Genomic DNA, 41,772 nt, shown 5'->3' with positions numbered 1-41,772 from the left:
CGACCAAATGTGAAGGAAGTTATGCGTTATTTAGGATTACCAGAGGAGATTTTCATACGTAACAGTTGAAAATATTTCCACATATTTACTACTGGTGCAATGCAATTATTTCAGCGGACTATGCGTTCCAAACAAATGTTAGAATTAAAACAAATGTACATACAATTAACGGGGGACCTTTTATGGATATATTTGATCAGAAAAAAGAGAACAAATCATTGACGACTATTATCTTTGATAGAGTCAGAGATGATATTTTGAGCGGTAAATATGTGACGGGCGAAAAAATTGTAGAGGCCAAGCTGGCTGATGAGCTTGGGGTCAGCAGAACACCTGTTAGAGAAGCTTTGAAACAACTGGAGTTGGATGGTTTGGTTGAGAACCTTCCAAACAGAGGTGTTATTGTAAAAGGCATCACTGACCAGGATATCAGCGATATTTATACAATCAGACTTGCTATTGAAGCGATTGCTGCTAAATGGTCTATTCATCGAATGGAGAAAGCAGAATTAGATCAATTGAGAGAAATCTTTGAACTAATGGAATTTTATGCAGCTAAACAAGATGTTGATAAATTTTTCGAGTTGAATACCATTTTTCATGAAACCATTTATCATGCGACGAAAAGCAGATATTTAGAACATTTATTAAAGGATTTTCAGCTCTTTATCAAGTCCACCAGGAATGCATCTCTTCGAATGGAAGGCAGAATGGATAAGGCCCTTACAGAACACAGAACCATTCTCGAGGCATTCATAAGCAGAGATGAGGAACGGGCTGTTGAATCCATTACCAAGCACATATCTAATTCTCGAGCAAATGTGGATCGAATTAGAAATATTCCTGAAGATCAGAAATAAAGTTAATATCGAGTTAAATATTATGTAAGGACCTCTGCAGCTGGATCTAATTTAGCTGCAGATTTTTTTTGTTATGGAGTAAAGGTCATTCATGGCAATAAGGCACAGACTTATCCAATAATTGCTTAATCACATATGATTTTTTATTAACGATCAAATAGACGAGATTATTAAAGTTGTTTTTGATATAATGGACTAAGTATGCAAATGATGTGAGGTGTTGTGATTGACGGAAGAAAGACGCAATAAAATTGCTGCCATACTTCATGAAAGTGAGGAGGCTGTCACGGGGTCAAGTCTTGCGAAGCTATTTAATGTAAGTCGACAGGTGATTGTTCAGGATATTGCAGTTCTTCGGGCTTCAGGACTTCAGATCGTGTCAACATCCAACGGCTATTTAATCCCAAAGCCTAGGATCAGATCCCACATAAGAACCCTGCAGTCATTCCACAGCGGCTTGGAGTCACTGGAAGAAGAACTGTCAATCATCGTGGATCTTGGAGGCAGGGTTATAGATGTGATGGTAGAGCACCCTGTCTATGGTGAGATCGTCGTCGCACTGATGATCAACAGCCGAACAGACCTCGAAGCGTTTATCAGAAAGGTTCGAAATTCTGACGCCATGCCATTGGCTTCTCTGACGGACGGGAAACACTATCATACTATTGAGGTTCCGAATAGTGGTGTATTTGACATGATTGAGGCAAAATTGAAAGAGCGTGGATTTATTCCCTTGTAAGTAGGGGAAAGTCCGCACATTTTTTTACCTAAGGGTGACAAGACACCTGATTATACAAGTGAAGGATGTGTACATGAAGTGTCATTAAATTTGATTGAAAGAATTCTGAAACTCAAAGAGGAAAAAAACGCACTGATTATGGCGCACAATTACCAAATCCCTGAGGTTCAAGAGATTGCAGATGTTGTTGGCGACTCCTACATGTTGGCTAAGTATGCCCAAAGTACAGATAAGGATTGTATAATTTTTTGTGGTGTTCATTTTATGGCGGAGAGTGCAAAAATACTTAATCCTTCCAAGAAGGTGATCCTTGCAAATCCTGATGCGGGATGCCCTATGGCGGACATGGTCGAACCAGCGGCATTGAGTGAGTTTAAGAAAAAGTATCCGGGGGTCCCTGTGGTGGCTTATGTCAACACATCGGCAGAAGTAAAAGCTTTGAGCGATTTGTGCTGTACATCTTCCAACGCAGTGTCGCTGATCAAGGCTATGAAGGAAGATAAGATTATCTTCCTTCCTGACAGAAACCTGGGGAGATTTGTGGCCCAGCAGATCCCTGAGAAGGAGGTCATTCTTTGGGATGGCTTCTGCATTACTCACGAACGCATCGAGGAGGAAGACGTGATTAAGGCAATTGAGGCGCATCCGGAGTCCAAAGTTCTCATGCATCCGGAGTGCAATCCTGCTGTGTGGAAGTACGCGGATTATATGGGGAGTACGGCACAAATTATTGATTATGCAGCCCATTCGGAGGATCAAAGTTTCATTATAGGTACAGAAGCAGGCATTTTACATTCATTGAAGAAGGTTGCACCGGAAAAGACATTCCATTTACTGTCAGGCTGTCTGGTATGCCAGAATATGAAAAAGACGACGCTGGCGGATGTGGAAAAAGCTCTAAATGGCGGCGTTCCTGAGATTGTCATGGAGGAGGACTTGAGGCAGCGCGCGGAAGGTGCACTTTTAAGGATGTTGAATCCCAATGGCTAGACGGTATTTGACGGAGGTTTGCCTGAATGCAGAAACCCCATATTATGATGTTGTGATTGTTGGTGCCGGTGTCAGCGGTTTATATTTGGCTGCAGCTCTGCCGCTGCATTATAAGGCTCTGGTTCTTTCAAAGGACAGTTTATCTGTCTGCAACAGCCAATTGGCACAGGGTGGTGTCGCTCTTACATTGAACGGGGAGCTAAACAGCCACATTGAGGATACCTTGGCGGCTGGCGCTTATATGAATGACTTGCGTGTGGTCAAAGCCATGGTCAGCGAGAGTGAAAAGGTCCTTGGCCGGTTGCTTGACTATGGCGTGGAATTTGATAAAGACGAGGGAAATAAGCTGAATATGACCATGGAGGGCGGCCATAGAAAGCGCAGGATTGTGCATTCGCGGGACACAACGGGGATGGCTTTAATGGAGGCGCTGATCCGGAGGGTACGAGGCTGTCCGAACATTGAAGTACTTGAGTATGCCTTTGCCATAGATTTGATCTCAGATCACAATGGCAGTCTTGGCGTCTCATACAATATGAAAGGCCTCAACCAATGCGTGGCTTCAAATGCAGTTGTGTTGGCGACAGGAGGCATAGGCGGATGGTTTTCGAGAACGACCAATGCACCGGTTGTTACCGGAGATGGCTTGGCTATGGCATTGAGAGCGGGGGTTCCTTTAAGAGACGCGGCTTACATTCAATATCACCCGACAGCCTTTAAACTTAAAGCGGGTGGCTATTTCCTAATTTCTGAGGCTGTAAGGGGAGAAGGCGGCCATCTGATCAATAGCGCCGGCGTGAGGTTTATGAAGGGTGTTCATCCTTTAATGGAACTGGCGCCTAGAGACGTGGTCTCCAAGGCGATTCATGACCAGTTCAGTACTGGGTCTGAAGTCTTTGTAGATGTCAGACACTTGGAACCTGTGTTCTTCCAGACAAGATTCCCGAATATTTATAAGGTTTGTGTTGAGAATGGCATTCATCCTGAAACTATGCCGATTCCGATCGAGCCTGTCGAACATTATCATATGGGTGGTGTCATGGCGGACAGTACCGGCGCTACACCGGTCAAAGGTCTTTATGTTACCGGTGAGGCGGCTGGAACAGGCTTTCATGGGGCAAATCGATTGGCGAGCAATTCGCTTTTGGAATGCATGGCACTGAGTGAGCGCATTGTCAGAGTCTTGGAAACCAAGAAGCCCCAAAAACCATTGGTCAAGGCGTACAAAGCGACCCCGCAATTGGTTCTGGATTCTGACAAACCTAATATCTCGAAGTACGCGCTCCGCGAGATTTTTGATACTGCGCTTCCTCTGGTCAAGCACAATGATATTCTTGAAAATGCACTTGAAAAAATAAAGATAGCTTTTGAGGACATTGAAAACACTGAACTGACAACAACAGAGGAATTTGAAGTCTTCAATGGTCTACAGGTCGCGAAGGCGCTGATCCTGGATGCGCTTTCAATCAAAAAATCTGTTGGGAGCTTTGTGATTGAATAATTCTACTGGCATGAAGGGAGAGTATCCATTGATCAAGCTGATTTTAAAAGACATTGTCGATCAAGGACTGAAAGAGGATCTGCATTACATTGATTTGACAACGGATTTGCTTATTTCACCAGAGGCAGTCAGCAAAGCGAGAATTGCATTCAAAGAAGACGGCGTTCTTTGTGGCACACCGGTGATTGAAGCCGTTTTCGAAGCACTGTCACCCGGACAGATGCGGTATACCTATTACAAGAGTGAGGGCGAGATGTTGTCAAAAGGTGATTCGGTCGCCGAAATCGAAGGACCGACACACGCTCTCCTAAAAGGTGAACGCCTATGTTTGAACCTCTTGCAGCGTATGTCAGGCATTGCGACTGTTTCCAGACAGTATGCCGAGACGGTTCAACATACGAGCGTAAAAGTAGTAGACACCCGTAAGACGACGCCGGGACTCAGAGCCCTTGAGAAATATGCCGTCAGATGCGGTGGGTGCTTCAACCACAGGTTCAATCTATCGGAAGGGGTTCTGATCAAAGATAACCACATTCAAGCGTGTGGCGGCATCAGAGAGGCCCTTGAAGCCATCAAAGGCAAGGTTGGCCATACGGTAAAACTTGAGATCGAAGTTCAGGATTTAAAGGGTATGGAAGTGGCCATCAATGCAGGTGCGGATATTGTTATGCTGGACAACATGAGCGTCGAACAAGTACGTGAAGCGGTGGTGCTCAACGATCATCGCGTCGTGCTGGAGGCCTCAGGCGGCGTGACCCTTGAGACGCTCAAAGCACTCGCGGAGACTGGGGTTGACGTGATTTCCTCTGGTGCTTTGACACATTCTGCACGCGCGCTTGACATCCACATGAAATTTATTGACTGAGGGACGAAAACCATGGGAAAAAAAATTAGAGATTACTTGATCAAAACTTTAAATGGCATGGCACTTGGCCTGTTTGGCTCCTTGATTATTGGACTGATTCTGAAGCAAATAGGTGATTACGGCGGCATAGCGGCACTGACGACCTTTGGCAGGGTCGCGCAGTTTATGATGGGACCGGCTATAGGCGGCGCTGTAGCGTATAGTGTCGGCGCCAAGCCTTTGGGGATTTTCGCATCTATGGTCGCGGGTGCGGTTGGCGCCGGGACTGTGGGTCAGAATGCCGCCGGAGATTTTATCGTCAAGATTGGAGAGCCTATGGGCGCTTTTGTTTCGGCCCTGGCGGCGGCGGAATTTTCCAAACTGATCAGCGGAAAAACGAAGGTAGATATTGTCCTTGTACCTGCGTCGACCATCATAGTCGGTGGTATGGTGGGCCTCTTTGTGAGTCCGGTGATTGCGGCGCTTATGAAGTCCATCGGCCAGGTCATTAACCTTGCGACAGAGCTGCATCCGGTACCAATGGGTGTTCTGGTTGCGGTCATAATGGGGATTGTCTTAACGCTCCCAATCAGCAGCGCTGCCCTCGCGATTTCTCTGGGACTGAGCGGTCTGGCGGGCGGGGCCTCACTTGTGGGCTGCTGCGCGCAAATGGTGGGCTTCGCTGTGGCGAGCTACAGGGAGAACGGGTTTGGGGGGCTGATCGCTCAAGGCCTCGGCACGAGCATGATTCAGATTCCAAACATCATTCGAAATCCAAAGATATGGATTCCGCCCATCCTGACCAGTGCGCTATTGGGGCCTATTGCGACAGTCTTGTTTAAAATGGAAAGCAACTCAGTGGGTGCCGGCATGGGAACGAGCGGTCTGGTCGGTCAGTTTGGCACAGTAGCGGTTATGTCAGAAACGACAGTGTTCACAACCATTTTGATTAAAATGATCGTTCTTCATTTCCTTCTGCCGGCAGGATTGACCCTGATTTTTTCTGAATATATGAGAAAAAAGGGCTGGATCAAGAGCGGGGACATGAAACTATAGTTTGTTCATAGAGGAATACTTGGGCGTGGAAGCGGGTGTCTGACATCCGCTTCCATATCTTTTTTGCAGTAATGAGAGGTTAAGAACGTCGGCGCCATCGGCATTTTTTTGGCAGCGACGTTCTTATAATTTTACGGCGTCCCCCTACATCTTGTGGTCGGGATCCCAAAACTTGTGTCAAGAATATGTAAATAAAAATTCCGTTTTCGTTAATTTTACATGAATCTCATCGATATTATGACAACTGCGGGGAGGTTATCAACAAGCAAACTGTTGATAAGTTGATAAGAAGTTACAAATTTCGAGTTTTAGCAGTAAAGATTGCATTTTTTTTGGCATGTATTATAATAACTGTGGACAACAATGAGGGAGGAGGGAAATTCCAATGTCATTGTCTATGCTGGACAATCGCCCCATTGGAATCTTTGATTCCGGGATGGGGGGCATTTCCGTCCTTGGTGAAGCCATCCGACAGATGCCAAATGAAAAGTTTATCTATTACGGGGATTCTGCTAATGCGCCTTATGGTGAGAAGACGACGGCGCAGATCATCGACTTATCAGATCGTGTTTGTGAGAAGCTGATAGCCTATGACGTCAAAGCCATTGTGATTGCCTGCAATACTGCGACTTCAGCAGCAGCGGAATATCTCAGAGAGAAATTCGCCCAGATTCCAATCCTGGGCATGGAGCCTGCTTTAAAACCCGCAGTCCAAGAGCACCCCCATGGCACCATTGTGGTCATGGCGACTGAGGTGACACTGCGTGAAAAGAAATTCGCGGCGTTGATGCAGAGAACCGCTGCTCAGGCCAAGGTGATCAAGCTTCCTTGCCCAAGTCTCGTACGAATGGTCGAACGCAGCGTCGTGACCAGTCCCGAAGCTGAGCTAGAGATCACAAACTGCTTTCAGGGAATTGACACAGACAGCGTAAACGCCGTTGTACTTGGGTGCACCCATTTCGTCTTTCTGCGCAAAGCCATGAGGACTCTGTTTGGCGGCAGCCTTCAGATCTATGACGGCAATGCGGGCACAATCAATAATCTCAAGATGACCCTGGAGCAGAAGGGCATGCTGACACACCCGGAAAATGAAGGCGGAGTCACGCTGCTTAATTCAAAGAATGACGCATACAATCTTCAGATGCAGCAGCTCCTCGATCTTTACGAGCAGGTCGTCATCTGACAATAAGAAAATAGAAATTCTGGTAAGGTAGGTTGTGAAAAATTATGAAACAATGGATTAAATGGCTTTCCAAACTAATCTGGATCCAGGAGGAACCAACGCCGCCTCTTGAAAAAATGCTGATTGGCGGACACATTCATCAAACGACAATGAAATCCAAATTTCAGAGGTAGTGGCCCTTGGAGACTGAAAACAAGCTGCAAACCCCTGAAGCGTTGGAATCGAGAATACAGGTTTTATTGGACCGACAGCTCTTTGATGACACGGAGTCCAATCTGATCCGGCTCCGTTATGGGATTGGGATCGAGCAGCCTCTGCCGCCGTCAGAAATTGCCAGAGTCATGAAAATCAAGGCGAAAGTGCTGGAAGCTCTGGTGGACCAGGTAGACAGAAAGATCTTCAATCATCTGAAAAATGAACTTTAAGCTAAAGGCAATTTGGGTGGGATGTGGGGTTACCATGACCATCGGCAAAAGCAGGAAGCATTAAGCTTTGAATTTTGAGTTCTGTCTTGCAGAATCTGGCGTCTTGTGCTATGATATCTGCAATCAAAGCAGTGATGAGGAATAGTAAGCAGAGCATCCGTCAAAGAGAGCCGGTGGTGGTGGAAACCGGTACGAGATGAACGCTGAATCCGCCTCGGAGCCTCCGGGTAATGCCGGACGCGTGGCACACGTTACAGTGCTGTTGAGAGGACGTCGCGAAAACTGGCGGCGTCAATCAGGGTGGCAACGCGGAGAGCAGGCTCTTCGTCCCTAGGATCGGGACGAGGGGCTTTTTTATTTGCATCATTATCAACCCGGTCGAATCAAGCCTATCATGAAAAACAAACAGTTGAGGAGGTTTTATTATGTTGGATATTCGAAGAATCAGAGAGGATTTCGAAAACATCAAGAACAGAGTCGCATCCAGAGGGAACGGGGACTTTGAGATTGACCAAGTGATCGTACTCGACAATGAGCGTAAAGAAATTCTGGTAAAAGTCGAAAAGATGAAAAACGAGCAAAAGACGGCCTCCAAACAAATTCCGGTTCTTAAGAAGAACGGCGGCAATGTGGACGCCCTCATGGAAGAGATGAAGCAGCTCGCAGATGAAATCAAGGTCATGGACGAGCGCGTCTCCGTCATTGAAGCTGAGTTGAAAGACAGACTTCTCAACATTCCAAACGCGCCGCACGAAAGCAACCCGGTTGGCACGAGCGACGCTGACAACGCAGTCTACAGAGTGTGGGGAGAACCAACTGCATTTGATTTTGAAGCTAAAGCCCATTGGGATGTCGGCATGGACCTCGGTATTCTGGACTTTGAACGCGCGACCAAAATTGCCGGCACAAGATTCACAATCTACAAAGGACTTGGCGCAAAGCTGGAGCGGGCGCTGATCAACTTCATGCTGGATCTGCACACCGAACAGCACGGCTACACGGAAATCCTGCCGCCATTTATGGTCAACCGCGCGGCTATGACGGGCACCGGTCAGCTGCCTAAATTTGAGGACGACATGTTCCATGTACCGGCCAAAGACTTTTTCCTGATTCCAACAGCAGAGGTTCCTGTGACCAATATGTATCTGGATGAAATACTGGACGACAGCATGCTGCCGCTTTATCACACGGCTTACACGCCTTGCTTCCGCAAAGAGGCAGGCTCAGCCGGCAGAGACACCCGCGGCCTGATTCGTCAGCATCAGTTCAACAAAGTCGAGCTTGTCAAATTCGTCAAGCCTGAAACGTCTTATGATGAGCTTGAAAAGCTCCTCGGAGAAGCCCAGGAAGTCCTGAAGCTGCTCAAAATTCCTCATCGCGTCGTCCAGCTGTGTACGGGTGACCTCGGCTTCAGCTCCGCGAAAACTTACGACATTGAAGTCTGGATGCCAAGCTATGGCCGCTATGTGGAAATCAGCTCATGCTCCAACTTCGAGGATTACCAGGCACGCCGCGCCAACATCAGATACAGGGACAAAGACACCAAAAAGGTCAGCTTCGTCCACACACTGAACGGCTCAGGCCTTGCCATTGGCAGAACCAACGCAGCAATCCTCGAGAACTACCAGCAGGCGGACGGCAGTGTCGTCATTCCTGAAGTGCTCCGCCCTTACATGAGAGGCGTCGAAGTTATCAAGTAGGATTTGATCTGCTTCAAAGCTTAAAACGGGTGGCCGATGGTGACGTTCGCCAGTTCTCGCCTCCCGCTTAAAGAAAAGAAGACGGTGCCAATTGGCCAGTTTAACACAACCTGGCCACAGGTACCGTCTTTCTCTGTTATAGGAGTTTTCTTAACGGGTGAGCGGAATGGCTTTTTCCAGAAGCACTATTAAAGTGACGCCGCAAAAGCCGCCAGCTTCGCCATGCCTTCTCTCAAGGTCTCTTCGCTTGCAGCCGTAGATGCCCGAACGTAATTGTCCAGACCAAAGGCAATCCCCGGAACCAATGCGAGCTGGAACTTTTCAAGCAGAAGGTCGCAAACCTGGATGGATAGGCTTTCCGCTTCAGGCAGTTTTGACTTGAACGCGCTGACATCAATGAACACGTAGAACGCGCCCTGCGGTCGGACAAAGTCAATGCCCTCAATCTCGGACAGAAGGCCGCTGACGAGGTCTCTTCTCTTGGCGTAGGCGTTCTTCATGATGACCATGTCTTCTTTGCAGCTCAGGGATTCAAGGGCTGCGTACTGTGAAATGGTCGCCGGGTGTGACACCAGGTGCCCCTGAATGGTCGCCATTGCTTTGGCAATTTCTCGCGTGCTTGCAGTGTAGCCAATTCTCCAGCCGGTCATGGAGGTCGACTTGGACATGCCGTTGATGGTGATGGTCATAGCCTTAATGTCACTGGACAAAGATGCAACGGAAGTAAATTCCTGATCAAAGACTATTTTTTCATAGATTTCGTCCGCAATGATGTAGACGCCTTTACTGACGAGGTATTCCGCTATTGGCAGAAGCTCTTCACGGCTGTAAACAGCGCCGGTAGGGTTGGAAGGATTCGTGATGAAGACGGCCTTGGTGCGGTCGTTGATGCATCCAGCCAGGTCTTCCACGGTAACCTTGAAATCGTTGGATCTCTGGGTTTCGACGAAAACCGGTACGCCGCCGGTCAGCTTGACCATCTCCGGGTAACTGACCCAATAAGGCTTGGGAATGAGCACTTCATCTCCCGGATCGAGCAGCGCCATCAGCGCGTTGGTGATGGAATGCTTCGCGCCGCTGGACACGACGATCTCATCTGCTTTGTATTCGATTTGGTTTTCTTCTTTGAGTTTGAGGCAAATCGCTTCCCTGAAGTCGCGCACCCCTTCTGCGGCGTCATATTTGGTCTTGTTCATCTCAATGGCCTTGATTCCGGCAGCCTTGGCGCGGTCCGGCGTAAAGAAGTCAGGCTCCCCAATGCTCAGATTGGTGATGGCAATCCCGTTTTTCTTCATTTCGTTGACCTTAGTGCTGATGCCGATGGTAAAGGAAGGCGTAATGGCAGCAAGTTTTTTAGAAAGCAATTTAGTTCCTCCAATCATGTTTTGTGGATATGTTCATCATACCTACTTAATTTGTGATAAAATAGTACCGTTGATGAGCATTCATTATGGATGTCATTATATCAGAAAAATTCATCTGGGGGGAGTCATCAATGTCGCCAGTTCAAATAGTCACGCTAGTCGTCGTGAGCGCCATAGTTTTGAGCAGCCTGCTGGTTTTTCTGATAGATCTCTGGAAAATGAGAAAGGCTCTGGACCGCGCTCAGCCGGTTGAGCCAAAACCGCGCCCGAGCACTACATTGCGTAGGCGTCCCCGAGACAGTCGAAGTCCGAGCGCGAACAGGGACAGAAATAAGGATCGGTTTAAGGTCATCAAATAACAGGGGGCACCATGGGAACATTCGAAAGAGAAACGGTTAAGAGAAAACCGGTGGGAACGCTGAAATTACTAGTTGCCATTGGTCTTATTATGTTAGCGGTCAATGTATTGGTTCAATTATTAAACTTGCTGCCATCCGGTTTAAATAGAGCGGTTTCTGTCGTAGTGATCATTTTAAGTTTCGCCATTGTTTGGAAGATGATCGCTCATAATGGAGAATCTTTTACTTACAAGATTTCTGAGGAACAAGGGCTTTTAGTGATTGAGCGGCAAATGGGCCGGTCGAGCACCTCCTTTTTCAGTCTAAATCTAAGGGGAGTAATTGAAATAAGGGCTTATGATCCTGCTCAGGACAGAAAGATTTCCGCCAAAAGGCGCTTTACAGTGTCTCGTCATAAGTCGTCCTGGCAGGTGGTTTCCTTCAAGGCTGCAGAACTGGAAAAGCTGATTTTTGAACCCTCTGAGACTTTTCTTGACAACTTAAGCACGCATATTGCCCGGGAAAAGGTGAAGTCGTGATATGAAATCCACACAGAATTTGTTTGAGAAACTTTCGGAACTGAGACATCAAAACCAAGTCTCATTTCATGTTCCCGGACACAAGTTTGGAAGGGGTTTATCTGAGCTGCTGGCACAGCAGGCACTCAGTCTGGAAGCCCTGGACTACACTGAGATTCCCGGCACAGACAATTTGCACGCACCGGACGGCGTTATTTTTAGAGCGCAAAAGGAGGCAGCCAGAATCTTTGGCGCTTTGGAAACTCAGTTTCTGGTGGGGGGCACAACCTCAGGTCTTCTTGGTGCAATACTCGGAACAATTCCGCGAGGTGCAAAGCTCATTTTGCCCAGAGACGCCCACAAAAGCGTATTGTCCGCAGTCCTGCTGGGCGGCATTGAACCAGTGTTCATTATGCCGGAAATTGACAGCGCTGTGGGGATTGCCATGGGATTGACCACGGTTAAAGTTCTGGACACTGTCAGACAACATCCGGACGCGGCTGCCATACTTGTGACGTATCCAAATTATGAAGGTGTGGCATGTGATCTGGGATCCATTATTGAAGTGGCACATCAGCATGGACTGACCGTCATTGTTGATGAAGCCCACGGGTCGCATTTGGGGTTGTCGATGGATCTTCCGGAGACTGCATTGTCGCTGGGCGCGGATCTCGCAGTCCAGAGTACTCATAAGACCCTCACCTCATTGACCCAGAGCTCAATGCTGCATTATGGCACAGAGCGGGGGCGCCGCCTCAAACCCAGAATTTCTGCCTATCTTTCCATGCTCCAGAGCTCCAGCCCGTCCTATCCCTTGATGCTGTCTTTGGAACTCGCGGCGAGGCATTATGAAACAAAGGGACCGGAAGAAATGCAGCGACTGCTGGCGCTGATCGACGATTTTAACATTACTGCCGCTTCAATGGGCTATAAGTTCATGCACGGCCAGATGTCTTTGCCGGAGGGCTTCTGCTTTGACCGAACGCGGCTTGTCATCAGCGGGTGTGATCTTGGCATAAATGGGTATCAGCTATACGAGGCGCTGGAGCTGGATGGCGTGATTGGCGAGTATGCCACGCCCCTTTACGTCGTTTTAATCCCAAGCATTGTCAGTGACGCTTCGGATTTTGACCGGTTGACGTCTAGTCTGACCCGAATTGCTGAAATAGCGTCTCCACCCTCTAAGCCCATTAATTCTTTTGAAATTAATGTGCCAAAGCTGAGGGTCGCTGAGCTGCCAAAACGGGGCGTTTCACCAGAGCAGGCCCTCTGGGCTGAGCAGGAGCGTGTGCCGCTTTCAGAGGCCAAGGGACGCATAGCCGCAGATTTCTTGATCCCTTATCCCCCGGGAATTCCACTGCTGGTACCGGGTGAGATTATCTCTGAAGAAGTCCTCAGAATAGTTCTGTCAGATCTGGGTATTCAACATAAGGTAAATGGATTGACCGATGGTCTTTTTGCCGTTTTAAAAAGTTTTGGTAAATGAAGCCCGTTCAAAATATGAGTCGGTCGGTGAAGGAAAGGTTTTTAATGCGAAGCCGAAGAGGGCTTCAATCTTAATTTGACAGCAGCGCTGTCCTCAGGGAGAGATTCACAGTGAAAAACGAAATTTTTGAATGGCTGAAGTCGTTCGCCATAGCCATAATTATTGTTCTGGTTTTCAATATTTTCTTCGCCACAACGGTGGTCTACAGCACCTCTATGTACCCGACGCTTATTGAAAAGGACATCTTGCTCCTGAAACGCACTCAAGAAGTTAAGAGCGGAGACATTGTCTCTTTCAAAACGGATTTAATGCTTTCGGAGAATGACATTCAGTCCCTGAATCCTATTCAAAAGCTCTTCGCGAGTGTCAATCCGAGCAAAAACCTGATCAAGCGCGTCATAGGGCTTCCGGGGGACTCGGTGGATATTGTTAATGGAGATGTCTTTATCAACGGAGAGAAGCTCCAGGAAATCTACGTCAGTTCGAATACCAATGGGGATGTCCATATTGACTCGATCCCGAATGGGAAATATTTTTTGATGGGCGACAACAGGGCGGTGAGCCTGGACAGCAGAGACAGCCAGGTGGGGCTTATTGATGGTGAGAAGATCATCGGCAGAGCTATCTTCAGACTCTATCCCTTGACGAGATTTGGGAACATGTAGCGCTGTCAAACCAGAACTCAGACAGCAAAGAGAAAAAAAGGAGGCCGAAATCTATGAAATTAGTGATCGCGATCATTCACGACGAGGATGCTCAGGAGCTCATTGTCAAGCTGAATGAGTCCGGATTTGGCGTTACGAAACTGGCTTCAACAGGCGGCTTCCTGAAGGCGGGCAACACAACTGTGCTGATTGGCGTCAGCAAGGAGCATATCGATTCAGTTATGACGCTGATCGGGGAGACGTGCAAGACGCGCAAAGAGGTGACGACGACGACGTCGATCATCAGCGAGGCGGGCGGGTTTATGACGATGCCTATTGAAGTAACTGTAGGCGGGGCAACGGTGTTTGTCGTGGATGTTGAAAGCCATGTTAAGTTCTGATGAGGTGAACTATGGGGTATAATCAGATTGCGGGCCATGAAGATGTGATTGGTCTGCTGAGATTGGCCATGAACCGGCAGAGACTGGCGCATGGCTATATTTTTGAGGGCGTGCCCGGATGCGGCAAACGTCTGGTCGCACGGGAGCTCGCGAAGGCGCTGCTCTGTGAGGCCGGTCTGGACGAGGGCTGCGGGCACTGCCAGTCGTGTCTGAAATTTGAGACGCAGAACCACCCGGACTATCTGGAAGTAGAACCGGACGGGAAATCCGTCAAGGTTGAGCAGATTGAGGCGCTGCAGTCTTTCGTTATGGTCAAGCCCTACAGCGGGGCGCGAAAGGTTGTCGTCGTCGACGAAGCTCAGACCATGACGCCTTCTGCCCAGAACCGGCTGCTGAAGATGATCGAAGAGCCGCCCTCCTATGCAACGCTTATTTTTGTGACCGCCCAGGCTGACGCGCTTCTGCCAACCATTTTGTCGAGGTGCCAGATCGTCTCTTTTTCGAGGCTTAAGCCTGAGGTGATCGAATCCTGGCTTATTCAAACTCATGGCGTGGAGGCGGGGATTGCCCGGATAGCGTCTAATTTTGCCGATGGTTCCATCAGCAGAGCCCTGATGCTGGCGACTTCCGAGGTCTTCACCCAGACCAGGCAGGATGCCCTAGACATCATAGGTGCTCTGATGCGGCGGGATCCCCTGGACGGCCTCCTGAAGCTTCAAAAATACGGCGCAGACAAAGTTTTGGCTACCTCTTTGATCGAATTGATGATAATATGGTATCGAGATCTTTCTGCCCTTTGGGTAGATCCGAATAGTATTAAGATCTTTAGTCAGGACAAGCGTTCAGAGCTCGTCGATCTTTTGGGTCGAACCCAGAAGTCGCCTTGGCTGGACTGCCTTGAGATCCTTGAGCAAACGGCGCGCGCATTGGATGGAAATGCGAACACGTCTCTCGCCATGCACGCCATGGCTTTAAAAATACAGGAGGTTATACATGATAACAGTCGTAGGGGTCCGGTTTAAGAAGGCCGGCAAAATCTACTATTTTGATCCGGATGGACTTGACATAAAGCGGGGAGACGACGTCGTCGTGGAGACGGCACGCGGCATTGAGTATGGTTCGGCTGTCCTCGGACTGCGCGAAGTCGAAGAAACTGAAATTGTTTCACCGCTGAAAAAAGTAATCCGCATTGCTACGGAAGAGGACCAGTCGATTCAAAGGGAAAACCAGGAAAAGGCTAAGGAAGCCTTTGCTGCCTGCCAGGCAAAAATTATCGAGCACGAGCTCGAAATGAAGCTGGTGGAAGTGGAATACACCTTTGACAGCAATAAAGTCATCTTTTATTTTACTGCGGACGGCAGAATTGATTTTCGCGAGTTGGTCAAGGACCTCGCTTCAGTGTTCAGAACCCGCATTGAGCTGCGCCAGATTGGCGTGCGCGACGAGGCGAAGATTGTCAACGGCATTGGGCCTTGCGGTGTTGGTCTCTGCTGTGCCAACTGGCTGGGGGATTTTGCCCCTGTGTCAATCAAAATGGCGAAGGATCAGAATCTCTCTCTCAACCCAACCAAAATTTCCGGTATTTGCGGCCGGCTGATGTGCTGCCTCAAATACGAGCACGACACCTATCTTGATATTCGACGTGAGCTGCCTAACAAGGGCGAGAAGATCAAAACACCGGACGGCATGGGGATTGTATTGGACGCGGTTATTCTGACGGAATCCGTGAAAGTCCGCCATATCCTGGGTGAAAATGACGGACGCCTTGAGCTCAGCGAAGACATTGTCACTTATAAAAAGGATCAATTGGGCGACAATCCTGTGCGTCCTAAGCAAGTCGAGGAAGAGCCTGTGGATGATATGCGCTTTGACGGGCTGGATGACTATGCCGCGGGAGACCGGGCAGCAAGGCGCGAGGCAGCAGCGGCGGCATCGGCGACATCTCAGGATCGCGATCGCTCGGCAGATCGACGGGATAAAGGTAAAGGCGGAGCGAAGCCACAAGGCCAGGGCCAGCCTGCAGATCGAGATCAGCGTCGGCCACAGAAAGACCGGACAGAGCGACCGGAACGACCAGAACGAACAGATCGACCTGAGCGCCCGGAGCGACCGCAAAGACAAGACCGGGGTCAGGGCAAACCAGGCGCAGGTGCCAGTACGGTACCAGGCGCACCTGCAGTTTCCGGTCCGGGTACCGGCAGCAGCACAAGCCAGGAAAGGCCTTGGCGTTCGGAAAAGGGGCAGCAGACGCCGCCGCCCCAAAAGCTTGAGCCAGTGCAGTCAAGTGCCGAGCTGTCAGATGTTGAGGCAGAGGGTTCGGACGAAGACGTTCAAAAGCCGCGTAGACGCCGACCTAGAAGACGCAAGAAAAAATAATTCAACATTTATTCAGAGTCCTAAAGCCGCCTCCGGACCAGACCTTGCTCTGGCGGGCGGCTTTTTTAAAAGGAAAAAAGGGAGCGAGGAAGACGGTGTCTGCAGCTATTGCCTATCGATCCCGTTTTCCTCGCCCTCCTCATCTCGCTTTAAATTACTTTTTTACTATTGGAGGCTGTCATGGAAAGAGAAAAGCTCATATTACCGGGGGAGCGGGTAGATGACCTGCAGCTTGAGGGTCTCAGCATCATTCAGAATCCCAGCGGATTTTGCTTTGGAGTTGATGCAGTGCTGCTCAGCGATTTTGCAAAAGCCAAGCACGGCGCACATATAGTGGATTTGGGCACGGGCAACGGGATTCTGCCGCTGCTGCTCAGCGCCAAGACCAAGGCAACCCGGATCACAGCCTTTGAAATTCAGGATGAGGTTGCGGACATGGCACGCCGCAGTGTTGTTTACAATGCGCTTGAAGATCGCATTCAAATTATTGCGGATGATCTTCGGAACACCTTTAGTCACTTGAATAAATCTTCTGTGGATGTCGTCGTCACTAATCCGCCTTATGTATCAGGCGGCGGTGGTCTCGTGAATCCTAAGGACGCGAAGGCCATAGCCCGTCATGAGATTCATTGTACCCTGGAAGATGTCATTCGTACGGCCGCGCAGCTGCTTAAGCCGGGGGGCTCTTTTTATATGGTCCACAGACCATCCAGACTTCCGGATATGATTGAGCTGATGCGGCGCTTCAAGTTGGAGCCAAAAGCCCTCAGGTTTGTACACCCGAGGCGCGGACAAGCCCCCAATATCCTGCTGATCAAGGGCGTTCGGGGCGGTGGGGCTGAGATGCGCGTAGAGCCGCCGTTATATGTCTATGCCCAGGAGGGCGGGTACGATCCGGAAATCTTGGAGATTTACCGGCGGGCAGGTGTCGATCCGACGCCAAGGGACCCAGAGAAGAAGGGAGAGAACCAGTGATGTCGGGAACGTTATTTGTTTGTGGGACGCCCATCGGCAATCTCGGTGACATCTCCAGGCGGCTTGAAGAGGTCTTGGGACAAGTGGATCTTGTGGCGGCGGAAGACACGAGGCGCTCTTCTCAACTGCTCAACCATTTGGGGATCCGGAAGTCTCTGGTCAGTTATCATGAGCACAACCTAAGGAAGTCCGGGGAGGCGCTGCTCGAGAAACTGAAAAGCGGACTCAGCGTGGCGCTGGTATCTGACGCTGGCATGCCGGGGATTTCTGATCCCGGAGAGGTGCTGATTCAAAGCTGCATTCAGGAAGGGATTCGGGTGGAGCTGGTCGCGGGGCCGGTCGCGGGCATTCATGCCCTGATTCTTTCCGGGCTTCCAACAGAGCGATTTGCATTTGAAGGCTTTCCCGATCGAAACAAAAAGACGCGGAGGGCTCAGTTTGAGGCTCTGGCCAAGGATGAGCGGACGCTGATCTTTTATGAGGCCCCCCACCGGCTGGAGGCGACACTGAAGGATTTGCTGGAATGCTTCGGGAACCGGCGGGTTGCAGTGGCACGGGAGCTGACCAAGCGCTATGAGGAATTTGTCAGAGGCACGATCTCAGAGGCAATCCGGCATTTCGAGGTGGAGTCCCCAAAAGGCGAGTTTGTCATTGTCTTGGCGGGCCTTGATCCGGTTGAAGCTGCGGCGGCCAATGCTGCATTGGCGCTGGCTGAAACACCTGATGAGGAGACGATTCTTTTGGAAATCAGAAGTCGCGTGAATGAGGGCATGAGCCGGAAAGACGCTGCTGCTGAGGTTGCAGGTCTGTATAAACTTTCTAAAAAAGAAGTCTATAGGCTGTCGACGCTGGTTTAGTCAGGGACTAAGAGCAGTGAAATGGGTATGGGAACGATAGGAATCGCAATAGGAATAGCTATTGCGATAACGAAACAGGAAACAAAAAGAAAGAAGGCTGTGCCAAGTTACAGGCACAGCCTTCTTTGTCGTTTTAAGAAGTTTTCAAACTTACAGTTTAGAAATTTCGGAGATACATTCCGGGCAGATGTTCTTGCCTTTGACGTTCTTGACGCCTTTAGCCTGACCGCAGAACACACAAGCTGGCTCGTATTTCTTGAGGATGATCGTGTCTGCCTCTGTGAAGATTTCGAGCGCGTCTTTCTCACCGATGCTGAGGGTTCTTCTAAGTTCAATCGGAATAACTACGCGTCCGAGTTCGTCTACTTTTCTTACAATTCCTGTTGATTTCATATAAAAACCTCCTTTTTATAATACAAATTTCGACAATATTCGCTTAAGTTAAGAATACCAGCATTTACATTAATAGTCAACTGGAAAAATTATATCCAACAAAAAATAAAATCCAAGTCGCTTTTTTATGTGCCCAGACTTAGATGATATATTCATTTATACCACAAAATGGATTATAAGTAAATAAAAAAACGGATTTTCATCCGTTTTTTAGCAATTTGTCAGATATTGGTAGAATTCTTTTGGCGGAATTAACCTTTTTTCTCTGAATTGTCTGCAGCGTGTTTGCCTTTTTCCTGGTGCTGTTCTGTGTCTGCCTCTGCTTCGGTTTCTGTTTTAAAGATCCTGTCGTAGGAGCCTTTGACGATCCTCGCGGTATTGAAAACTGACGAAACATTGGCCACAATATCTTTATTGTCTTTGATGGTCGAGGTCACGTTTTCAGTGGTTTCAGCGACGTTCTGGATAGTGCCGTGAAAGGCTTTCAGAGTAGTGTTGACTTCATCAGAAATCTGATTGACGTTTTTGGTAATGCCTGGTGCTTCTTCAAGGACTTTATCAATATTAGCTCTGTGATCATCGACAATTTTCATGATGTCTTTGAACGAGCGGTAGAAACGGATCAAGACCAAAAGGATAAAAATTAGTATGGCGACGAGCAGCGCCCATAGTACGAGCATGCCAACGTCTTTGAGTGTGAAAACTAATTGTGAATTCAAAAATATACCCCCCCATATTCTCTGCTGCCGAATTGTCCGTGATGAGTACTGAGTACTGATTACCTTATTTGTACCCTATTTTCACATTTTACACGAAATTGTTGCCGACGGACATAAAAAAAGCCGCAGAAAGTTGCGGCGTTTTCTCAGCTCTGTTTAGTCAAGGTGTAACGGAGATCGTTGATAGTGATGCCCTCTGCTTCAATAAACAGGGTAGCGTCATCAAACTCGATGTTGAAGTTGGGGACTGATATGGAGGATTCGAGATTGTAAAATTCAATCTCTTCATCTTGATTCTGGACAACGGCGAACTCACCGAAGCCGTCGTGGAGATAAGAGACCGTTTTCATAGTGGACCGCTTGCCTGGAATGGTGGTGTCGGGTTGTCCCGGATCGCTGTAAAAAAACGCGTTGACGCCCTCAAAGACAAGGTCGAACCGCTTTTCCCGGTCGCCTGCTTCTGAGCCCTGGATTCGAATACATTCTTCCTTAAAGTCAATGTTCATAAGATCCAGCTCGATCTGCCGGATTTGATTGAGTTGGTCATTCAAATACTTGCTCATATCTACGCACCTCTTTACTGATTCCTTACGTCAGGGTATGCTAAGAGTTCTCTATGGTTTTATCATATTACGCTAAGGGAAGCAACTTGTTTTTACAGTCAAGTTTGTACTTTGTTATTTACCGCGTGGACAGAGGACGGTTTTCCAAATTTCGTGTCGGTGTCTGACACCAACTTCAGATGAGTGACTGTCACCAACTTCAATTTGGTGCCAGAGCTTCACACAATTCTCGCGCAATTCGATTTGAAAGCACAAAACTTGCACCCCAATACACGTTGTGCTATAATGTGGTACAATTGATATGAAAAGGTTATGACGGGAAGAGTAACACCTCGTAACTTGCCTTCAGAGAGCCGGGATTTGGTGTGAACCGGCGGCAGGCGGAGTGTGAAGATGGCCCCTGAACCGCGCAGCTGAAACGACAAACTTGTGTCGGTCAGGCAGCGCCGTCTGGCTGACGTTATAAAGCCGGCTACAGTCCTGCAAGCGTCAGGCCTGCAGCGCTGAGGCGCGATTCGTCGCGTAAAGCAAGGTGGTACCGCGAACAGAACCTTCGTCCTTGAGGAATCAGGACGGAGGTTTATCTTTTTTTAGGCAGCCCGAATTTTAAAATTTTGAAAGGAAGTGCGATATGACAGCAAAAGGCTCATTCTACATCACCACCCCCATCTACTACCCAAGCTCGAAACTCCACATAGGCCACACTTATACCACGGTCGCCGCAGACGTCATGGCCAGGTACAAGCGTGCCCAGGGCTTCGACGTCATGTTCCTGACCGGCACGGACGAACACGGACAAAAGATTGAGAACGTCGCGAAGGCCCAGGGCAAAGCACCAAAGGAATTCCTCGACAAAGTCGTCGCGGAAATCAAAGACCTCTGGAAAGTCATGGAGATCTCCTACGACAAATTCATCCGCACCACGGACGACTACCATGAGCGCCGCGTTCAGATGATGTTCGAGAAGCTCTACGAAAAAGGCGACATCTACAAAGGCACCTACGAGGGCATGTACTGCACCCCTTGCGAATCTTTCTGGACTGAATCCCAGCTCGTGGACCACAAGTGCCCGGACTGCGGCCGCGACGTCACCAAGACCAGCGAAGAAGCTTACTTCTTTAAAATGTCCAAATACCAGGACCGCCTCCTGGATCTCTTTGAAAACGTCGAAGGCTTCGCGGAGCCTAAGTCCCGCGTCAACGAAATGGTCAACAACTTCATCAAACCTGGCCTCGAGGACCTCTGCGTCACCCGGACCTCCTTTGACTGGGGCATCCCGGTACCGTTTGATCCCAAGCACGTCATCTACGTCTGGCTGGACGCCCTAAGCAACTACGTCACCGCCCTGGGCTACCCGGAAGAAGTGGACGGCGACTTCGCGAAGTTCTGGCCGGCGGACGTTCACCTCGTGGGCAAGGAAATTGTCCGCTTCCACACCATCATCTGGCCGGCCATGCTGATGGCGCTGGACGTGCCGGTGCCTAAGAAGGTCTTCGGCCACGGCTGGATCCTCCTCGAAGGCGGCAAAATGTCAAAATCCAAGGGCAACATTGTCGACCCTGTGGTCCTGATCGACCGTTACGGCGTCGACGCCCTCAAATACTTCCTCCTGCGCGAGTACTCCTTTGGCCAGGACGGTATCTTCACCAACGAAGTCCTGCTGAACCGACTGAACTCAGATCTGGCGAACGACCTGGGCAACCTGGTTTCCCGCACCATCGCCATGATCGAGAAGTACAACGACGGCCTCATAAGGAAGAGCAGCGCGGTGACGGCGTTTGACGCTTCCCTGTCAGAGCTGGCTGCCGAGACCATCGGCAAAGTGGAGGAGAAGCTCGACAAGCTGGACTTCTCAAACGCCCTGGACGAGATCTGGAAGCTGGTCCGCCGCACCAACAAATACATTGACGAGACTGCGCCATGGGTCCTCGCCAAGGACGAGCAGCAGAAGGATGTCCTCGACACCGTGCTTTACAACCTGGCGGAGGCCATCCGCGTTGTGTCCGCGCTCATTCAGCCGTTCATGGTCCACACCTCCCGCAAAATCTGGGACCAGCTTGGCCTCGAAGAAGGCGGCCTGACCCATTGGGACAGCGCCCGTACTTTTGGTCTGCTCCCTGTTGGCCTGAAGGTGCAGAAGGCGGACGCGCTCTTCCCGCGCATCGACATCCCTAAGGAGCTCGAAGCGCTGGCCGCGCTGGGCGCGCCTGCAGAGGAGCCTGTCGTGGAGGAGAAAAAGGAAGAGGCACCAGCCAAGGAAATTAAGGAAACCCCTAAAGACAAGGCTTCTGCCGATGGTCACACCACCCCAGAATCCTCCGAAATCACCATTGACGAGTTCGCCAAGGTTCAGCTCAAGGTCGCGGAGGTCGTAGCCTGCGAGCGTCATCCAAACGCGGACAAACTCCTGGTGCTCCAGCTCAAAGTGGGCGAAGAGACACGTCAGGTCGTCAGCGGCATCTCCAAATTCTTCGAACCGGAGGCGTTGGTGGGCCGAAAGGTCATCCTCGTCGCCAACCTGAAAGCAGTCAAGCTCCGCGGCGTCGAGTCCCACGGCATGATCCTGGCAGCCGCTGACGGAGAGGCCCTGGGTCTCCTGACGGTGGATATGCCATCCGGCTCGACCGTATCATAATTAAGATAAAGAAAAGAGGTAAGAAATGCTCTTTGATTCCCATACCCACTTGGATTCAAAAAAATTTGAGAACGACCGTGAGTTTGTCATCAACCGCGCCAAGAGCAACGGCGTCTCGCTGATGGTCAATCCCGGCGCGAGTCTGGAGAGTTCCATGGACGCCGTCAAGCTGAGCGAAACCTATGACTTCATCTATGCAGCGGTCGGGATTCACCCCCACGACGCGAAAACCATGGACGAGGCCATGCTGGCCATGATCGAAAGTTTGGCGAAAAAGGAAAAAGTCGTGGCCATCGGAGAAATTGGCCTCGATTTTCACTATAACTTCTCCGAGCCGGAGGTGCAGCGCAAGTGGTTTATCGAACAGCTCCACTTGGCGCGGCGTCTGGGCATGCCCGTCATCATTCACGACAGGGAAGCCCACGAAGAGATTTTTAAGACACTTAAAGCGGAGAAGGCGTTTGACCACGGCGTCCTGATGCACTGCTATTCCTCCAGCGCAGAGCTGGCGAAAGAGTATGTCAAGCTTGGTGCGTATATCTCCATTGCCGGACCGGTGACTTACAAGAATAACCACAAGACCGTCAGCGTGGTGGAACAGGTGCCCCTCGACCGCCTGCTGATCGAAACCGATGCCCCATACCTGACGCCCGAGCCACACCGGGGTAAGCGCAACGAGCCTATGTATGTCAGACACACCTGCGACATGGTGGCCAAAATCAGGGGCATTACCCTGGAAGAGGCCGCCGAGGCCACTTATCAGAACGGTCTGCGCTTTTTTGGCATCCGGGACCCGAGGTCTGTCAAATGATGCGGGTCAAGGAAGTCATAGTCGTCGAGGGCCGCAGCGACGAACGGGCGGTGAAGCGGGCGGTAGACGCCCAGATCATAGTCACCAGCGGCTACGGCATCAAGGAAACCACCTTTCGCGCCATTGAAGAGGCGGACCGCCGCTGCGGCGTCATCATCTTCACAGACCCCGACTTCATGGGAGAAAGGATCCGCGAACGCCTGAAGCTGCGGGTGCCTGGCGCGAAGCACGCCTACCTGTCCCGGGCGGATGCCACTTCAGAAGGGGATATTGGCATTGAAAACGCCAATCCGCAGGCTATTCTGGCAGCTCTCGAGAAGGTCAGAACCTGGGTGGAGAACCCCGTGGATGTTTTTACGAAGTCAGATCTGATCAAGAACGGCCTGGAGGGGGGCCCCGGCGCCCTCGAGCGCAGGGATAAAATGGGAAAGCTTCTGGGCATTGGCTATGGCAACGGCAAGCAATTCCTGCTCAGGCTCAACCGCTTTGGGGTTTCCCGGGAGGAATTCGATAAGGCACTGAACGCAATTGATCTTGAAAATGGAGGCCCGGAGACATGCTGAAGCTCACTTCACCATCCACCATACGCTATATTATGGACAAATACGGCTTCCGCTTTTCGAAAAGCCTGGGTCAGAACTTCCTGATCGACGAGGGCACCGTGAACCGGATCGTTGCCAATGCAGAGGTCGGTCCGGAGGACATGGTCCTGGAAATTGGGCCGGGGATTGGCGTCATGACCCAGGTTCTGGCAGCTCATGCCGAAAAGGTCGTGGCGGTGGAGATCGACTCCAGCCTCCTGCCCGTCCTGAATGAAACGCTGGAGGGGCTCGATAACGTCGAGGTCGTCCATGGGGACATTCTGGAGGTTGATGTCAAAGCACTCTTAACAGAGCACTTTGGTGATAGAAAGCCCAAGGTCGTCGCCAATCTGCCCTATTACGTTACAACGCCTATTCTGATGCGGTTTCTCGAGGAACGGCTGCCGGTGTCTGAGATTGTGGTTATGATCCAGAAGGAAGTCGCAGAGCGGATGACGGCATCCCCGTCCACAAAGGCCTATGGCTCGCTGTCCATAGCGGTGCAGTATTACTGCGAGGCTGCCGTGGTCCAAAAGGTGCCGCCGACGGTCTTCATGCCCCAGCCAAACGTCGAAAGTCTCGTGATTCGCTTAAAGCTTCGTGAGAAGCCCTGCGTCGAACTGCTCAATCCGGACTTTTTCTTCAAAGTTGTCAAAGCGGCCTTCGGCCAGCGGCGCAAGACTTTGCTCAACGCCCTCAGTGCCGGGCTGACCATGCCAAAGGATAAGATTCTGGAAGTCCTGGAAGCTGTCGAGATCGCCCCGAACCTTCGCGGTGAGGCGCTGACGATCGAGGCCTTTGCAAGACTCGCGAATGCATTTGAGGAACTTAAATAAAACTGCTGAATATGAGAAAAGGTGCCGGATCCCGCTTTAAAAACTGGGGAGCCGGCACCTCTTTTTATTTTTCCTTTTGCTTCATCTTCTCCCTCACGTAGTTATTGAGGGCCGGAAGATAGTTCAGCACCCCCATGGCAGACAGCTCAATCTTGTACTGCTCGCTCATGGCGCTGTAGGGAATGGATTTGCGCGTCTTTCCATAATAGTAATGCCGCACGACCTCGTACGGAATAAGGAAGTAAGTATCATTGAATTTGAAATGCACAATGATAAAGGTCAGCCCGCCCTGGAGGTCAATGTCCCGCATGAACTCGACCTGATGCTCGTGAATATTGTAAAGGGGCAGATTCTTCTGGTGGGTCTCCTTGGCTTCAAACGCCACGCCCACACCCTGGATCACGCCCTGGAAGTCTATAGTGGACTTCTTCTCAAAATAGGCTTTGGTGATCATGCCGCGCTCGTCCAGCTCCACCACCTTGACGGGCACGTGAATTTTGTCGATCCGCGCCAGCTGCTTGGAGCGGTAATAGTCGTGGGTCTTCAGCAGCAGCGATTCGAGGGCGTCGCCGCGCAGACCGTGGGATTTCCAGACCGTCATGGTGTCACTTCCTTTCCGTTACCAGTATACACTATCCCTTGACGCTCTTAAATACATTAGCCGATGGTCTCCTAACCCAGCCATCCCACCAGCCATCCCACCCTCCTATTTCCAAGTGCATGACTTCGTTTCACGGAGTAATCTGAGAATGATAATCAGGAAAGTTCACACTTTTTGTGGACAAGGTTGTGGAAAACTGTGGATAACCTGTGGATCATGTGTATAAGCGAACGTATTAATCACTGAACATCCTAAAATAACCCTGTTTTTGGGGATGCGCGAATTTTGAAGCGAATGAAAATACGGTATTAAAGTATAAAGTTCGTCAGTGTTTAACTATAATCAATTCAGGGAATAAAGAAAACGAGGTCGACTTTGAGGATTCAAATGAGAAAGTGAAGGTCAAAGCGGAAGCGGTGTCTGCTTAAAATTTTGTGTTGACAAAATACCCCCCCATGGTTTATTATGAAGACAACCCCCCACCCAGGGGGATTTAAGGAGGGTATAACATGGTTTTTAAAGTGACTGAAGAAGCTAAGAAAGAACTCATAAATACGCTTGAAACCCGCAAGAACACCGCTATGAACTTCCGCGTCTTCGTCCGCGGCATTGGCTGAGGCGGCCCCGTTTTCGGCATTGCTCTGGATGAGCAAAAAGAGAATGACTACACAGAAGACTTTGGCAACGGAAAACTCATGGTTGAAAAAGACCTCAAAGACCAGTTCAAGACTTTTGAAATCGACTTCATGAAAAACTTTTTCTCAAAAGGCTTTGTGGTTCGCTCGCAGTATGGCGGATCCCGCTGCTAATCTGAAATTGGAGGGATATGGCATGGGCAAAAAAGTAGTGGTCTACACGAGCTCCACCTGCAGTTACTGCCACCTTGCTAAGAATTATTTGAAGGAAAACAATGTTGAGTTTGAAGAGAAGAATGTCTCAACGGATACGGTTGCAAGAAAAGAACTGATGTCCAAAGGCTTTATGGGCGTACCTGTCATTTATGTGGATGACGAAGTGGTTCAAGGCTTTGACAAAACCAGATTGGACGAGCTCCTTAAAGCCTAGTGTAATATAAAGTGAATCATGATAATGCGCCCTTTTTCCGGCTTGGAGAAAGGGTTTTTTTTGTGTGGAGGAAGTCGGTGTTGGAGGAAGTCGGTGTCAGACACCTTCTTCCAATGAGGAAAAAGGTGTCTGACACCGACTTCCTCACCAAAAAAAACAGCCACACCTGTGAGTGGGTGTGGCTGCGGTGACCATCGGCAAAACAAGGGTCTTATAAGATTTCGAGCTCGATGCCTTCCAAATCCAGGATTTCTATTGTGTGCTTGTCGAAGTCGATCAAACCTTCCTCGCGCATATTGATCAGCTCTCGAGAAAGGGAGGGGCGCTGAAGGGACATGAGTTCGGCCATTTCCTTTCGGGTAAAAGGGATATCGAGCTTCAGCTTTTTCTGTTTTTTGTACTCCTTCAGGATAAAGTCGCAGATCTTCTGACGGATAGTTTCCAGAGCCAGAACTTTGACTTTCTTATTCATCAGGAAGAGCTTGTCTGAAAGGAGTCCCAGAAAATTTTCCAAGAGGACGGGATGGTGGGTGAGAAGAAAGACGACTTCCTTTTTATCGATAAACATAATGGTGGAAGCGGTGGCGCTGAGAATGGTGATGGGATATTCGGTTTGCTTCGAGAAAATTAGTGCCTCGCCAAAGACTTCCCCAGGTCCAAACTGGATCAGCGTGACGACTTTGCCGGAGGGCAGGATGTTCTGGAGGTCGATCTTGCCGTCCAGGACAATCCCCAGACGGTCGCACTTGTCGCCTTCAATGGCAATGGTGGCATCCCGTTTATAGGCGATGGCCTTGGCGCCGAGGACATTGAGCAGGTGGGCAATCTGCCCCTCGTGGAGATTGGTGAAGAGGCGGCAGTCTTTCAATATAGTTAAATAATTGCTCATTTTTATCACCTTTTCTCATTTTGTAACGTGGGTTACATACATATTAGTTTAAGATTAATATAATCTAAGCATAAGTTCAAGGCGTTAAACTTGTTTGTAAGAATGCCTGAAATGAAAAAATTACAAAGTGCTGGACTGTATTCTGACGTGAAATTTACATAACGGTCATAGATAGAACGGAGAGATTAAGAATGAAAAGAAAAATCGTCGAAATCAATGAGGAGCTTTGCAACGGCTGCAGACTATGTGTGGACGCCTGCCATGAAGGCGCCATTGAGTTGGTAAATGGAAAAGCAAGACTGGTGAGCGACATGTATTGTGATGGTCTGGGGGACTGCCTACCGGCTTGTCCGACCGGTGCTATTGAGATCATCGAGCGTGAGGCGGACGAGTATTCTCAGGAAGCAGTGGACGCGAGACTCTCGGCCGCAAAAGCGCCATTTGGGTTTACGCCTCCACCAACGGGCTTCCATAGTGCGCCAAAGGCAAGCGCAGTAGTAAAAGCAGAGGATGACTGCGGCTGCGACTGTGGCTGCCCGAGCTCAAAACCAATGACCATAGAACGTAAGGCTATGGATCAGGTGATGAAACCAGCGGCACCCGCTCAGACGGTGACGGAGGGGGTCAGACCATCCGAGCTGACAACTTGGCCGGTTCAGATCAATCTGGTCAACACGCGCGCTGAATTTCTGAAAAATGCGGACCTGTTGATCGCAGCGGACTGTACGGCCTTTGCCTACGGGGACTTCCACAAGGATTTCGTAAAAGGCAGAGTGGTGCTGATTGGATGTCCAAAGCTGGACGACAACCAGCACTACATCAACAAGCTGGCGGAGCTGTTCACGGTGAACGATTTGAAGTCGGTCACCGTGGTGCGCATGCAAGTGCCGTGCTGCTCCGGGATCACACATGCGGTCAAGAGCGCGATGCTCCAGTCCGGAAGGATCTTCCCGTACAGTGAAGTGACCATTAAACAAAATGGTGAGATTTTATAGATTGACCAGAAGCGGCGGCCCCCCTTACCAGGGCCGCCGCTTTGCTTTTGGTAAATGGGAGGGTGTGGGGTTGGGTGACCATCGGCAAAAAACGTTTGTGAACATTTAAAATAAAAAGCCGATGTTTTTAAGATGTGTAACTTGAGTTACCGCTAAGTTGGATATAAAGAGCTATAGTGGGGTTAAGAAGTTTACATCAAACCCTTAACAACAGCTTGAAAGGAGATTGATTTATGTCCATGTTCTGTTACCAGTGCCAGGAAGCTTCCAAAGGCGTAGGCTGCACCATCCGTGGTGTCTGCGGCAAGCCGGAGGACGTCGCTAACCTTCAGGACCTTCTCGTTTTCGTACTTAAAGGCATTTCAAAATTCGACCTGATCGCTCGTGAAAAGGGCCTCTCTCCAAAGAGAACGGACCGTTTCATCGTTGAAGGCCTCTTTACTACTATTACGAACGCTAACTTTGACAAAGCCGCTTTTGTTAAGCGCATCCAGGACGCACTTGCGCTCCGTGAGGAAATCAAAGCCGCTCTCGTTGCTAACGGCGTTGAAATTCCTGCTGATTTACATGAGTCCGCTACTTGGACAGCATCTACAGAGGCTGAGTTTGACGCCAAAGCGACAAGCGTTGGTGTCCTCGCGACTGAAAATGAAGATGTCCGCTCCCTCCGCGAGTTGATCATCTATGGCCTCAAGGGTATGGCAGCCTACGCTGAGCACGCTATGAACCTCGGCTACGAAGACTTGACGATCGCCGCTTTCGCTGAAGAAGCCCTCGTCGCAACGACGAATGACGCGCTTTCTGCGGACGAGCTCGTGGCTTTGGTCCTCAAGACGGGCGAATACGGTGTCAACGTGATGGCGCTTCTCGACAAAGCCAATACGTCCACATACGGCAATCCGGAGATCACAAAAGTCAACATTGGCGTTGGCAAGAATCCGGGCATCCTGATTTCAGGCCATGACCTCCGCGATATGGAAGAGCTCCTCAAGCAAACAGAAGGCACTGGCGTCGACGTTTATACGCACAGTGAGATGCTTCCTGCGAACTACTATCCTAAATTTAAAGCTTACAAGCACTTTGTCGGCAACTACGGCAATGCTTGGTGGAAGCAAAATGAGGAGTTCGAGTCCTTCAATGGCCCTATCCTCATGACGACCAACTGTATCGTCCCTCCTAAGGACAGCTACAAGCACAAGCTCTTCACAACGGGCGCAGCTGGCTTCCCGGGCTGCCCTCACATTGCAGACCGTCCTGAAGGCGGCGCTAAGGACTTCAGAGCAGTCATCGAGATGGCTAAGACTTGCGCAGCTCCGGTTGAGATCGAGACTGGCGAAATCGTTGGCGGCTTTGCCCACGCTCAGGTCTTTGAGCTTGCAGGTGCAGTAGTTGACGCGGTTAAATCCGGCGCAATCAAGAAGTTCTTCGTCATGGCAGGCTGCGACGGCCGTATGAAGGACCGCGACTACTATTCAGAATTTGCTGCGGCGCTTCCGAATGACACCGTCATTTTGACAGCAGGCTGCGCGAAATACCGTTACAACAAGCTTCCGCTTGGCGACATCGGCGGCATTCCTAGAGTCCTCGACGCTGGTCAGTGCAATGACTCTTACTCTCTCGCCGTCATCGCCCTCAAGCTCAAGGAAGTCTTCGAGCTCAATGACATCAATGATCTTCCAATCGCTTACAACATCGCATGGTACGAGCAAAAGGCTGTCATCGTTCTTCTCGCCCTTCTGTACCTCGGCGTCAAGAACATCCACCTTGGACCAACACTTCCTGCGTTCTTGTCACCTAACGTTGCAAATGTACTCGTGAATACGTTCGGCATCGCAGGCATCGGTTCCGTTGAGGACGACATCAAGCTGTTCATGGCTTAGTCTGAAGCTGAAACTAAAGTTAATTAAAGCGTTTTAGATTTCAATACTCCAATACTCCAATGAAACATAAGGCACCCTGCCGGGAACTCCCTCCTGGCGGGGTGTCTGTTTTTATTGTTTTTATCGTGTCACTTTATTGTGGAATTCATGCTGATAATCTATTGACAAACTAGTTAGGCAAGCGTATATTAAAACTATAGTCGCCCCCACAGGGGTGGGGGTAAGTGGAAAACTAAACATAATAACTAACTTAAACCTAATTGGAGGGTTCAAAGTGGGAAAAAAAGTATTGATTGTCGGCGGTGTCGCCGGTGGCGCAAGTGCGGCAGCACGTCTCAGACGTGTGGATGAAACCGCAGAAATTATTTTGTTTGAGAAAGGCGAATACATTTCATTTGCGAACTGCGGCCTGCCGTATTATATCGGCGAGACTATTGAAGAGCGATCGGCGCTGCTTGTACAGACGCCGGAGGCTATGAAGGCGCGCTTTGAAATTGATGTACGCGTTCAAAATGAAGTCCTCAGCATAAACCGCGAGAAGAAGACCATTGAGGTCATCAATTTGGCCAGCGGGCAAAATTACGAAGAGAGCTACGACGTCCTGGTCCTTTCACCGGGCTCTACGCCGCTCAAGCCGCCAATTCCGGGCATCAACAACCCGAACATTTTCACCCTTTGGAACATTCCGGATACAGATGCGATCAAGGGCTTTGTCGACAACCTCAAGCCAAAGCGCGCAGCGGTTATAGGCGGCGGCTTTATTGGTCTCGAGATGGCGGAAAACCTCTGGGACCGCGGCATTCAGGTCAGCGTGATCGAGATGCTGGACCAGGTCATGGCACCAATCGATTTCGAGATGGCGCAGCAGGTCCACGCACACCTAAGAAATAAAGGCGTCGACCTGAGACTCGGCGACGGCGTCAAGGAATTCAACTACAACAACGGCATCACTACAGTAACCTTAGCCAGCGGCGCTAAAGTGGACGCGGAAATTGTACTCCTTTCAATAGGCGTCCGTCCTCAGACGCAGCTCGCGAAGGATGCCGGCCTCGAGCTTAACGAGCGCGGCGGCATTGTGGTCGACGGCACGCTGAAGACCAGCGACCCGAACATCTATGCGATTGGCGACGCCATTGAAGTCACGGACTTCGTCCAGGGCATCAAGGCTATGGTGCCGCTCGCGGGCCCTGCCAACAAGCAAGGCCGAATCGCGGCCAACAACATCGCCGGCGCTAATGAAGTCTACAAGGGCACGCAAGGCACGTCCATTGCCAAGGTCTTCGACCTCACAGTCGCCAGCACAGGCGTCAACGAAAAATCCCTGAAACGCGCGGGCAAAGTCTACGGCATCGACTTCTGGACCTCCATTATTCACTCCAAGTCCCATGCAGGCTACTACCCAGGTGCTCTGCCGATGGCGCTCAAGCTCATCTTCGACGTCAAGGGCAAAGTGCTGGGTTCCCAAATCGTAGGTTACGAGGGCGTCGACAAACGCATTGACGTCATTGCAACCGCCATCCGCTTTGGCGGAACTATAGAAGATCTGAAAGAACTCGAGTTGGCTTACGCACCGCCATACTCTTCCGCCAAGGATCCGGTCAACATGTCAGGCTTCACCGCAGAAAACATCCTTAAAGGCGATCTTAAAGTCATTCAGTGGCATGAACTGGATGCCCTCGATCCTGAAAAGAGTATCGTGGTTGACGTTCGCGACGCTGTCGAGCGAGAGCTCGGCTATGTCGGCGGCTCGGTCAACATTCCTGTGGATGAACTCAGAGCGCGTCACGGCGAACTCGACAAGAGCAAAACCATCGTGGTATACTGTGCTGTAGGTCTTCGCGGCTACATTGCGGCCCGTATTTTGAAGCAGCTTGGCTTTGAGGATGTCCGCAACCTCAGCGGGGGCTTTACGACTTTCCAAAATGTCTTTTGCCAAGACCCGGCCAATATTGACAAATGCGGCGGTTCTCTCTGCGGCGGCGCGGATGGCGGCAGCTGTGGCTTGCCGGCTGAGTCTGAGCTCACCGATTCTGGCGAGATCATCTCAAGGGCAGTCAAACAGACCGGCAATGTCATCAAACTCAATGCTTGCGGACTCCAGTGCCCAGGCCCGATCCTCCAGGTCTACAAACGCATGGAAGAAATGGCGCCAGGGGATGTCCTGGAAGTCACCGCGACAGATCCTGGTTTCGTCAATGATATTGCGACCTGGGCGAGGAAGACCGGCAACACGCTCCTCTCTTCCGGCAAAGGCGACAAGAAAAACGTTTTCGCCAACGTCATGAAAGGCACCAGCGAGCACAAACCGGCACATAACCTGTCGGAGCTTCCAAACGACAAAACCCTCGTCGTTTTCAGCGGCGATCTCGACAAGGCTTTGGCGGCCCTGATCATAGCCAACGGTTCAGCTGCTATGGGCAGAAAAGTCACCATGTTCTACACCTTCTGGGGTCTGAATATCCTGAAGAAGGCCAACCCGCCATCAGTACCAAAGGGCTTCATGGCCAAAATGTTCAGTGTTATGCTGCCAAAGGGCACCACTAAGCTTGGACTGTCCAAAATGCATATGTTCGGCATTGGTCCTGTGATGATGAAAAACATCATGAAGAGCAAGAATGTTGATACCCTTGAGACCTTGCTTCAACAAGCTCTTGAAAACGGCGTACGCATGATCGCCTGTACCATGTCCATGGATGTGCTCGGCGTTGAAAAAGAAGAGCTGATCGACGGCATTGAATACTCTGGTGTCGCAACCTACCTCGGCGCTGCGGAAGAGGCTGACGTGAACCTCTTTATCTAAAGGAGGCAGTTTTATGGAGCTGTATAACGAAAAATCAATGGAAAAAAACCGCAAGGACATCATCAACCGCCTCAGAACAGTCAAAGGCCACATTGCCGGCATCGAAAAGATGGTGGATGAAGGCAAGGGTTGCGAGGATGTTCTGACCCAGATCCTCGCCATTAAGTCCTCGGTGCACAAGATTGGCCTTATGGTTATGGAAAGCCATGCCCTGGAGTGCCTTCTGGATCCGGATGAGGACGGCAAGGTCGAAGCGGAGCGGATGGAGCACATTATTCACATGATCCTGCAGTTTTCGAAATAACATTATAAAGGGACAGCCTGACAAACCCAAGGGGCGCCGCAGAGAACTTCTGTGTGCGCCGGATCATGGGGGCGCCGGTCTGTCCCTTTTTCTTTTGTTTGGATAGTGCGGCAAAGGATATTTATAGGATAATTCGGTTGCTTTGCACTTTACGCGAGGAGGCGTTATGACTATGAAGAATATCTCAACTTTTTCCATTGTCGCCCGGGATCCGGTCACCCAAGAGCTGGGCGTTGCCGTCCAGTCCAAGTTTTTGGCTGTTGGGGCCGTGGTGCCCTGGGCTAAAGCCAACGTGGGCGCTATTGCCACACAAGCCTACGCCAACCTGGATTACGGTGAGATTGGCCTGGCGCTTCTAAAGAAGGGCTACACTGCGGATGAGACTCTGAAGGCACTGCTGGCGCTGGATGAAGGCAGGGAAGACCGCCAGGTCGGCATTGTGGATGCTCAGGGCAACGCCGTTTCCTATACAGGAGAGCGCTGCCATCTGTGGGCAGGCGGACTCTACGGCGACAACTATGCCTGCCAGGGCAATATATTGGTCAGTGGGGACACCGTGACAGCCTTGGCGGATACTTTCGAAAGCACGGAGGGAACCTTGGCCAGACGGTTGCTGGAGGCTTTGAAGGCAGCCCAGAACGCCGGGGGCGACAGCCGCGGCAGACAGTCCGCCGCTCTGCTGATTGTCCGGGAGAACGGCAGTTACGGAGGCTATAATGACCGTGCGATCGACCTGCGGGTAGATGATGATCCGCAGCCTATAGAAAAGCTCGAGCATCTGCTGACCCTCCACGAAATGTACTTTGAAGCACCTGCCAAGAAGGACCACCTTGATGTAACACCTGAGATTGCCGGGAAGCTCCGAAAGGCACTGGAGAACCTGGGCTATGCAGTGGAAAGCCACGAAGCAGCCCTTTTTTTTGAGGGGCCGCTGAAAGCTGCCTACGAGGCTTTTGCCGGCAATGAAAACTATGAAGTGAGACTTCTGCAGGGAGAGGTCATTGACCGGAGAACCTATCAGCATTTGTTGAAAAAGGCTGGTTTGGCGGAATAAGGATGGATGGATGGATGAAAAAAAGAAACTGGGTGTCTGACACCGAGTTTCTATCGACCCCGAGTTTCAAAGAGGAACTGGGGGTTGATAGGCGCCAGCCGCAGCGGCTAGCGCCTATCGACACCCACTTCCACATCAAAAAAGTGAGAGACGAGAGAGGGAATTGGAGCTTTATCCAATTCCCTCTCTCGTCTCTTATTTCTCTATAACATCCTCTACCATTTGTGCCACACTGACGCCTTTGCCTATGGACTTCTGCATTACGCCTGACTTATTCAGGCTGCCCATTTGGATCCCGCCGACGTAGACCCCGTCTTCGAAGTAAAGTTTTTTATAGACACCGCTGTGTCTGTCGTAATCTGTGATGCTCCGGAGGCCTTTGGATTCAAAGGTCATGATGTCTCCGACTGAAAACACCTGCATATTCATGCTCTTGAAAATGCTGGACGGCACGGTCATTTTCCAGGCAGCGTCCATTCCCGAGGCGCCTGTGCCGGCCACTTTGCCCATTTCCAGCGACATTGGCCAAAGTCCAAAGACAGTGCCACCCACCTCCGCGACGTCTCCAGCCGCATAGATGCCCTCAGCACTGGTTCTCATAGCCTCATCCACAATAACGCCGCGGCTGCAGGCAATACCGGCTGCTTCCGCCAGCTCCTTGTTGGGTTTGACCCCCGCGGAAACGAGGACCATCTGGGCATTTATAATTTCTCCGGCGCCCTCTCCAATAAGCACGCCCTCAACAGCATCTTTGCCAATCAGCTCCTGGATTTTGACTTCCTTTCGGACTTTGATGCCCGTTTTCAAAACGCCTTCCTCAAACAGCCGGGAACCTTCGTGGTCCAGCTGGCGAGGCAGCAGACGGTCCGCAATTTCCAGGACGGTGACGTCCAGGCCCAGGGTTTTCAGTCCCCAGGCAAACTCAAGTCCGAGAAGCCCGCCGCCAATAACCACGGCCTCCTGGACATTTTTCGCATAGTCCTTGATGTCGTCCGCGTCCTTTTTGGTCCGCACCGTAAAGACCCCGGCCTTGTCGATATTGCGGATGGGCGGCACGTTGTTTCTGCTGCCGCTTGCAAGGATCAGCCTGTCGTAATTGTACTGTGCCCCATCCTGGGTTTTAAGGCACTTTTCTGCCGGAAGAAGTTCGGTGACTGTAGTTCCGAGGCACAGGTCAATCCGGTTGTCCTCGTACCATTCCCTCGGGTGAAGATAGAAGTAATTGGGCTTGTGGGCGTCATAGAGGTAATAACTGACCATCGGCCTAAAATAGCCGAGTTCAGGCTCTGAAGTAATCATGAGCACCGACGCGTCGGGTCTGAGGCTGCGGATGCTTTCCACGGCGCCAGTACCTGCGGCGGCGTTGCCTATAATGATAATGTCATACGATTTTCTTTCCATGGGTGGGCCTCCTTCAAGTTCTTTGGTTGCAAAGTGCGGTACGACGTACTCTTACCCATTACTGAGGCCTAAAATCGCTTTGATGTGGAATGGGTCAGCACAAAAAAACAGATTTAAGTTTAGGCAGCCTGTTTTTAGGTATAATAATAAAGCATTATGCCGCTTAGCCGATAGTCATGTAAATTGAAACAATCAGAAAAGGGTTGACGGCGCAGAAATTAATATGTTAGTATAAAAATGTAATCATTACATTTTAGAGGGAGGCTTATTGGGATTGGATCTTAAACAAGAGGTTTTAAAAGCATTTGAGGACGCGGGCGACGCGGTCCGTCCCGGAGATATCGTTGAAAAGACAGGCGCTGACAAGAAAGATGTCGATAAGGCCATTAAGCAGCTTAAAGAAGAGGGCAAAATTTACTCGCCAAAGCGCTGCTTCTATGAAATCGTAAAATAGAGTGAAGTGTGGGCTGCCGGAACCATCGGCAAAAACGTCTTACTTTTTTAAAAACTCAGTTCGGTTTGAAGCCGGTGAAATTCCGGTTCAACAATAAAACAAACAGGGAGGATTACACATGAAATACGTTTGCACAGCTTGCGGCTATGAGTACGATCCAGCAATTGGCGACCCTGACAATGGCGTAGCGCCGGGCACTGCCTTCGAAGACATTCCGGATGATTGGGTCTGTCCTCTTTGCGGCGTTGGCAAGGACATGTTTGAGCCGGTCTAAACCGGTCATATTTGATGTTGAAGAGTCAGTGGCAAGGCGTTAAGGGCTTTTGTCAATGGCGAGCGAATCCCATTTTGAAAGGAGACTTTTTATGGAAAAATATGTTTGCACCGCATGTGGTTATGTTTATGATCCTGAACTCGGAGATCCAGATGGCGGCGTAGCGCCAGGCACGGCTTTCGCTGATATTCCTGATGATTGGGTTTGCCCGCTTTGCGGCGTTGGCAAGGATATGTTTGAGCCTGAATAAACCTATATAGTCAAGCAATCGAAGGGAGTCAGGGCATCATGCTCAGGAAGATCGAGAACATCAGCGAGTATTTGAAAGAAAGCGGTATCAAGCCCTCCTATCAGAGGATCCGGATTTTCGAGTATCTGATGCATACGAAGGAGCACCCTACCGTAGATACAATTTACCGCGCGCTTGTTCCCGAAATACCGACACTCTCCAAGACGACGGTCTACAACACTTTGAACCTCTTTGTTGAAAACCGGATCGCATACCTGATTTCCATTGAGGAAAATGAAGCCCGCTACGACGCGGATACTTCATTGCATGGGCACTTCAAATGTGTTTCCTGCCAGAAGGTGTTCGATTTTGACGTAGAAGCGGATCAATTGCGTTATGGCGGCCCAGAGGGATCGGAAGTTCGAGAGAAGCATGTGTATTACAAGGGACTGTGCTCTGGGTGCAATCAGGTCCAGTAGTATGACAATAGGAGGGAAATAATTTGGCTAAGCATCTTGGTGTATTTAAATGTGAACTTTGCGGAAACATAGTAGAGGTCTATAACGAGGGCGGCGGCGAGCTCGTATGCTGCGGTCAGCCTATGACGTTTATGGAAGAGAAAAAAGCGGACTCCTCTACTGAGAAGCACGTTCCGGTTATAGAAAAAGTCGAGGGCGGCTACAAGGTCACCGTCGGTTCCACACTTCACCCTATGACGGACGCTCACTACATTCAGTGGATTGAGCTTCTGACGGGCAAAGAAGTGCTGACGGCATTTCTCAAGCCAGGCGATGAGCCGGCTGCCTATTTCTGCACAGACGCTGAGACCGTCTCAGCCCGCGAGTACTGCAATCTTCACGGACACTGGAGCTCAGAAGCGTAATTTTTACTTACCGCATTTGAATACCACTAAAACACAGCGACTTTCAGAGGTAAGTCTGAAGGCAGTACAGGAGTGACGAAGCATGATCAACAAAAGAGTAGAAGAAGCTTTCAACATTCAAATCAACGCAGAGTTGTACTCAGCGTATCTGTATCTTTCTATGGCAGCGTATTTCGAAGCGCAAAACCTCCCTGGCTTCGCGAACTGGATGCGCGTTCAGTTTCAGGAAGAGCAGTTCCATGCAATGAAAATGTTTGACTTTGTCAACGAGCGCGGCGGTCGTGTCATCTTGACAAAAATTGACGGTCCAAAGGTTGAGTGGGAAAACGTCGTGGATGTGTATGAGGAAGTGCTTGCTCATGAGCAGCACGTCACCAGCCTGATCAACAACATCATGGACATCGCCATTGACGAGAGAGACCATGCGACTAAGAGCTTCCTGAACTGGTTCATTGATGAGCAGGTGGAAGAAGAGTCAAATGCAGAAGCAATTATTTCTGAACTCAAGCTTATTGACGGCAAGGGCAATGGCATTTTAATGATGGACCGCGAGTTCAGAGCGCGCGTGTTCAATCCGGCTGCTGAGTAAGGTTGCCAAGCAAAAAGAGATTTGATGGCCGGCCGGACAGTTTTGTCCGGCCGGAAGAATTTACATAATCAGGAGGGACATAATGTCAGCCATTAAGGGAACACAAACAGAAAAGAACCTTTTGAAATCCTTCGCTGGTGAATCACAGGCGAGAAATCGCTACCAAATGTTCGCAAAGAAGGCTATTGAAGAGGGTTACGAGCAAATCGCCGGCCTGTTCAACGAAACTGCCGACAACGAGCGCGTTCACGCAGAAATTTTCTTCAGCTTCCTGACTGCAGGTGAGGCCCTTGAAATCACAGCGGCTTATCCTGCGGGCACAGTGGGCTCAACTTATGAGAACCTTCTTGCGTCGGCTCATGGTGAAAACGAGGAGCACACCGTGCTGTATCCTATGTTTGCCAAGATCGCTGAGGAAGAAGGCTTCAAGGATGTCGCCACGGCTTACCGTATGATCTCCAAGGTTGAGTATGAGCATGAAATGCGCTATCTCAAACTGGCAGAGAATTGCGCAAATGAGGAAGTCTTTGCAAAGAAAGAAAAGACCCGCTGGAAATGCCGCGAGTGCGGTTATGTCCACGAAGGCGAAAAAGCGCCTGGCGTTTGCCCGACGTGCAAAAAGCCTCAGGGCTATTTTGAAGTCAAGGAAACCAATTATTAATCCCTTTGTGGGTGTTGAAGAGTTGAAGAAAGCGGCGCGAAGGCGCCGCTTTTTGTATGTTTGTGAAACGGGATTTGAAGTGTCATGAAGGTGGTATAATTAACTTAAGAAAACAATCAGCGCTTAAGGAGGTTATATTCTATGATGGTCACCAGAGATCAGGCCTGGGTGCTTCTAAAGGAATTTGTAGAGACGGACAGCCTGCGGAAGCACGCCCTCGCCGTTGAGGCTGCCATGCGCGGGTACGCCAAGCGCCTGGGAGAAAACGTAGAAGTTTGGTCGGCGCTCGGACTGCTTCACGACCTGGATTACGAAAAATTTCCGGACAAGCATCCTTATGTCGCCATAGATCTGCTAGAGCACAGGAATTTCCCGGATGAGTTTGTGCTGGCCGTAAAAGGCCACGCAGATTATACGGAGACCCCAAGGGAGTCGCTGATGGCGAAAATGCTTTACGCCTGCGACGAGCTCGCCAGCTTTGTAGTCGCGGTGGCACTGGTGCGCCCTGACGGCTTTGAAGGGCTTGAGGCAAAATCCGTCAGGAAAAAGCTGAAGGACAAAGCTTTTGCCCGGGCGGTGAACCGGGACGAAATTGCAAAAGGCGCTGAAGATCTTGGCTTTGATTTAATGGAACACATTCAGACGGTCGTCGACGCTCTTAAGGAAAGAGAAGCCGAGCTTCAGTCTGAGGGACTCAGTTTATTGTAGCTGTGTTTGCTGGCTATGAGATCAACCTGAAACTTAAAAAACCGCTGTCAATTGACGGCGGTTTTTTGGTGGTGGTGCGTAAATTAATGAGCGAAAAGTCTACATGGGCTGGTTCTTTAACTTCATCTCATCAATGCCTTGGTTGGCAAGGGCGTCAACTTTGGCATTCATTTCGAGCAGATGCTTGAAGGCGTCCTCGGAATAGGTGCGTCCGTTGTAGCGTTCGATCTTTTCCTTCCACTGGCGGACTTCTGTCGTTTTTTTCAGATTGAGATGGCCCTTGATTTTCAGGAATTCCACCTTGCTGAAGCTTTCGACCAAGGGCAGCAGCGCTTCCCATAAGTCCCTGTTTTCGACCGGCTGCCGGGAAGAATTGATCCAGCCGTTCAAACGCCATTTATCATACCAGCGCTCCCGAAAGCAGTTGACCAGATAGGCGCTGTCCGAATAGATTTCTACGGACAGATCCCTGGATTTAAGGACGCGAAGGGCTTCCAGCACGGCAGTCATCTCCATGCGGTTGTTGGTGGTGTTGAGCTCTCCACCGTAGAGGGTTTTGACGTTGTCGTTGTATTCGAGGAGCGCTCCCCAACCGCCGAAGTTTTGATCAGATTGATTGCCGGCGCAGCCGCCGTCTGTATGTATGGTCACGAGTTTCACGCACGGAAGCCTCCTGTCTTTCAAGTGATTTTTAAATCTCATTGCATGATTTTCAGTTAAATTTAAGGGTTTATTGACTATTATTGCACAAAAGCAAAAAAAAGGCTATAATCGTTTCAATAAGACCACAGCCAGTATGGCGCAATAGCCGTCAGGTGCAATAGCCGCAAGGCGCAATAGCCGCAAGGCGCGAGTAGCCGCAAGGCGCGATCGGGGGAGGAAAGTAAATCATGGACGCAACAGATAAGGAAATCCTAAGAATCCTTCAGGACGACGCCAAGCTGTCCATTTCTGAATTGGGACGAACCATTGGTCTGTCAACTACGGCGACCAAGGAGCGCGTGAAAAAGCTTGAGCAGGAAGGTGTCATCAAAGGCTATACTGCTGTCTTGAATGCTTATGAAGTTGATGCCGGACTACTGTCCTTTATAAGTATTCCACTCGGGGATGTCAGCATCGCGGAGATGGGCGAGAAGCTCATTGCCATGCCGGAAGTCCTGGAATGCCATAAAGTCACTGGAAATACGACCTTTTTAATCAAAGTCAGAACCTCCACGACCACGGAGCTCGAGAACGTCATTGAGCGGATCAACGACTTTGCCCGAAATACCTACACCTATGTCGCATTGTCTACTTTAAAAGAGACTTCCAAGCTCAAGATTGATTAAACCTCTGCGCGAGGCTGTGACTTCGGTTATAGGAAGCTTAATAAACCGCAAATAATCGCATTGCGAGTACAACAATCCAAAAAAAAGGCTGCTCCGGCGGCATGGTGAGCATATCACACCGTGTCCTGAAGCAGCCTTTATGTTATAAAGCCTTAAATGTGTCCTTACTCTTCGAGGGCTGTTTTGATCCCGTGCTCCGCCAGGGCGCTGCTCAGAATGGTCATGACTTCCCGTACATTAGGCGTTCTGCCCTGATGCAGGAGTTTGCCCTCCAGTGCCATTGCAGGCATCATTTTAACTCCGGCTGCCTTGATGAGCCGGATGTCGCCTATGATTTCAACCTCCAGTGAAACTTTCAATTGTCGTATGGCCTCATCCACGATAGGCGCAATTTTCGAGTACCCTCAGCACACTTGATCATAAATAATCAATTTCATGGGCGTGACTCCTTTCAAAGATCTTGGTGGGCCAATTTCTTTACCTGAAGCAAAAGGGCTTCGAGGCTGCTGCGCCCCGGAACCGCGTTCGCGGCGTAAACCACGGTGCCATCAATGCTCATGGCTGGTGTCGTCATGACACCCGCCTTGTAAATCTCCATTAGGGACTCGACTTTCTCAACCTCGGCATGGAGGTCGTGTTCAGCCAAGATCTCGAGGACCAGTGCGTACATTTTTTCACATTTATCACAGCCGTGGCCGTAAATTTTTATGTTCACAAGTTATCCCTCCCAGATGACGCGCTTTCACGTTTTCTACATTGTACACCCGCAGGACTTGTAGGGCAAGACTCGGGGCGGATGCGCGGGGGTGGCAGCAGACCACGGGCTAAATTAAAAGGTTTTCCACAGGAAAAAGCCCAATGC

The 41,772-nt window shown here is 50.1% G+C and carries 47 protein-coding genes, 1 pseudogene and 2 other annotated features; of the genes and pseudogenes, 38 read left to right on the top strand and 10 right to left on the bottom strand.

Going from position 1 to position 41,772, the window contains the following annotated elements; translation table 11 throughout:
- Nucleotides 1-182 precede the first annotated feature (182 nt).
- The 10 genes from OEL90_RS06465 to serS all read left to right on the top strand — a co-directional run bounded on the left by OEL90_RS06465 (nucleotide 183) and on the right by serS (nucleotide 9,298).
- On the top strand, nucleotides 183-860 hold the full coding sequence (locus tag OEL90_RS06465) for a GntR family transcriptional regulator (RefSeq protein WP_291400910.1): 678 nt from the start codon (nucleotides 183-185) through the stop codon (nucleotides 858-860).
- Nucleotides 861-1,086: 226 nt separating this feature from the next.
- The gene (locus tag OEL90_RS06460; RefSeq protein ID WP_291400907.1) at nucleotides 1,087-1,599 is read left to right on the top strand and encodes a transcription repressor NadR; all 513 of its coding nucleotides are present in this window, start codon (nucleotides 1,087-1,089) and stop codon (nucleotides 1,597-1,599) included.
- Between the two features lie 78 nt (nucleotides 1,600-1,677).
- Entirely contained in the window at nucleotides 1,678-2,589 is a 912-nt protein-coding gene (nadA, locus tag OEL90_RS06455) for a quinolinate synthase NadA (RefSeq protein ID WP_300687598.1), read from the top strand.
- Nucleotides 2,582-4,090, top strand: coding sequence for an L-aspartate oxidase (nadB, locus tag OEL90_RS06450; protein ID WP_300687597.1), 1,509 nt, complete (start codon nucleotides 2,582-2,584; stop codon nucleotides 4,088-4,090). Before nadA ends, nadB begins: the two co-directional genes overlap by 8 nt.
- Complete coding sequence (nadC, locus tag OEL90_RS06445; protein WP_307730886.1) at nucleotides 4,083-4,955, top strand: carboxylating nicotinate-nucleotide diphosphorylase; 873 nt, start codon at nucleotides 4,083-4,085, stop codon at nucleotides 4,953-4,955. Before nadB ends, nadC begins: the two co-directional genes overlap by 8 nt.
- A 12-nt stretch (nucleotides 4,956-4,967) precedes the next feature.
- Nucleotides 4,968-5,990, top strand: a complete 1,023-nt coding sequence (locus OEL90_RS06440) for a PTS transporter subunit IIC (RefSeq protein ID WP_300687595.1) — start codon at nucleotides 4,968-4,970, stop codon at nucleotides 5,988-5,990.
- 385 nt (nucleotides 5,991-6,375) lie between these two features.
- Entirely contained in the window at nucleotides 6,376-7,173 is a 798-nt protein-coding gene (gene murI, locus OEL90_RS06435; RefSeq protein WP_300687593.1) for a glutamate racemase, read from the top strand.
- A gap of 44 nt (nucleotides 7,174-7,217) precedes the next feature.
- A complete protein-coding gene (locus tag OEL90_RS06430) occupies nucleotides 7,218-7,346 on the top strand; it encodes a hypothetical protein (RefSeq protein WP_291400898.1) in 129 nt (42 codons plus the stop codon).
- Between the two features lie 6 nt (nucleotides 7,347-7,352).
- Nucleotides 7,353-7,598 (top strand): hypothetical protein, encoded by a 246-nt coding sequence (locus tag OEL90_RS06425; RefSeq protein ID WP_291400896.1) that lies wholly within the window; start codon nucleotides 7,353-7,355, stop codon nucleotides 7,596-7,598.
- A 122-nt stretch (nucleotides 7,599-7,720) separates the two neighbouring features.
- Nucleotides 7,721-7,933: a binding site (T-box leader), on the top strand.
- 90 nt (nucleotides 7,934-8,023) lie between these two features.
- Complete coding sequence (gene serS, locus OEL90_RS06420) at nucleotides 8,024-9,298, top strand: serine--tRNA ligase (RefSeq protein ID WP_291400894.1); 1,275 nt, start codon at nucleotides 8,024-8,026, stop codon at nucleotides 9,296-9,298.
- Between the two features lie 188 nt (nucleotides 9,299-9,486).
- Here the strand turns inward: serS and OEL90_RS06415 are convergent, their stop codons facing one another.
- Nucleotides 9,487-10,662, bottom strand: coding sequence for a pyridoxal phosphate-dependent aminotransferase (locus OEL90_RS06415; RefSeq protein ID WP_291400892.1), 1,176 nt, complete (start codon nucleotides 10,660-10,662; stop codon nucleotides 9,487-9,489).
- On the opposite strand from OEL90_RS06415, the gene OEL90_RS06410 reads away from it, so the two are divergent.
- The 9 genes and pseudogenes from OEL90_RS06410 to rsmI all read left to right on the top strand — a co-directional run bounded on the left by OEL90_RS06410 (nucleotide 10,637) and on the right by rsmI (nucleotide 18,257).
- Nucleotides 10,637-10,915, top strand: a complete 279-nt coding sequence (locus OEL90_RS06410) for a hypothetical protein (RefSeq protein WP_291400891.1) — start codon at nucleotides 10,637-10,639, stop codon at nucleotides 10,913-10,915. The genes OEL90_RS06415 and OEL90_RS06410 overlap by 26 nt on opposite strands.
- A 117-nt stretch (nucleotides 10,916-11,032) precedes the next feature.
- Nucleotides 11,033-11,539: a hypothetical protein gene (locus tag OEL90_RS06405; protein ID WP_300687590.1), complete on the top strand. Its 507-nt coding sequence runs from the start codon at nucleotides 11,033-11,035 to the stop codon at nucleotides 11,537-11,539.
- A 1-nt stretch (nucleotide 11,540) separates the two neighbouring features.
- On the top strand, nucleotides 11,541-13,004 hold the full coding sequence (locus OEL90_RS06400) for an aminotransferase class I/II-fold pyridoxal phosphate-dependent enzyme (RefSeq protein ID WP_291400887.1): 1,464 nt from the start codon (nucleotides 11,541-11,543) through the stop codon (nucleotides 13,002-13,004).
- A gap of 110 nt (nucleotides 13,005-13,114) precedes the next feature.
- Nucleotides 13,115-13,669, top strand: coding sequence for a signal peptidase I (gene lepB, locus OEL90_RS06395; protein ID WP_291400885.1), 555 nt, complete (start codon nucleotides 13,115-13,117; stop codon nucleotides 13,667-13,669).
- A 53-nt stretch (nucleotides 13,670-13,722) separates the two neighbouring features.
- Entirely contained in the window at nucleotides 13,723-14,049 is a 327-nt protein-coding gene (locus OEL90_RS06390) for a cyclic-di-AMP receptor (protein WP_291400883.1), read from the top strand.
- 11 nt (nucleotides 14,050-14,060) lie between these two features.
- Nucleotides 14,061-15,071: a DNA polymerase III subunit delta' gene (holB, locus tag OEL90_RS06385; protein ID WP_291400881.1), complete on the top strand. Its 1,011-nt coding sequence runs from the start codon at nucleotides 14,061-14,063 to the stop codon at nucleotides 15,069-15,071.
- Nucleotides 15,043-15,783: pseudogene (locus tag OEL90_RS15175) on the top strand (PSP1 domain-containing protein); the annotation flags it as partial. The gene holB and the pseudogene OEL90_RS15175, both read left to right, overlap by 29 nt.
- An 822-nt stretch (nucleotides 15,784-16,605) precedes the next feature.
- Entirely contained in the window at nucleotides 16,606-17,400 is a 795-nt protein-coding gene (locus tag OEL90_RS06375; protein WP_291400878.1) for a tRNA1(Val) (adenine(37)-N6)-methyltransferase, read from the top strand.
- Complete coding sequence (gene rsmI / locus OEL90_RS06370; RefSeq protein WP_291400876.1) at nucleotides 17,400-18,257, top strand: 16S rRNA (cytidine(1402)-2'-O)-methyltransferase; 858 nt, start codon at nucleotides 17,400-17,402, stop codon at nucleotides 18,255-18,257. The genes OEL90_RS06375 and rsmI overlap by 1 nt, the downstream gene beginning before the upstream one ends.
- A gap of 150 nt (nucleotides 18,258-18,407) precedes the next feature.
- Here the strand turns inward: rsmI and OEL90_RS06365 are convergent, their stop codons facing one another.
- The 3 genes from OEL90_RS06365 to OEL90_RS06355 all read right to left on the bottom strand — a co-directional run bounded on the left by OEL90_RS06365 (nucleotide 18,408) and on the right by OEL90_RS06355 (nucleotide 19,932).
- Nucleotides 18,408-18,650, bottom strand: a complete 243-nt coding sequence (locus OEL90_RS06365; protein WP_291400874.1) for an AbrB/MazE/SpoVT family DNA-binding domain-containing protein — start codon at nucleotides 18,648-18,650, stop codon at nucleotides 18,408-18,410.
- Nucleotides 18,651-18,901: 251 nt separating this feature from the next.
- Complete coding sequence (locus tag OEL90_RS06360) at nucleotides 18,902-19,369, bottom strand: hypothetical protein (protein WP_291400872.1); 468 nt, start codon at nucleotides 19,367-19,369, stop codon at nucleotides 18,902-18,904.
- 146 nt (nucleotides 19,370-19,515) lie between these two features.
- Nucleotides 19,516-19,932, bottom strand: coding sequence for a YxiG family protein (locus tag OEL90_RS06355; protein ID WP_291400870.1), 417 nt, complete (start codon nucleotides 19,930-19,932; stop codon nucleotides 19,516-19,518).
- A 303-nt stretch (nucleotides 19,933-20,235) separates the two neighbouring features.
- Nucleotides 20,236-20,496 (top strand) — a binding site (T-box leader).
- A 67-nt stretch (nucleotides 20,497-20,563) separates the two neighbouring features.
- Here OEL90_RS06355 and metG point away from each other — a divergent pair.
- From metG to rsmA, 4 genes are read left to right on the top strand one after another with little or no spacing between them, the layout of a single operon-like run.
- Nucleotides 20,564-22,567 carry a methionine--tRNA ligase gene (gene metG, locus OEL90_RS06350; RefSeq protein WP_291400868.1) on the top strand — a complete coding sequence of 668 codons (2,004 nt, stop codon included), beginning with the start codon at nucleotides 20,564-20,566 and terminating at the stop codon, nucleotides 22,565-22,567.
- A gap of 25 nt (nucleotides 22,568-22,592) precedes the next feature.
- Nucleotides 22,593-23,378, top strand: a complete 786-nt coding sequence (locus OEL90_RS06345) for a TatD family hydrolase (protein WP_291400866.1) — start codon at nucleotides 22,593-22,595, stop codon at nucleotides 23,376-23,378.
- The gene (rnmV, locus tag OEL90_RS06340) at nucleotides 23,375-23,941 is read left to right on the top strand and encodes a ribonuclease M5 (RefSeq protein ID WP_291400865.1); all 567 of its coding nucleotides are present in this window, start codon (nucleotides 23,375-23,377) and stop codon (nucleotides 23,939-23,941) included. The genes OEL90_RS06345 and rnmV overlap by 4 nt, the downstream gene beginning before the upstream one ends.
- The gene (gene rsmA, locus OEL90_RS06335) at nucleotides 23,935-24,795 is read left to right on the top strand and encodes a 16S rRNA (adenine(1518)-N(6)/adenine(1519)-N(6))-dimethyltransferase RsmA (RefSeq protein WP_300687587.1); all 861 of its coding nucleotides are present in this window, start codon (nucleotides 23,935-23,937) and stop codon (nucleotides 24,793-24,795) included. The genes rnmV and rsmA overlap by 7 nt, the downstream gene beginning before the upstream one ends.
- A 64-nt stretch (nucleotides 24,796-24,859) precedes the next feature.
- Here rsmA and OEL90_RS06330 read toward each other — a convergent pair whose 3' ends face one another.
- Entirely contained in the window at nucleotides 24,860-25,396 is a 537-nt protein-coding gene (locus tag OEL90_RS06330; RefSeq protein ID WP_291400862.1) for a Holliday junction resolvase RecU, read from the bottom strand.
- Between the two features lie 831 nt (nucleotides 25,397-26,227).
- Between OEL90_RS06330 and OEL90_RS06325 the strand changes: the two genes are divergently transcribed.
- Nucleotides 26,228-26,461 (top strand): glutaredoxin family protein, encoded by a 234-nt coding sequence (locus OEL90_RS06325; RefSeq protein ID WP_291400859.1) that lies wholly within the window; start codon nucleotides 26,228-26,230, stop codon nucleotides 26,459-26,461.
- 211 nt (nucleotides 26,462-26,672) lie between these two features.
- On the opposite strand, the gene OEL90_RS06320 is transcribed toward OEL90_RS06325, so the two are convergent.
- Nucleotides 26,673-27,350, bottom strand: coding sequence for a Crp/Fnr family transcriptional regulator (locus OEL90_RS06320; RefSeq protein ID WP_291400857.1), 678 nt, complete (start codon nucleotides 27,348-27,350; stop codon nucleotides 26,673-26,675).
- Nucleotides 27,351-27,541: 191 nt separating this feature from the next.
- On the opposite strand from OEL90_RS06320, the gene OEL90_RS06315 reads away from it, so the two are divergent.
- From OEL90_RS06315 to OEL90_RS06295, 5 genes are all read left to right on the top strand, one after another.
- Nucleotides 27,542-28,345, top strand: coding sequence for an ATP-binding protein (locus tag OEL90_RS06315; protein WP_300687585.1), 804 nt, complete (start codon nucleotides 27,542-27,544; stop codon nucleotides 28,343-28,345).
- Between the two features lie 233 nt (nucleotides 28,346-28,578).
- The gene (gene hcp / locus OEL90_RS06310; RefSeq protein ID WP_300687583.1) at nucleotides 28,579-30,225 is read left to right on the top strand and encodes a hydroxylamine reductase; all 1,647 of its coding nucleotides are present in this window, start codon (nucleotides 28,579-28,581) and stop codon (nucleotides 30,223-30,225) included.
- Between the two features lie 274 nt (nucleotides 30,226-30,499).
- A complete protein-coding gene (locus OEL90_RS06305; protein WP_300687581.1) occupies nucleotides 30,500-33,025 on the top strand; it encodes an FAD-dependent oxidoreductase in 2,526 nt (841 codons plus the stop codon).
- Between the two features lie 13 nt (nucleotides 33,026-33,038).
- Complete coding sequence (locus OEL90_RS06300; protein ID WP_291400849.1) at nucleotides 33,039-33,329, top strand: metal-sensitive transcriptional regulator; 291 nt, start codon at nucleotides 33,039-33,041, stop codon at nucleotides 33,327-33,329.
- A 172-nt stretch (nucleotides 33,330-33,501) separates the two neighbouring features.
- Entirely contained in the window at nucleotides 33,502-34,383 is an 882-nt protein-coding gene (locus OEL90_RS06295; protein ID WP_291400847.1) for a DUF1028 domain-containing protein, read from the top strand.
- 195 nt (nucleotides 34,384-34,578) lie between these two features.
- Here OEL90_RS06295 and OEL90_RS06290 read toward each other — a convergent pair whose 3' ends face one another.
- Nucleotides 34,579-35,784, bottom strand: coding sequence for an NAD(P)/FAD-dependent oxidoreductase (locus tag OEL90_RS06290; RefSeq protein WP_291400845.1), 1,206 nt, complete (start codon nucleotides 35,782-35,784; stop codon nucleotides 34,579-34,581).
- A gap of 274 nt (nucleotides 35,785-36,058) precedes the next feature.
- On the opposite strand from OEL90_RS06290, the gene OEL90_RS06285 reads away from it, so the two are divergent.
- From OEL90_RS06285 to OEL90_RS06250, 8 genes are all read left to right on the top strand, one after another.
- Nucleotides 36,059-36,238, top strand: a complete 180-nt coding sequence (locus OEL90_RS06285; RefSeq protein ID WP_300687577.1) for a MarR family transcriptional regulator — start codon at nucleotides 36,059-36,061, stop codon at nucleotides 36,236-36,238.
- 118 nt (nucleotides 36,239-36,356) lie between these two features.
- Nucleotides 36,357-36,512, top strand: a complete 156-nt coding sequence (rd, locus tag OEL90_RS06280; protein ID WP_291400841.1) for a rubredoxin — start codon at nucleotides 36,357-36,359, stop codon at nucleotides 36,510-36,512.
- Between the two features lie 91 nt (nucleotides 36,513-36,603).
- Nucleotides 36,604-36,762, top strand: a complete 159-nt coding sequence (gene rd / locus OEL90_RS06275) for a rubredoxin (RefSeq protein WP_291400839.1) — start codon at nucleotides 36,604-36,606, stop codon at nucleotides 36,760-36,762.
- Nucleotides 36,763-36,800: 38 nt separating this feature from the next.
- On the top strand, nucleotides 36,801-37,220 hold the full coding sequence (locus OEL90_RS06270) for a Fur family transcriptional regulator (protein WP_291400837.1): 420 nt from the start codon (nucleotides 36,801-36,803) through the stop codon (nucleotides 37,218-37,220).
- A 23-nt stretch (nucleotides 37,221-37,243) separates the two neighbouring features.
- Nucleotides 37,244-37,624 (top strand): desulfoferrodoxin, encoded by a 381-nt coding sequence (locus OEL90_RS06265; RefSeq protein ID WP_291400835.1) that lies wholly within the window; start codon nucleotides 37,244-37,246, stop codon nucleotides 37,622-37,624.
- Nucleotides 37,625-37,706: 82 nt separating this feature from the next.
- Nucleotides 37,707-38,213 (top strand): ferritin, encoded by a 507-nt coding sequence (locus tag OEL90_RS06260; protein ID WP_291400833.1) that lies wholly within the window; start codon nucleotides 37,707-37,709, stop codon nucleotides 38,211-38,213.
- An 82-nt stretch (nucleotides 38,214-38,295) separates the two neighbouring features.
- Nucleotides 38,296-38,874, top strand: a complete 579-nt coding sequence (rbr, locus tag OEL90_RS06255) for a rubrerythrin (RefSeq protein WP_291400831.1) — start codon at nucleotides 38,296-38,298, stop codon at nucleotides 38,872-38,874.
- Between the two features lie 141 nt (nucleotides 38,875-39,015).
- Nucleotides 39,016-39,582, top strand: coding sequence for an HD domain-containing protein (locus OEL90_RS06250; protein ID WP_300687575.1), 567 nt, complete (start codon nucleotides 39,016-39,018; stop codon nucleotides 39,580-39,582).
- Nucleotides 39,583-39,681: 99 nt separating this feature from the next.
- Here the strand turns inward: OEL90_RS06250 and OEL90_RS06245 are convergent, their stop codons facing one another.
- Entirely contained in the window at nucleotides 39,682-40,242 is a 561-nt protein-coding gene (locus OEL90_RS06245; RefSeq protein WP_300687573.1) for an RNase H family protein, read from the bottom strand.
- A 230-nt stretch (nucleotides 40,243-40,472) separates the two neighbouring features.
- Between OEL90_RS06245 and OEL90_RS06240 the strand changes: the two genes are divergently transcribed.
- Complete coding sequence (locus OEL90_RS06240; RefSeq protein WP_291400827.1) at nucleotides 40,473-40,910, top strand: Lrp/AsnC family transcriptional regulator; 438 nt, start codon at nucleotides 40,473-40,475, stop codon at nucleotides 40,908-40,910.
- Between the two features lie 164 nt (nucleotides 40,911-41,074).
- Here OEL90_RS06240 and OEL90_RS06235 read toward each other — a convergent pair whose 3' ends face one another.
- Both OEL90_RS06235 and OEL90_RS06230 read right to left on the bottom strand, forming a co-directional pair.
- Nucleotides 41,075-41,290 (bottom strand): thioredoxin family protein, encoded by a 216-nt coding sequence (locus OEL90_RS06235; RefSeq protein ID WP_300687571.1) that lies wholly within the window; start codon nucleotides 41,288-41,290, stop codon nucleotides 41,075-41,077.
- 71 nt (nucleotides 41,291-41,361) lie between these two features.
- Nucleotides 41,362-41,625, bottom strand: coding sequence for a thioredoxin family protein (locus tag OEL90_RS06230; protein WP_300687569.1), 264 nt, complete (start codon nucleotides 41,623-41,625; stop codon nucleotides 41,362-41,364).
- Nucleotides 41,626-41,772: the final 147 nt, after the last annotated feature.

Origin of the sequence: Acidaminobacter sp. (genome assembly GCF_030247605.1) — a bacterium.
Taxonomy (GTDB): Bacteria; Bacillota; Clostridia; order Peptostreptococcales; family Acidaminobacteraceae; genus Acidaminobacter.
This window is presented reverse-complemented; position numbering and strand designations above follow the sequence as displayed.

What these genes read in the sequence shown, in the direction of transcription:
- OEL90_RS06290 (WP_291400845.1), bottom strand. Translation starts at nt 35,784, where the DNA reads ATGGAAAGAAAATCGTATGACATTATCATTATAGGCAACGCCGCCGCA.
- OEL90_RS06260 (WP_291400833.1), top strand. Translation starts at nt 37,707, where the DNA reads ATGATCAACAAAAGAGTAGAAGAAGCTTTCAACATTCAAATCAACGCA.
- rsmI (WP_291400876.1), top strand. Translation starts at nt 17,400, where the DNA reads ATGTCGGGAACGTTATTTGTTTGTGGGACGCCCATCGGCAATCTCGGT.
- holB (WP_291400881.1), top strand. Translation starts at nt 14,061, where the DNA reads ATGGGGTATAATCAGATTGCGGGCCATGAAGATGTGATTGGTCTGCTG.
- OEL90_RS06410 (WP_291400891.1), top strand. Translation starts at nt 10,637, where the DNA reads ATGGCAGCAAGTTTTTTAGAAAGCAATTTAGTTCCTCCAATCATGTTT.
- OEL90_RS06250 (WP_300687575.1), top strand. Translation starts at nt 39,016, where the DNA reads ATGATGGTCACCAGAGATCAGGCCTGGGTGCTTCTAAAGGAATTTGTA.
- OEL90_RS06400 (WP_291400887.1), top strand. Translation starts at nt 11,541, where the DNA reads ATGAAATCCACACAGAATTTGTTTGAGAAACTTTCGGAACTGAGACAT.
- OEL90_RS06325 (WP_291400859.1), top strand. Translation starts at nt 26,228, where the DNA reads ATGGGCAAAAAAGTAGTGGTCTACACGAGCTCCACCTGCAGTTACTGC.
- OEL90_RS06300 (WP_291400849.1), top strand. Translation starts at nt 33,039, where the DNA reads ATGGAGCTGTATAACGAAAAATCAATGGAAAAAAACCGCAAGGACATC.
- OEL90_RS06270 (WP_291400837.1), top strand. Translation starts at nt 36,801, where the DNA reads ATGCTCAGGAAGATCGAGAACATCAGCGAGTATTTGAAAGAAAGCGGT.
- rd (WP_291400839.1), top strand. Translation starts at nt 36,604, where the DNA reads ATGGAAAAATATGTTTGCACCGCATGTGGTTATGTTTATGATCCTGAA.
- OEL90_RS06345 (WP_291400866.1), top strand. Translation starts at nt 22,593, where the DNA reads ATGCTCTTTGATTCCCATACCCACTTGGATTCAAAAAAATTTGAGAAC.
- OEL90_RS06320 (WP_291400857.1), bottom strand. Translation starts at nt 27,350, where the DNA reads ATGAGCAATTATTTAACTATATTGAAAGACTGCCGCCTCTTCACCAAT.
- metG (WP_291400868.1), top strand. Translation starts at nt 20,564, where the DNA reads ATGACAGCAAAAGGCTCATTCTACATCACCACCCCCATCTACTACCCA.
- OEL90_RS06375 (WP_291400878.1), top strand. Translation starts at nt 16,606, where the DNA reads ATGGAAAGAGAAAAGCTCATATTACCGGGGGAGCGGGTAGATGACCTG.
- murI (WP_300687593.1), top strand. Translation starts at nt 6,376, where the DNA reads ATGTCATTGTCTATGCTGGACAATCGCCCCATTGGAATCTTTGATTCC.
- OEL90_RS06390 (WP_291400883.1), top strand. Translation starts at nt 13,723, where the DNA reads ATGAAATTAGTGATCGCGATCATTCACGACGAGGATGCTCAGGAGCTC.
- OEL90_RS06240 (WP_291400827.1), top strand. Translation starts at nt 40,473, where the DNA reads ATGGACGCAACAGATAAGGAAATCCTAAGAATCCTTCAGGACGACGCC.
- OEL90_RS06430 (WP_291400898.1), top strand. Translation starts at nt 7,218, where the DNA reads ATGAAACAATGGATTAAATGGCTTTCCAAACTAATCTGGATCCAGGAG.
- OEL90_RS06330 (WP_291400862.1), bottom strand. Translation starts at nt 25,396, where the DNA reads ATGACGGTCTGGAAATCCCACGGTCTGCGCGGCGACGCCCTCGAATCG.
- serS (WP_291400894.1), top strand. Translation starts at nt 8,024, where the DNA reads ATGTTGGATATTCGAAGAATCAGAGAGGATTTCGAAAACATCAAGAAC.
- OEL90_RS06440 (WP_300687595.1), top strand. Translation starts at nt 4,968, where the DNA reads ATGGGAAAAAAAATTAGAGATTACTTGATCAAAACTTTAAATGGCATG.
- OEL90_RS06315 (WP_300687585.1), top strand. Translation starts at nt 27,542, where the DNA reads ATGAAAAGAAAAATCGTCGAAATCAATGAGGAGCTTTGCAACGGCTGC.
- OEL90_RS06465 (WP_291400910.1), top strand. Translation starts at nt 183, where the DNA reads ATGGATATATTTGATCAGAAAAAAGAGAACAAATCATTGACGACTATT.
- rbr (WP_291400831.1), top strand. Translation starts at nt 38,296, where the DNA reads ATGTCAGCCATTAAGGGAACACAAACAGAAAAGAACCTTTTGAAATCC.
- OEL90_RS06365 (WP_291400874.1), bottom strand. Translation starts at nt 18,650, where the DNA reads ATGAAATCAACAGGAATTGTAAGAAAAGTAGACGAACTCGGACGCGTA.
- nadB (WP_300687597.1), top strand. Translation starts at nt 2,582, where the DNA reads ATGGCTAGACGGTATTTGACGGAGGTTTGCCTGAATGCAGAAACCCCA.
- OEL90_RS06405 (WP_300687590.1), top strand. Translation starts at nt 11,033, where the DNA reads ATGGGAACATTCGAAAGAGAAACGGTTAAGAGAAAACCGGTGGGAACG.
- OEL90_RS06355 (WP_291400870.1), bottom strand. Translation starts at nt 19,932, where the DNA reads ATGAGCAAGTATTTGAATGACCAACTCAATCAAATCCGGCAGATCGAG.
- rd (WP_291400841.1), top strand. Translation starts at nt 36,357, where the DNA reads ATGAAATACGTTTGCACAGCTTGCGGCTATGAGTACGATCCAGCAATT.
- rsmA (WP_300687587.1), top strand. Translation starts at nt 23,935, where the DNA reads ATGCTGAAGCTCACTTCACCATCCACCATACGCTATATTATGGACAAA.
- OEL90_RS06295 (WP_291400847.1), top strand. Translation starts at nt 33,502, where the DNA reads ATGAAGAATATCTCAACTTTTTCCATTGTCGCCCGGGATCCGGTCACC.
- rnmV (WP_291400865.1), top strand. Translation starts at nt 23,375, where the DNA reads ATGATGCGGGTCAAGGAAGTCATAGTCGTCGAGGGCCGCAGCGACGAA.
- hcp (WP_300687583.1), top strand. Translation starts at nt 28,579, where the DNA reads ATGTCCATGTTCTGTTACCAGTGCCAGGAAGCTTCCAAAGGCGTAGGC.